Source organism: Campylobacter magnus (assembly GCF_028649595.1).
Taxonomy (GTDB): Bacteria; Campylobacterota; Campylobacteria; order Campylobacterales; family Campylobacteraceae; genus Campylobacter; species Campylobacter magnus.
Map to the genome: position 1 here is coordinate 461,373 of NZ_JAQSLK010000001.1, position 54,391 is coordinate 515,763.

General features: G+C 38.4%; 51 protein-coding genes and 1 pseudogene (1 of these 52 running past the window's edge). 14 read left to right on the forward strand and 38 right to left on the reverse strand.

Annotated features, from left to right (window positions below; translation table 11 throughout):
* The 5 genes from PTQ34_RS02155 to PTQ34_RS02175 form a co-directional block, all read right to left on the reverse strand.
* On the reverse strand, window positions 1-982 hold the 5' portion of the coding sequence (locus PTQ34_RS02155; protein ID WP_273931818.1) for a dynamin family protein. Its footprint begins 1,079 nt before the window's first position; 982 of the gene's 2,061 nt are visible here — the first part of the coding sequence; it begins with the start codon at window positions 980-982; its stop codon lies off the left edge, out of view.
* Window positions 961-1,563 (reverse strand): disulfide bond formation protein B, encoded by a 603-nt coding sequence (locus PTQ34_RS02160; protein WP_273931819.1) that lies wholly within the window; start codon window positions 1,561-1,563, stop codon window positions 961-963. The genes PTQ34_RS02155 and PTQ34_RS02160 overlap by 22 nt, the downstream gene beginning before the upstream one ends.
* A 231-nt stretch (window positions 1,564-1,794) precedes the next feature.
* A complete protein-coding gene (locus PTQ34_RS02165; protein WP_273931820.1) occupies window positions 1,795-2,421 on the reverse strand; it encodes a hypothetical protein in 627 nt (208 codons plus the stop codon).
* 238 nt (window positions 2,422-2,659) lie between these two features.
* On the reverse strand, window positions 2,660-3,148 hold the full coding sequence (locus tag PTQ34_RS02170) for a peptidylprolyl isomerase (protein ID WP_273931821.1): 489 nt from the start codon (window positions 3,146-3,148) through the stop codon (window positions 2,660-2,662).
* Window positions 3,149-3,431: 283 nt separating this feature from the next.
* The gene (locus PTQ34_RS02175; RefSeq protein ID WP_273931823.1) at window positions 3,432-4,139 is read right to left on the reverse strand and encodes a YebC/PmpR family DNA-binding transcriptional regulator; all 708 of its coding nucleotides are present in this window, start codon (window positions 4,137-4,139) and stop codon (window positions 3,432-3,434) included.
* A gap of 123 nt (window positions 4,140-4,262) precedes the next feature.
* Here PTQ34_RS02175 and PTQ34_RS02180 point away from each other — a divergent pair, with 123 nt between their 5' ends.
* On the forward strand, window positions 4,263-4,466 hold the full coding sequence (locus tag PTQ34_RS02180; RefSeq protein WP_273931824.1) for a heavy-metal-associated domain-containing protein: 204 nt from the start codon (window positions 4,263-4,265) through the stop codon (window positions 4,464-4,466).
* 139 nt (window positions 4,467-4,605) lie between these two features.
* Complete coding sequence (locus tag PTQ34_RS02185) at window positions 4,606-6,711, forward strand: heavy metal translocating P-type ATPase (RefSeq protein WP_273931825.1); 2,106 nt, start codon at window positions 4,606-4,608, stop codon at window positions 6,709-6,711.
* Between the two features lie 89 nt (window positions 6,712-6,800).
* Here the strand turns inward: PTQ34_RS02185 and PTQ34_RS02190 are convergent, their stop codons facing one another.
* From PTQ34_RS02190 to PTQ34_RS02200, 3 genes are all read right to left on the reverse strand, one after another.
* Window positions 6,801-7,121, reverse strand: coding sequence for a thioredoxin family protein (locus PTQ34_RS02190; protein ID WP_273931826.1), 321 nt, complete (start codon window positions 7,119-7,121; stop codon window positions 6,801-6,803).
* A 9-nt stretch (window positions 7,122-7,130) separates the two neighbouring features.
* Entirely contained in the window at window positions 7,131-8,000 is an 870-nt protein-coding gene (locus PTQ34_RS02195; RefSeq protein WP_273931827.1) for a permease, read from the reverse strand.
* Window positions 8,001-8,236: 236 nt separating this feature from the next.
* Window positions 8,237-8,512 carry an ArsR/SmtB family transcription factor gene (locus PTQ34_RS02200; protein ID WP_273931828.1) on the reverse strand — a complete coding sequence of 92 codons (276 nt, stop codon included), beginning with the start codon at window positions 8,510-8,512 and terminating at the stop codon, window positions 8,237-8,239.
* Between the two features lie 177 nt (window positions 8,513-8,689).
* On the opposite strand from PTQ34_RS02200, the gene PTQ34_RS02205 reads away from it, so the two are divergent.
* The 4 genes from PTQ34_RS02205 to PTQ34_RS02220 all read left to right on the forward strand — a co-directional run bounded on the left by PTQ34_RS02205 (window position 8,690) and on the right by PTQ34_RS02220 (window position 11,903).
* Complete coding sequence (locus PTQ34_RS02205) at window positions 8,690-10,081, forward strand: cation:dicarboxylate symporter family transporter (protein ID WP_273931829.1); 1,392 nt, start codon at window positions 8,690-8,692, stop codon at window positions 10,079-10,081.
* A 297-nt stretch (window positions 10,082-10,378) separates the two neighbouring features.
* The gene (locus tag PTQ34_RS02210) at window positions 10,379-11,104 is read left to right on the forward strand and encodes a carboxymuconolactone decarboxylase family protein (RefSeq protein ID WP_273931830.1); all 726 of its coding nucleotides are present in this window, start codon (window positions 10,379-10,381) and stop codon (window positions 11,102-11,104) included.
* Window positions 11,104-11,505 carry a MerR family transcriptional regulator gene (locus tag PTQ34_RS02215; protein ID WP_273931831.1) on the forward strand — a complete coding sequence of 134 codons (402 nt, stop codon included), beginning with the start codon at window positions 11,104-11,106 and terminating at the stop codon, window positions 11,503-11,505. Before PTQ34_RS02210 ends, PTQ34_RS02215 begins: the two co-directional genes overlap by 1 nt.
* On the forward strand, window positions 11,496-11,903 hold the full coding sequence (locus PTQ34_RS02220) for a cyclophilin-like fold protein (protein WP_273931832.1): 408 nt from the start codon (window positions 11,496-11,498) through the stop codon (window positions 11,901-11,903). Before PTQ34_RS02215 ends, PTQ34_RS02220 begins: the two co-directional genes overlap by 10 nt.
* A gap of 17 nt (window positions 11,904-11,920) precedes the next feature.
* Here PTQ34_RS02220 and PTQ34_RS02225 read toward each other — a convergent pair whose 3' ends face one another.
* The 3 genes from PTQ34_RS02225 to PTQ34_RS02235 all read right to left on the reverse strand — a co-directional run bounded on the left by PTQ34_RS02225 (window position 11,921) and on the right by PTQ34_RS02235 (window position 17,073).
* Window positions 11,921-12,595 carry an RloB family protein gene (locus PTQ34_RS02225; RefSeq protein WP_273931833.1) on the reverse strand — a complete coding sequence of 225 codons (675 nt, stop codon included), beginning with the start codon at window positions 12,593-12,595 and terminating at the stop codon, window positions 11,921-11,923.
* Window positions 12,596-12,633: 38 nt separating this feature from the next.
* On the reverse strand, window positions 12,634-13,797 hold the full coding sequence (locus tag PTQ34_RS02230) for an AAA family ATPase (RefSeq protein ID WP_273931834.1): 1,164 nt from the start codon (window positions 13,795-13,797) through the stop codon (window positions 12,634-12,636).
* A 198-nt stretch (window positions 13,798-13,995) separates the two neighbouring features.
* Window positions 13,996-17,073, reverse strand: a complete 3,078-nt coding sequence (locus PTQ34_RS02235; RefSeq protein WP_273931835.1) for an Eco57I restriction-modification methylase domain-containing protein — start codon at window positions 17,071-17,073, stop codon at window positions 13,996-13,998.
* A 122-nt stretch (window positions 17,074-17,195) separates the two neighbouring features.
* On the opposite strand from PTQ34_RS02235, the gene PTQ34_RS02240 reads away from it, so the two are divergent.
* Together PTQ34_RS02240 and PTQ34_RS02245 are read left to right on the forward strand one after the other, a co-directional pair.
* Window positions 17,196-18,338 carry an NAD(P)-dependent alcohol dehydrogenase gene (locus PTQ34_RS02240; RefSeq protein ID WP_273931836.1) on the forward strand — a complete coding sequence of 381 codons (1,143 nt, stop codon included), beginning with the start codon at window positions 17,196-17,198 and terminating at the stop codon, window positions 18,336-18,338.
* 51 nt (window positions 18,339-18,389) lie between these two features.
* Window positions 18,390-18,965 carry an NAD(P)H-dependent oxidoreductase gene (locus PTQ34_RS02245; RefSeq protein WP_273931837.1) on the forward strand — a complete coding sequence of 192 codons (576 nt, stop codon included), beginning with the start codon at window positions 18,390-18,392 and terminating at the stop codon, window positions 18,963-18,965.
* 50 nt (window positions 18,966-19,015) lie between these two features.
* Here the strand turns inward: PTQ34_RS02245 and PTQ34_RS02250 are convergent, their stop codons facing one another.
* Window positions 19,016-19,189, reverse strand: a complete 174-nt coding sequence (locus PTQ34_RS02250; protein ID WP_273931877.1) for a hypothetical protein — start codon at window positions 19,187-19,189, stop codon at window positions 19,016-19,018.
* Between PTQ34_RS02250 and dsbI the strand changes: the two are divergent.
* Together dsbI and PTQ34_RS02260 are read left to right on the forward strand one after the other, a co-directional pair.
* Window positions 19,158-19,732: pseudogene (dsbI, locus tag PTQ34_RS02255) on the forward strand (protein-disulfide oxidoreductase DsbI). The gene PTQ34_RS02250 and the pseudogene dsbI overlap by 32 nt on opposite strands.
* 110 nt (window positions 19,733-19,842) lie before the next feature.
* Window positions 19,843-20,430, forward strand: a complete 588-nt coding sequence (locus PTQ34_RS02260) for a hypothetical protein (protein WP_273931838.1) — start codon at window positions 19,843-19,845, stop codon at window positions 20,428-20,430.
* Window positions 20,431-20,787: 357 nt separating this feature from the next.
* Here the strand turns inward: PTQ34_RS02260 and PTQ34_RS02265 are convergent, their stop codons facing one another.
* From PTQ34_RS02265 to PTQ34_RS08850, 10 genes are all read right to left on the reverse strand, one after another.
* Window positions 20,788-21,984, reverse strand: coding sequence for an MFS transporter (locus PTQ34_RS02265; RefSeq protein ID WP_273931839.1), 1,197 nt, complete (start codon window positions 21,982-21,984; stop codon window positions 20,788-20,790).
* A gap of 137 nt (window positions 21,985-22,121) precedes the next feature.
* Window positions 22,122-23,399, reverse strand: coding sequence for a glycosyltransferase family 4 protein (locus tag PTQ34_RS02270; protein ID WP_273931840.1), 1,278 nt, complete (start codon window positions 23,397-23,399; stop codon window positions 22,122-22,124).
* 82 nt (window positions 23,400-23,481) lie between these two features.
* A complete protein-coding gene (locus PTQ34_RS02275; protein ID WP_273931841.1) occupies window positions 23,482-24,729 on the reverse strand; it encodes a glycosyltransferase family 4 protein in 1,248 nt (415 codons plus the stop codon).
* Between the two features lie 60 nt (window positions 24,730-24,789).
* A complete protein-coding gene (locus PTQ34_RS02280; RefSeq protein ID WP_273931842.1) occupies window positions 24,790-26,058 on the reverse strand; it encodes a glycosyltransferase family 4 protein in 1,269 nt (422 codons plus the stop codon).
* A 13-nt stretch (window positions 26,059-26,071) separates the two neighbouring features.
* Window positions 26,072-26,815 carry a tryptophan synthase subunit alpha gene (gene trpA / locus PTQ34_RS02285; RefSeq protein WP_273931843.1) on the reverse strand — a complete coding sequence of 248 codons (744 nt, stop codon included), beginning with the start codon at window positions 26,813-26,815 and terminating at the stop codon, window positions 26,072-26,074.
* Window positions 26,808-27,983, reverse strand: a complete 1,176-nt coding sequence (gene trpB, locus PTQ34_RS02290; RefSeq protein ID WP_404814887.1) for a tryptophan synthase subunit beta — start codon at window positions 27,981-27,983, stop codon at window positions 26,808-26,810. Before trpB ends, trpA begins: the two co-directional genes overlap by 8 nt.
* 90 nt (window positions 27,984-28,073) lie before the next feature.
* Window positions 28,074-28,820 carry a hypothetical protein gene (locus PTQ34_RS02295; RefSeq protein WP_273931845.1) on the reverse strand — a complete coding sequence of 249 codons (747 nt, stop codon included), beginning with the start codon at window positions 28,818-28,820 and terminating at the stop codon, window positions 28,074-28,076.
* Window positions 28,821-28,840: 20 nt separating this feature from the next.
* Window positions 28,841-29,440 carry a phosphoribosylanthranilate isomerase gene (locus tag PTQ34_RS02300; protein WP_273931846.1) on the reverse strand — a complete coding sequence of 200 codons (600 nt, stop codon included), beginning with the start codon at window positions 29,438-29,440 and terminating at the stop codon, window positions 28,841-28,843.
* A gap of 66 nt (window positions 29,441-29,506) precedes the next feature.
* Window positions 29,507-30,526, reverse strand: coding sequence for an anthranilate phosphoribosyltransferase (trpD, locus tag PTQ34_RS08845; RefSeq protein WP_404814888.1), 1,020 nt, complete (start codon window positions 30,524-30,526; stop codon window positions 29,507-29,509).
* A 120-nt stretch (window positions 30,527-30,646) separates the two neighbouring features.
* Window positions 30,647-31,228 (reverse strand): anthranilate synthase component II, encoded by a 582-nt coding sequence (locus PTQ34_RS08850; RefSeq protein ID WP_404814889.1) that lies wholly within the window; start codon window positions 31,226-31,228, stop codon window positions 30,647-30,649.
* A 61-nt stretch (window positions 31,229-31,289) separates the two neighbouring features.
* Here PTQ34_RS08850 and ribD point away from each other — a divergent pair, with 61 nt between their 5' ends.
* Both ribD and mnmA read left to right on the forward strand, forming a co-directional pair.
* Entirely contained in the window at window positions 31,290-32,303 is a 1,014-nt protein-coding gene (gene ribD, locus PTQ34_RS02310; protein ID WP_273931875.1) for a bifunctional diaminohydroxyphosphoribosylaminopyrimidine deaminase/5-amino-6-(5-phosphoribosylamino)uracil reductase RibD, read from the forward strand.
* Between the two features lie 360 nt (window positions 32,304-32,663).
* A complete protein-coding gene (mnmA, locus tag PTQ34_RS02315) occupies window positions 32,664-33,683 on the forward strand; it encodes a tRNA 2-thiouridine(34) synthase MnmA (RefSeq protein ID WP_273931847.1) in 1,020 nt (339 codons plus the stop codon).
* Here mnmA and PTQ34_RS02320 read toward each other — a convergent pair.
* The 8 genes from PTQ34_RS02320 to mqnE form a co-directional block, all read right to left on the reverse strand.
* Window positions 33,660-33,983 (reverse strand): hypothetical protein, encoded by a 324-nt coding sequence (locus tag PTQ34_RS02320; RefSeq protein WP_273931848.1) that lies wholly within the window; start codon window positions 33,981-33,983, stop codon window positions 33,660-33,662. The two genes, mnmA and PTQ34_RS02320, sit on opposite strands and share 24 nt — an antisense overlap.
* 219 nt (window positions 33,984-34,202) lie before the next feature.
* Entirely contained in the window at window positions 34,203-34,988 is a 786-nt protein-coding gene (locus tag PTQ34_RS02325) for a pilus assembly FimT family protein (protein ID WP_273931849.1), read from the reverse strand.
* Between the two features lie 24 nt (window positions 34,989-35,012).
* Window positions 35,013-36,329, reverse strand: a complete 1,317-nt coding sequence (locus PTQ34_RS02330; RefSeq protein ID WP_273931850.1) for a hypothetical protein — start codon at window positions 36,327-36,329, stop codon at window positions 35,013-35,015.
* Window positions 36,319-37,482 carry an MFS transporter gene (locus PTQ34_RS02335; protein ID WP_273931851.1) on the reverse strand — a complete coding sequence of 388 codons (1,164 nt, stop codon included), beginning with the start codon at window positions 37,480-37,482 and terminating at the stop codon, window positions 36,319-36,321. Before PTQ34_RS02335 ends, PTQ34_RS02330 begins: the two co-directional genes overlap by 11 nt.
* A 408-nt stretch (window positions 37,483-37,890) precedes the next feature.
* Window positions 37,891-38,790: a tetratricopeptide repeat protein gene (locus PTQ34_RS02340; protein ID WP_273931852.1), complete on the reverse strand. Its 900-nt coding sequence runs from the start codon at window positions 38,788-38,790 to the stop codon at window positions 37,891-37,893.
* Between the two features lie 196 nt (window positions 38,791-38,986).
* Entirely contained in the window at window positions 38,987-39,436 is a 450-nt protein-coding gene (locus PTQ34_RS02345) for a phosphoribosyltransferase (protein WP_273931853.1), read from the reverse strand.
* The gene (locus PTQ34_RS02350) at window positions 39,433-40,641 is read right to left on the reverse strand and encodes a potassium/proton antiporter (protein ID WP_273931854.1); all 1,209 of its coding nucleotides are present in this window, start codon (window positions 40,639-40,641) and stop codon (window positions 39,433-39,435) included. The genes PTQ34_RS02345 and PTQ34_RS02350 overlap by 4 nt, the downstream gene beginning before the upstream one ends.
* A gap of 395 nt (window positions 40,642-41,036) precedes the next feature.
* On the reverse strand, window positions 41,037-42,113 hold the full coding sequence (gene mqnE, locus PTQ34_RS02355) for an aminofutalosine synthase MqnE (RefSeq protein WP_273931855.1): 1,077 nt from the start codon (window positions 42,111-42,113) through the stop codon (window positions 41,037-41,039).
* Between the two features lie 89 nt (window positions 42,114-42,202).
* On the opposite strand from mqnE, the gene PTQ34_RS02360 reads away from it, so the two are divergent.
* The gene (locus PTQ34_RS02360; protein ID WP_273931856.1) at window positions 42,203-44,665 is read left to right on the forward strand and encodes a hypothetical protein; all 2,463 of its coding nucleotides are present in this window, start codon (window positions 42,203-42,205) and stop codon (window positions 44,663-44,665) included.
* Window positions 44,653-46,464, forward strand: coding sequence for a glutamine--fructose-6-phosphate transaminase (isomerizing) (gene glmS, locus PTQ34_RS02365; RefSeq protein ID WP_273931857.1), 1,812 nt, complete (start codon window positions 44,653-44,655; stop codon window positions 46,462-46,464). The genes PTQ34_RS02360 and glmS overlap by 13 nt, the downstream gene beginning before the upstream one ends.
* 158 nt (window positions 46,465-46,622) lie before the next feature.
* Here glmS and PTQ34_RS02370 read toward each other — a convergent pair whose 3' ends face one another.
* The 8 genes from PTQ34_RS02370 to PTQ34_RS02405 form a co-directional block, all read right to left on the reverse strand.
* Window positions 46,623-46,892, reverse strand: a complete 270-nt coding sequence (locus PTQ34_RS02370; RefSeq protein ID WP_273931858.1) for a hypothetical protein — start codon at window positions 46,890-46,892, stop codon at window positions 46,623-46,625.
* A gap of 286 nt (window positions 46,893-47,178) precedes the next feature.
* The gene (gene groL, locus PTQ34_RS02375) at window positions 47,179-48,810 is read right to left on the reverse strand and encodes a chaperonin GroEL (RefSeq protein WP_273931859.1); all 1,632 of its coding nucleotides are present in this window, start codon (window positions 48,808-48,810) and stop codon (window positions 47,179-47,181) included.
* A gap of 10 nt (window positions 48,811-48,820) precedes the next feature.
* Entirely contained in the window at window positions 48,821-49,090 is a 270-nt protein-coding gene (gene groES / locus PTQ34_RS02380) for a co-chaperone GroES (RefSeq protein ID WP_273931238.1), read from the reverse strand.
* Window positions 49,091-49,250: 160 nt separating this feature from the next.
* Entirely contained in the window at window positions 49,251-49,457 is a 207-nt protein-coding gene (locus tag PTQ34_RS02385) for a hypothetical protein (protein WP_273931860.1), read from the reverse strand.
* A complete protein-coding gene (locus PTQ34_RS02390; RefSeq protein ID WP_273931236.1) occupies window positions 49,457-50,884 on the reverse strand; it encodes an acetyl-CoA carboxylase subunit A in 1,428 nt (475 codons plus the stop codon). The genes PTQ34_RS02385 and PTQ34_RS02390 overlap by 1 nt, the downstream gene beginning before the upstream one ends.
* 189 nt (window positions 50,885-51,073) lie before the next feature.
* The gene (locus PTQ34_RS02395) at window positions 51,074-52,249 is read right to left on the reverse strand and encodes a pyridoxal phosphate-dependent aminotransferase (RefSeq protein WP_273931861.1); all 1,176 of its coding nucleotides are present in this window, start codon (window positions 52,247-52,249) and stop codon (window positions 51,074-51,076) included.
* Window positions 52,250-52,269: 20 nt separating this feature from the next.
* Entirely contained in the window at window positions 52,270-53,037 is a 768-nt protein-coding gene (locus PTQ34_RS02400; RefSeq protein WP_273931862.1) for a MetQ/NlpA family ABC transporter substrate-binding protein, read from the reverse strand.
* Window positions 53,038-53,045: 8 nt separating this feature from the next.
* Window positions 53,046-54,287: an ArsS family sensor histidine kinase gene (locus tag PTQ34_RS02405; RefSeq protein WP_318532611.1), complete on the reverse strand. Its 1,242-nt coding sequence runs from the start codon at window positions 54,285-54,287 to the stop codon at window positions 53,046-53,048.
* Window positions 54,288-54,391: the final 104 nt, after the last annotated feature.

Genomic DNA, 54,391 nt, shown 5'->3' on the forward strand with positions numbered 1-54,391 from the left:
TACTAGTTAAAACTATATCACGCAAAAACGCCATATCCTTAGCACTTGCAGCTTGGGCTGCGTTCATTAGATATAGTAGGCTATCACAGCTTTTTAGGTAGTTTGCGCTTAACTCTTCTCTTGCTTTTATCGCATCGTCTATGCCTGGAGTGTCTATTATATCGATGCCTGAGAGTATCTCAGCATTTATGCCAAGAGTGCAGAGCTTTACATACTGGGCTAGTTCGCTACTAGCAGCTGTGTATTTAGGCAGCGCGTCAAGGCTTATGTTTATATCTTTTAGCTCTTTTTTTGGCAACTGCCCTTGCTCATCAGTGCTAAAAAACTCAATCTTAGCATAAGGCTCATCGCTGTATTTTAAAGCGCAAATCGCTGCTGTTTGGGGGATGTTTGAGACGCCTAGTAAATTTTGAGCGATAAGAGCATTTAAAAGACTTGATTTGCCAGCATTTACCACCCCGCTCAAGGCTAGGCTAAAGTTTGCGTTATTTGCCGAGTTTATAGCTTTTTGTAGCCTTGAGCCCATGCTTTTATCACAAAGCAAACTTAACTCTTTTGCTATTTCATTTAGCTCATCCATACTGCGCTTAAAGCTCGTATTTGACGCACTTGGAGAGCTTAGCTCATCGTAGTTAAGCCCTAGCATAAAGCTTTTTAAAACTTCAAGGTATTTTAAATCTAAAATTCCCACCTCATTTAGCCTAGAAAGAGCCAAAATAAGCTCATTTCGTGGCATTTTTAGATTTTCTAAAGCATTTAAAATTCCAGCTTGAGCACTTTGGATATTATACTTATCCTTACCGCCAGCTACGCTTTTTAGCACAGATGTAAAAGACCCTAGGCACTCCAAGCGAGCGATATTGTTCTCATTAGCACAGAGCACTATAGCCCCGCTGTGCGCATCGCAAACTACCTGCTTGGCATAATCCACACGCAAAAGCTCCACGCCCCAAAGTGCACTTAAAACATCGTTTTTTTGCAAAATAAACCTCCAAAAAATCTAAAAACCAAAAGAGCCAAAATAAAAATAAAAAGCACAAGTGAAATCTCAGCAAGGCTTATAAACTCATACTTTGGCACTAGATACCAGCCTCTCTCATAAGCTTGTAAAAAATAAGCCCTAAGCCCATCAAAACTAAGTCCAGGTGGCGGCTGTGGCGCATCAAAGCCACAAAGTGCCTTTGGCAAAAACATATCGCTCCACCACTCATGCAGCCGCAATCCAAAATGAAAGCTAGGTTCTAGCTTGCAGCCGCTTACGCCAAAGGGGTTTGCGGCATTTAGGCTGGATTTTATATGCATTAGCGTGATAGACACACTAGCTCCATACCCTGCGCCGTAGATGATAAGAGCGTAGGAAATAAAGCGCAAAATACGAGGCAAAACAAGAGCCAAAACCGCACCCAAAAAGACCACACAAAAGGCGTAGCGGATATAAACGCAGTTTTCACAAGGCGGCATAAAAAGCCAAACTTGAAGAACAAAATGCGCCACAAGCACGCTAAATATGCTAAGCAAAGCGATAAAAAGCCAAAAATATCTGCCAAATAAAAACTTTTTCATAAGGATATTTTAGGCTGATTTTGTAAATATAGCGTATTTTTTGGGGAGAATTTTGATTTTTGGTTCTTGAATTAACTTTTTTAATTCTTGAATTAGCTATTTTGTCTCTTGGGTGTGTAGCAAAATAAAAAACTCTTACAACTTGCTTAACTTGTATAAAAACGAGAAAAAATGGATAAAAATGTAGAAGTTTTTATCCATTTTCGTGCTTTAAGCTTTGGCGAAGAATTTTTATTTTTTGTTTTCTCGTGTAGTTTCTAGCATATCTTGGTGTAATCCAAGTGCCAAATCTCTTAGTTTGTCGCCACCATCTTTTTCCTTTCTTTTTTTCCGCTCAGCATCCTCTTTTAGCTCTGCGTCCATATATTTTATATATTCTGGGTCATCGCATAGCATTTTTTCGTAATTATAGCTAATTAGTTCATCGGCTTTGTATTCTAACACTTCATATCGATGACTCCAAATATCATCACCATCATTATCAGCTTCTACTTGCTTTGGTTCTATCCTTATTCTTTTACCATTTTTAGTAGCGATTACCTCGTTATTATCTATATATTCTTTATCACCAAAATATGTATCCACAAAAGCTGTTTCGTTATTTTTCATTACGACTATTAGTCTGTTTGCGTTATTTTCATCTTTGCCAAACTTAAATTTCAAGCCAAATTTTGCTAGTTCTTTAAGCCAAGAATCCTTTTTAATATTCACATTTACATCAATAAATTTATAGCATTGCTGAGTGTCTTCGTAATTAGGATTTTTGTAAAAATCGAGCGTATATAATTTTACTTTTTCTCCAAAAGCAACTGAAGCAATTAGTCCTGCGGCAACTACTGAACCAAGAATTTTTTTCATTTTTTCTCCTTTGAAAAATTAAGTTTAAAAATAGAATTTTATCCAAACCTCTATTTTTTAGTTAGAGAATTCTAGAATTCCTTAGAATTAGAGAATTTTAGAATTCCCTAGAATTCCACAGAATTCCTTAAACTAGAATTCCCCAAACTAAAATTCCCTAAGATAAAAAATACCCCCTAGCCCCCAAAAACGCAGATAAAAGTTAGGGAATTCTAAAATTCTAAATTGGCTAAAGCCTTTATAAGCTTTCTTTTATCTCTATTTTTACGATTTTATCATTTGGCTTTATGCTATCAAGCACTTTTAGGCTATCTTTGCCCTCTACGTCGCCAAAGATAGTATGAACGCCATCTAAATGTGGCTGCGGCGCAAAGCAGATAAAAAACTGCGAACCGCCGGTATCACGGCCTGCGTGAGCCATTGAGAGCGTGCCTTTTTTGTGTTTTTCTTTTTGCCCTACGCACTCGCATTTTATGCGCCAGCCAGGTCCACCTGTGCCAGTGCCGTATGGGCAGCCGCCTTGTGCGACAAAGCCAGGTATTACTCTATGAAAGCTAAGTCCGTCATAAAAGCCGCTTTTAGCAAGTTCGGCGAAGTTTGCCACGGTTTGCGGGGCGCTTTTTGGATATAATTTTATATTTATATCGCCACGCTCTGTGCTAAGCACGGCATAAGCGCACTTTGCTAGCTCAGCTTCATTTATTTCATAAGTTTTTAACTCTTCCATTTTTATCCTTTATTTTGATTTACGCTGTTTTTAGGCTATTTTTTGATTTTTTATCACTGCTTTTTACGACATATAGCATGCCAGCAGTAAAAAACGCAGCAATAGCTACTATAAACACAAATTCCATTTATTTCTCATTGACTAAATTTCGGCGATTCTAGTATCGTGCGCTTAATGTGACTAAACTAAGCGAGCACGAGCGAAGGCGCACTGAGCGAACGCCCAAGCGAAGTGCGAGTGAAGTTTAGTCGCTCTAAGCGTGCGAGACAAATCGCCACAGATTTTACTCTACATTAGTATAGACAGCTTGCACATCATCATCATCTTCAAGCTTATCAAGCAGCTTTTCAAGCTCGCTCATTTGCTCATCGTTTAGCGATATAGTAGAGTTTGGTAAGAATTCCAAAGCTCCTTTTTTTATCACAAGTGAGTTTTCTTCAAGTGCTGCGCTAAGCGTGCCAAAAGCCGTGTAATCGCCTATTATGCGAAGCTCGTCATCGCTGCTCTCCATCTCTTCAAGCCCAGCGTCTATTAGTGCAAGTTCTAGCTCGTCAGTATCGCCCCCATAAGGCTCACAGCTAAATACAGCCTTGCGAGAAAACATAAAATTTAGTGAGCCAGAAGGCAGCATTTCGCCGCCGTTTTTGTTAAAAATTGATTTTATATTTGCTACGGTGCGAGTTGGATTATCAGTTGCGGTCTCTACTATGATTTGAACGCCGTGTGCGCCTTTGCCATCGTAAAATATAGTTTTGATATCCGCGCTGTCCTTGCCATTTGCCCTTTTTATCGCAGCATCGATGTTGTCTTTTGGCATATTTTGTGCCTTAGCAGTTGCGATTGCGGTGCGAAGTTTTGGGTTCATATCAGGGTCAGTTCCGCCCTCTTTTGCAGCTATTGTAATTGCCTTGCCAAGCTTTGGAAATAGCTTGCTCATCTTATCCCAGCGTGCTTCTTTGCTTGCTCTGCGGTATTCAAATGCTCTTCCCATTGTCTTTGTCCTTGATAGAAAATTATAAAACGGCGATTATATCAAAAAATGCATATATTTTGCTAATATTTAAAAAAAAGGGGCTAAAATCGCTTTTTAAAAATTCACTAAAAGGACGCAAAAATGACTTTTGAAGCAAATAATATAAACTGCCAAAACTGCGCAAATACTATAATCTCAGAGCTTAAAGAGGATTTTGGCGAGATTAGCGTTGATCTTAGCGTAAGCCCACGCCGTGTAAGCGTGGAGCTTGATGAGAGCAAAGAACAAGGCTTTAAAGAGGCAATGAGCGAACTTGGCTTTGATGTGATAAAAAGAATTGATTAAAGCTTTCTAGGAATTCTAGAATTTAAGGAATTCTAGAATTTAAAGAATTCTCTTTGGGAATTCTAGTTTAAGGAATTCTCTTTGGGAATTCTAGAATTTCAGCATTTTGGAATTCCAAAATTTAATAAAACAAAAAATCATGAGCAAACTTCATCTAAACATCACCGGCATGACCTGCGTAAACTGCGCAAATGCTATCACAAGAGCAACAAAAAAAATAAAAGGCGTAAAAAGCGCAAATATTAGTCTAAGCGATAATAGTGGCATTTTTGAGCTAGAAAACAAAAGCGTAGAGCAAAAAATAATAGAAAAAATAAAAGCCCTTGGCTTTGGCGTAGCGCATGATTTTAACGAGCTTTTAATGGCTCAGGCAAAAGAGCAAAAAGTGCTAGCTATAAAGCTAACAATAAGCGCAGTTTGCTCAGGCTTAATCATGCTTTTTCACTTTGGCTTAATTTCTGCTAGCCACGATTTTATCGCACTTTCATCGCTTATTTTGTGCTTCCTTTGCCTGCTTTGCGGCACTAGCTTTTACACCCACGCCCTACGCAGCCTAAAAGAAAAAAACTTTGATATGAACACCCTTGTTAGCCTTGGAGTGTTCTCAGCCTTTTTCTACTCGCTGTTTGCGTATTTTGCTGGCTCTCACGAGCTGTATTTTGACAGCCCTGCGATGATTATTAGCTTCGTGCTGCTTGGCAAGTTTTTAGAGAGCAAAGCAAGGGCAAAAACCAGCCTGCGTCTAAAAAGCCTAATGGACTTAAAGCCAAAAATAGCGCATTTGCTCTTAGCTGATGGCACAGAAAAGCAGATAAAAGCAAGCGAGCTAAAAATAGGAGATATAATCAGCATAAAGCCAGGCGAACACGCCCCAAGTGACGCTATAATCACTTATGGCGGGGCTGAGTTTGATGAGAGTGCGATAAATGGTGAGAGCCTGCCACGATATAAAAGCGTGGGTGAAAATATCTTTGGTGGCAGCACAAATATAAATGGCACCATACTAGCAAAAATTGCTAAAAACCCAAAAGAAAGCCTGCTAGAAGGCATTATTTCAAGCTTACAGCAAAGTGCGAGCAAAAAGCTAAACATAGCTCGCCTAGCCGATAAAATCTCAAATATTTTTGTGCCTAGCGTGATCGGGGTTTCGCTACTAACGCTTATTATTTGGAGTTTTTTTGATGTTGATAAGGCTGTGATTTGCGCTATTAGCGTGCTTGTGATTTCTTGCCCTTGTGCCTTAGGGCTTGCTACGCCTATTGCCATAGTCTGCGCTCTTAGCAAAGGCTCAAAATCTGGAATTCTCATAAAAAATCCAGCCATAATAGAGCTTATTAAAGGCGCAAAAATCGTAGCCTTTGATAAAACCGGCACGCTTACAAAAGGCTCTTTAAGCGTGAGTGCTACGAGCTTAAATGATGATGATTTAAGGCTTGCTGGCTTTTTAAGTAAGGCAAGCTCGCACCCTATCTCAAAGGCAATCAGCAAATACGTGGGCACAAGCAAGGGCGCAAAGGGCATAAAAGAGCTAGCAGGACTTGGCATAGAGTATGAAGAAAACGGCGTTTTAATGCTCTTAGGCAGCATTAAACTACTCCAAAATCACGGCGTAGTTCTAAATGAAAGCCAAAAAGAGCAGATTTTAGCACAAAACGCAGCTTTAGCGCTACTAGCTGTGGGTGGCGAGTATAGGGGCTTTATCGCCCTAAGCGATGAGATCAAAGAAGGCGCAAAAGAGCTAATAAGCAAGCTAAAAGCAAAGGGGCTAAAATGCGTAATGTTAAGTGGAGATAATGAAAAAAATGCTGGGCAAATAAGTAGCAAACTTGGGCTTGATGAGTATTATGCTGGGCTTTTGCCAAACGAGAAAGTAGAGCTTTTAAGGGGCTTTGGGGGGAGTGCTGTTTTTGTAGGTGATGGTATAAATGACGCGCTTGCTATGAAAGAAGCGATGATAGGCGTAGCAATCAGCAATTCAAGCGATATTAGCAAAGATGCTAGCGATATAATCATCATAAAAGATGATATAAAGGCACTCTCAGAGCTTTTTAGCTTAGGGCAAAAAGCGCTAAAAATCATCAAGCAAAATCTCTTTTGGGCATTTTGTTATAACGCTCTTTGTATTCCGCTCGCAGCTGGTGTTTTTGGGGGTGCGGGGGTATTTTTAACCCCAGCTATCGCAGCATTTGCCATGAGTTCTAGCTCAGTAATAGTCGTGCTAAACTCTTTGCGCCTTTTAAGGTAATTTTGGAATTCCAAAGTGGAATTCCAAAATTACCTAGCAAATTAGAATTCCTATAAATTATACTTAGCAATTCTAGAATTCCCTAAAAACTACGCCTTGCTTAAAAGCTCTTTTATCTCGCTTTTGCTTAGAGCTCTGCCAGCACTTAGCACCACTTCATTTACCACTAGCGCAGGCACGCTTAGCACACCATAGCTAGCAATCACCGAAATATCCTTGATATACTCCACTTCAAGCCCCAAACCTAGCTCTTTTAGGGCTGATTTGCAATTTTCATTTAGCTCATTACAGCAGCCTGTGCCTAGCACCTTTATGCTTGTTATTTCACCGCTAAAACTCTTTGGCTCAAAGCTTGTCTCATTAGCATTGCAAGCACATTTTAGCTTTTTTTTCTTAAAAAACTTAAACATTTTCTCTCCTTAAATAAAAATATATGCAAAAGCATTAAAAATATAGCCTATGAGAATAATCCCCAAGCTAAGCGTAATCACAAAAGCTGCTAGCAAGCGTGGACTCATAACCTTTGAGAGCATCACAAGCGAAGGCAGACTAAGTGCTGTAACACTCATCAAAAAGCTAAGCACTGTGCCTAGTCCTGCACCTTTTTCTAAAAGCGCAAGAGCTACTGGAATAGCCGCAAAAGTATCAGCATACATAGGAATTCCAACCACGCAAGCAAGTAGCACGCTATACCACAAATCAGCCCCAAGCACGCTTTCTACTAGGTTTTGGGGCAAGAGATTATGGATAAAAGAACCTATTGCCACGCCTAGTAAAATATAGAGCCAAACTCGCTTTATAATGTCTTTTGCGCCGTTTTTGGCTTCTTTTATGCGCTCTTTTTGGCTTGGGGACGTGTAGTTTGCTGTGGCTTTGATGGCTGTGATTTTTACAAAGCCTAGTTTTTCTATGATATATCCGCTCAAAATCGCTATAACAAGCCCTGAGAGCAAATACGCAAGGGCGATTTTATACCCAAACTCGCTGATTAAAATAGCAAGCGAGGCAAGGTCAGCCATCGGCGACATAATAAGAAAGCTAAGCGTAACGCCTATGCTAAGCCCTGCGCTACAAAATCCTATAAAAAGCGGAATACTAGAACACGAGCAAAAGGGCGTCAAAATCCCCAGCAAAGCCCCAAAAATCCTGCCCCAAAAACCATTCATAGAACCTAAGATTTCTTTGGTTCTTTGCGGCGGAAAGTAGCTTTGGATATAGCTAATGCCAAAAACAAGCACAAAAAGCAAGAAAAAAATCTTAATGCTATCATAAAGAAAAAAATGTAGCACCGAAAAAATCTTTGAGCCAAGCTCTAAGCCAAGGGCTTCTAAAAGCCTGCTTAGCCCAGTATCTAAGTAAGAAAATGAGAAAATTTCTTTTAAAAATTCCCCAAAGCACCTAAAATATCTTTCATTTTTTATCCTTTTAATTGATGTTTGTCTATATATTTTTGCCTTTTTAGAGCGTGAGTTTAGAGTTTTAATTCTACTTTTACCTTTTTAATTACGCTCTTTATGCTCGCAGTTTAAGGCGGACAAGAAATCGCATTTATGCTTTCTTTAAACTCTTTAAAACGCTCGCAGTTTATGTCGTAGTGCTGCCATTTGCCCTCTTTAAAAGCAAAGACCAAGCCGCACTCACACAAAATCTTCATATGATGAGATAGAGTAGGCTGCGTTACTTCAAGCTTTTCTAAAAGCTCGCAAGCGCAAAGTCTGCCCTTTGTTAGCATTTTTATTATATTTAGTCTGTTTGTGTCGCTTAGGGCTTTTGCGATTTGGGCTAGTTCTTCTATACTCATTTTTTACCTTATATTGATATTTGTCTATGTATTGTAACAAATATATAGACACTTGTCAATATATTCTATAAGGAATTCTAGAATTCCTAAGCAAATATCTTGGAATTCCAACTGGAATTCTTAAAGAATTTAAGATTTATTTTGCTAGAATTTGTCAACTTCTTTTAAGGTATTAGAATGATTAAAGTATTAAAAAATCTCGCATTTTGGGTCGTTTTAGCAATAGCACTTGGTATTTTTGTAGGATATGCTTTTCCCCAAATTGGCACCCTTAGCAAGTTTGGGATTGATTATTTTATAATGATTTTAAAGTGGATGGTAGGACCAATTATCTTTCTTACTATTATCTCAGGCATTGTGTGTTTAGAAAGCCTAAGAGACCTTGGCAGCATAGGTTTAAAAGGCTTTATTTACTTTGAAGTAGTTAGCACGGCAGCTTTGGCTGTGGGTATCTTTGGCTCGCTGGCGCTTGCCCCTGGTGTGGGTATGCACTTAGATCCTAGTTCATTTGATGCTAGTAGCGTGGAGAAGTTCTCAGCTAACTCAAAAGATGTAGGCTCAGTCTGGGCGATACTAGCAGGCGCTGTGCCAAAAACTCCACTTTTGCCCTATGATGATTTAAGCACGCTTAGTGGCTTTGGCTTGGTGCTTGGGGTGATTAAAAACGCTCTTTTAGCCCTAAGTATCGTTATAACGCCATTTATTAAAGCAAATACGCTTCAAGTGCTTTTTATGGCGTTAATTTCAGCTATTGCGCTAAGTTTTGCGCCAAAGAAAATCAAAGATTTGTTCATAAAGCCGATTCAAAAGGCTCAGCACTGGGTGCTAAAAGCCCTTAGCATATTTATGTGGCTAAGTCCATTAGCGGCGTATTGTGCGATAGCGTATCTTATCGGCAAGTTTGGGATTGAGAGTCTCATAGGTATGCTAAGCCTGCTAGCAACTATGCTAATTTCGTCTTTGGTGTTTATTTTTGTGATACTTGGCGTGATTTGCTACTTAGCTAAGGTAAATATATTTAAGTTCATGCGCTTTATCGCAAAAGAAGTGTTGGTTGTGTTTGCTACAAGTTCTAGCGAAGTAGCCCTTGCGCCACTTATGAAAAAGTTAGAGAGCGCAGGAATTCACAAAGGCTGTGTCGGCGTAATAATACCTTTTGGCTACTCTTTTAACCTAGATTGTACAAATATTTATCTATCATCTTGCGTGATATTTTTGGCTCAAGCTTTTGACATTGAGCTTAGTTTTTCGCATTTGCTTAGCATTTTGCTGATTTTAATGGTTACTAGCAAAGGTGCTGTGGGCGTGACAGGCTCAGGCTTTGTGGTGCTAGCTGGAACGCTTGGTTCTATGCACGATGTCATACCTGTGGTAACTGTGGCAGTGCTGCTTGGGGTTGATAAGTTTATGAGTGAAATACGCGCGGTAGGAAACCTGTGCGGAAACGCAGTAGCCTGCCTAATCGTAGGAATCTGGGATAAAAAGATTGATAAAGATAAGTTTAACTACGCTATAAATCACCCTAGTGAGTTTGACTTTGAGAAACTTGAAGCAAAAGAAAAAGCGTAGTTTGCTAAGGGAATTCTAGAATTCCTAGGATAAAATCTAGAATTCCTAAAATAAAATCTAGAATTCCTAAAATAAAATCTAGAATTCTTTGACTAAATTCTAGAATTCCTTAGAAAAAATTACTAAAATTCCTTGACTTACACTTGGTGTAATGTTTTATAATTTTTGCTAAACTTTTAAAAAAGGAAGCAAAATGAAAAAAACTATTTTAACTCTTGGCATTACCGCAGCGGCTGCGGCTTTTTGGCTAGAAAAAGTAAGCAACGAAGAGTATGAAAATGCCTTAAAGGAACTTCAATGAAAAAGATTTTAGCTGTTTTTGCGGTGTTTGGGGGGGGTGTTTTGATGAGTGCAAATATAGAGGATAACACGCTTAAAGCGATATTTGAAAACTTTGAGAAAAGTAGCAAAAATGATAGCATAAAAGCTGGCCTAAGTCCTAGGCAGATTGAGCTTAGTAATCTAGCTATGATAATAGCATCGGGTTCGCTTAGGCTATGGCAAGAAAGGGTAGAAAAAAGCGAGTTAAAAGCTGATGAGATAATGGAGCTTTTACGCCAAAGCACGGCTTATCTTGGTATGGCTAGGATTAGGGAATTTATCTTTGTTACAAGTGAAATTTATAAGCGTAAAGGGGTTAAAATCACAGATTTTGCCCTAGATAGTGATGAAAATAGACTTAAAAATGGGCAAAATTTACAAATAGAGCTTTTTGGCAGTGCTACTACGCAGAGTATGAGTGGCGACTACGCACAAATCGGCAGGTATTTAAGCCAAAATTGCTTTGGGGATTATTACACTAGAACTGAGATTTTAAGCCTAGACGAGCGTGAGATTATCACATTTTTCTTTTTGGCTGCGCAGGGCGATACCTCAGCACAGATGAAAGCTCACGCAAAAGCTATTTTTCTTCAAGGCTTAAACAAAGAAAAATTAATCGCCCTAATCAACGCAAATATCGCTCTTATAGGCTATCCACGCTCACTAAATGCCACCGCTGCTGTAATAGAGGCTAGCAAATAATGGCATACACAATCATAGAAGTCTCACAAAAAACAGGCGTAAGCCCACGCACTTTGCGTTATTGGTGTGATAATGGGCTTTTTCCTTTGGTTGAGCATAGCCCCAGTGGCATTAGGTATTTTAGCAAAAGCGATATAGAGTGGGTAGAATGGGTTGTGCGTTTTCGTAAAATGGGTATGAGCGTTAAACGCCTTAGAGAGTATATAAATTTAGCTATCAAAGGCGATAGCACACTAGAAATTCGCCTAGTGATGATAAAAGAAGAAAAAAGTAGAATTTTAAATGAGCTTGATGAGATAAAAGGTGCGCTTGATTGTGTGGATAAAAAAATTGAGTTCTACGAAACTGCCATAAAAGCCAAAAGCGACCCACACGCCAAAGGTGGCAAACAATGCGAGTGATTTTATCGCTTTTTTGTCTTTTTAGCTTTGTTTTAGGAGAGAAAATGGAGATTTTTGTTATCATAAATGAGCAAAAGTTAAAGGCTGTTTTGGCTGAAAATAGCCGGGCTTTGGCTCTATATAAAGAGCTAGAAAAAGGTGATATCATCATAAATGCTAGTGATTATGGTGGCTTTGAAAAAAGCGGCAAACTTCCATCGCCATTGCCACGAAATGATGAGCAAATCACAATGCAGCCTTGCGATATAATTCTTTATAGCGGTCAAACTTTCGTATTAGCCTACGATACAAACTCATGGCTCTTAACTCGCCTTGGCAAATTAGATGGCATAGGCAAAGATGAGCTAAAAAAGCTGCTAGGCACAGGTGATGCAAAAATAAGGCTATCTGTAAGATAAAAGCCTTTTATAGTCTTTTAGCGAATTCTAGAATTCGTTAAAAGATTTTTAAATATTAGCTTTTTGCTTAATTCTTGCATTTTTTCCACTATTAAATTAACATTTGTAAATGTAAGATTTTGCTTACAAATTTTTCTTAAAAACTCTATTTCTGTATCGTATTCCAAAACATTTTTACAATACTCTTGAAGTTTTTTAGCATTACTGATTGCCAAGTTTATATTTTTATCATTTAAAAATTCCGTATAATCACCTGGTTCTTTATCATAATTATTTATACTAGGAATCTTTACTAGCCTATTTTTGATTTCATCAAACGAAGAAAAAATGTGAGTTGTGTATTCAAAATGTAGCAAATACCAAATCTCGAAGCACACACTTGATAAAATAGCATTAAAGCTCTTTGCTTTTATCATATCAAGCGCATTATCTATATCTTTGTGCTCATCTCTATCAAAAACACAATAAATAATAGAATTTTTCGCATCTAACTTATATTCTCTTTGCTTTTCCATAGCTACTCTTACCACACTACTTGGACTAGGTTTTGTATTTTTTGGGATTATAATATTTGATAAATGATATTTTTCCTTTAATTTATTAAAATAATTTGGCTCTGTCTTTTGACCTTCACAAATTATAAGAACTGTGGTTTTTTCTTCCAATTGCTTTGAGATTCTTTTTGTAGGCATGGCCCTTGTTCTTGCATTTCCTTCCATGATTCATAGCCTTAATATACAAAATTTGTTATATTTGGAATTCCACCATATCTGCCAAGCAAATAATTTAATTCCCAATTATCATTTGTTGTTTTAAAATCAAATAACGAATATAATTTTGTAGCCTTATTTTGTTTTTCACAAAAATATATTTGATCTTTTCTAAAAATATTTTTATTAAGAAGATTTGTATTATGCGTAGTGAAAATAAGCTGTGCGCAACTTTCATTTTTTACTTCTTGGCTATTAAACATATCTACTATAAATTGTGCTATCTTTGGGTGTAGATGTGCTTCAAGCTCATCAATTACTACTATATAATTATTTTCCATGGCATCTATAAATGGGCCGATAAGCTTTAAAAATTCTTGCGTTCCATCTGATTCACTTTCTAGCGGGAAAGATTTTATGGTTTTATTATCTTGCTTAAAGTGATTAGTTCTAGCAATTAACTCAATCAGGTTATTTTCTATTTCTGTATTATGCTCTTCGTCTTTGTATTTTTGAGTATTTATTCTTTTTTCCTTTATAGTCATGTCATATATATCTAAATCTGCCACTTGTAAAAACTTATTTATTTTATCTTTATATTCATCGTTTTTATATTTGGTTAAAGTAAATAATTCACCATCGCTATATTTAGATTTAGCGTTGGCAATTTTTAAATTATCTTTTATGTAGTTATAAATATCTAAAAATTTTTTACCGTTTAATAAGACAGAAACAGATAAGAATAAAGCATTGTTTCTCGTAAATTTTTTCTTATCTTCTATTTCTTCTAAGCACTCTTTATCTTCGCTACTCCATGCATAATCGCCTTTTCCCTTATTATATATTCTTTCAAACAAAATTTTATTTTTATTTCTTGTATTTTTTAAAAGCCATTCTTCAAAAATCATTTCTTTTGTAGTGCTAAAACCATACTGATACATAGTATTATCAATAGAAAAAGTTATCTCAAACCTACTTGGCTCATTATCATCATCACCAAGCAAAAAAGGAGTGATATATAAAACACCATCTCTTTGTATATCGGAAATGACGATCTTGTGCATAACAAACATTGCTTTTATTATATTAGACTTTCCAGCAGCATTAGCCCCATATATAGCCACGCTTTTTAATAATCTTGGCACCATTCTATTTGTTTTTACCGTATTGTCTATTTTTACCATACTACTGCTAGCTATACAGCTTAACACCTGCTCATCTTGAATAGATAGAAAGTTTTTTACTCTAAATTCAATCAGCATATTTCACTTCCAAAAAATTTTAAATTATACTCGCGGATTATAGCCACAAAAAATAAATTTTTTAATGTTTTAAACATTAAAAAATACCAAAAAGTAAAACAAAAGCAAATTTTAGAATTCCTAGCTGTTTTCTACTGCTTTTATTTCATCATCACTTAGGTTGTAGAGTTTATAGACAGCTGTGTTTATGCGCTCGTCTGTGGCTTTTAGCTGTGAGTTTAGCTCTGCACATTTTGCCTTAAAGCTCTCAAAAAACTCCAGCACTTCGCCCTGCTCGCTTAGGGGCACTTTTATTTTGCTGATTTTTAAGAATTCTTTAAAGTCTAGTTTGTAAAACTCGCTTAAAGCACTTGGGATTTTTTCTACATTGTAATTTGCCTTTAAAAGCGTCCAAAAATTATTTGTAAGCTTGGCAAACTGAGCGTTTAAATCAATCATAATATCTGCTAAGTCTGCTAATTCTTTTTGGAATTCCAAAGATATATTTGGAATTCCAAAATTTTCAAAATAAACTTTGCGGATTTCTCTACCATCTACACCAAGTTCTGGGCAATTTGATTTTATCCATAATTTAGCAAGTTTTGAGTTTAAAATAGCTACTAAAAACTTTAATGAAATATTTTCATCTTTTGCTGTTAGAATAAAACTTTTATCATTTGTGAAATATCCATTTTCATCATAAGAAAAAGGATAAAATGCTGTCATATTTGGATAAACAATTTTTGGTTTAGAGAATTCTTTTAAATAAACACAATTTCTTAAATTATAAGGTGTAATGCCTTTGTCGCCACGCTTTTCTAGTTTGTCGTAAAACTGCGATAAATGCTCTTTTATAGCTGGATAATCATCTATATTTATAGGTTCTAAATTTTCACTTTTTAAGCCATTGTGAGTGTTTATCATATAAAGCTCAAAACTAGAATTCCAAGCCTTTATATCGCGCCCTCGCAAAAGTGGCTTTATAAGCTCTGCGCTTTTGGCATCTTTTTTGATAAGCTCGTTTTTTGTATTTTCATCAATGTAAAAAGCATCGTTAAAACCCGTTAGAATTCCACGATAAATTTCAATAGGCAAAGATTTCAAAGGTGTAAAAGTATCAATTTTAGCTAGAATTCCAGCTGTTGCGTTGCTCTCAAAAGTCCAAGCAGAATTTGAGAATTCCTTAAAACTAGAATTCTGCTTTACATAATTTTCTAAATCACTTGTGATTTCTTTACAAGCGCAAATTTGAGTTTGCTTTTCGTAAGGTTCTTTGCGTAAAATTAGAATTTGCGGGTCTACTACAGCATCAGCAAAAACTTTAACCCCAGCAAAATCAATAAGCAAAAGCGGATTTGTATAAGAAATAAAAAATCGTCTTAAACCTTCACCATATTTGGCTTTTAGCCACTTATTTGAAGCGATAAAGCCTAAAAATCCGTGATTTTTCAGCAGTTTTGTGCCTTGCTCGTAAAATAAACAATACAAATCAGCTGATTTATTATAGCTAGCAAAGCCACATTTGCTATAAACTTCGCTCATTTGCCCCATACTTTGTAGCTGGACATACGGCGGATTGCCTACGATGATGTCAAAGCCACCATTTTCAAATACTTCTGGGAATTCCTTTTGCCAGTCAAATAGCTCGGTTATTAGTGAGTTGCCACATTTTATCTTGCCACTTAGGGTGCTTAGTTTGGTGCCTTTTTTCGCTGTGTTTAGCCAAAGTGAGAGCTTGGCGATTTCTACGCTCTCGCCGTTTATATCCACGCCGTAGATGTTGTTTTCTAGGATTTTGTCATCATAGTAGCTAAAATCAAGCTGTGAGCCATAAAGGGCGTTTTCTAGCTCATCTAGCAAGGCGTGCTGGGTTTTTAGATATTTTAGCGTGGCGTTTAGAAAGGCGCCTGACCCACAAGCTGGGTCGCAGATTTTAAGCCCTAGCAAATACTCTCTGTAAGCTTGTAGGGTTTTGATTTTATCTTCTTTTTTGCTTTTGGTGCTTTTGGTGAAGTTTTCGTTTATGCCAAGTTCTGCTTTTTTGCTCTCGCAGAGTGTGCCAAGAGTGCTTTCTACTATGTATTTGGTGATGTAGGCTGGGGTGTAGAAAACTCCGTCTTTTTTGCGTTTGTTTTGTTCTTTTATGCCTGTTAGTTCGTTTTTTTTGCTCTCTATCTCGCTAATGCTGTGTTCGAAAATATGTCCCAAAATATCCACACTAACATCGCTATCAAAGTCGTAGTTTGCGATTTTTTGGCAATGGAATTCTAGAATTTCATCGCTGATTTTCAGGCGGTCTAGCAGCTCATCGCTTTTGAAAAGTCCGCCGTTATAAGCAAAAATATCCATACTCTCATCGCCACTATCAATCCAGCCAAAATACTGCTTTATAAGGTCATAAAGTGGGATTTGGATGTGAATTTCTTTTGCTTTTTTGAAACGCTCGATTATGCCTAGCATTGAGTTTGGTGGCAAAAGTCCTTTGTCTTCGCAAAAGAAAATAAACAAAAATCTATCAAGCAATTTTTGGCTTTTTGAGAATAATTCTAGCTCGTCAGTGTCTTTGTTTTGCTCGCAAAGGTTGGCAAAAAGAGCGTTTTTAAACTCTGTGTAGTCTTTGTAAAGGGCTTTTGTGATTTGTTCTTCACGGCTTAGGCTGAGTTCTTTGATTTTGGCTGGGATATCGGCTGTGATCTGCGCTAGGGCTAAAAGCGTGTAAAGCTCGCAAAAGCCCTTAAAATCAAGCGTAAAAAGGTGGAATTCCACAAAATCAGTCGCATCATCAATGTAAAAGCGTAGTTTTTCAAAGTTCGAGATAACTACATAGCGACAGCCTGCGTTGTGGGCTTTGTAGCCTAGGGCTTGGTTTTCTATTTTGGCAAGGTCGGTTGTGTCTGTACCTTTTAGTTCTATTACGCATTTTACTTTGCTATCAATGATGATTGCGCCATCTGCTTTGCGTGCGTCTTTTTTGTCTGCGCTTTCGTTGCGCTTTTCGGTTATTAGGTTGTAGTTTGGTTCTGGATTTATCGTATATCCTAGGATATTTACAAAAATATCACGCAAAAAGCCCTCTTGGTATTGTTCTTCTTTGCTAGCTTTGATTTGCTCGATTTTTTGTGGGTTTTGGTAGGTATTTTGGAATTCCTTGTATTTTTGCTCTAAAAGCTCTGCGTCAATGCTTTTAATGTATTTATCTAATACTGATTTTTGAAACATCTTTTGCCCTTACGATTTTTAGCTTGAATTCTAGCAAAAATTTAAAAAAATTTTTCAAAAACCCTTGACTTACACTTGGTGTAATGTTTTATAATTTTTCATATCTTTTTAAAGGAGCAAAAATGAATGAAATCAAAAATAAAGATCGTAGAGATTTTCTAACAAAAGCAGCCGTTGCTGGCGTAGCAATCGGTGCTGGCACAAATCTTTTTGGCGCAGCGAATAAGCCAAATATCGCTTGTAAAGGTTGGGCGGCTTTTGATGAGAGTGGTGAGTTGAGGCCGTGGAGATTTGAGCGTAGAGCTGTGGGCGATGATGATATCTTAATAGAAGTGATGGCTACTAGTATCTGCCATAGTGATATACACACAGAGCTAGGGCATTGGGGTAAGCAAATCTATCCACAAGTACCTGGCCATGAGATAGTAGGTCTCGTGCGTGAAGTGGGTAAAAATGTCAAAAACTTCAAAATCGGTGACCGGGCTGGTGTAGGCTGTATGGTGGATAACACAGATATCGCTACGGCTGGGAGCGAGGAGCAATACAGCAAAAATACGATTTTTACCTACGGGTATCCATATCCTAAAGAGCCTACTGGTATAAGTCAAGGCGGATATAGCGATTATTTTGTTGTAAATTCGCATTTTGCTATCCATATCCCAAATGAGCTTAGCTGGGATGAGGCTGCACCGCTAATGTGCGCTGGAATCACCACCTACTCACCTATAATGAAATATATGAAAAAAGGTGATAATGTAGCAATCATCGGTATTGGTGGCCTAGGGCACCTTGGGATTAAAATTGCTATTGCTAAGGGCGCGAAAGTAACGGCATTTACTACGACTGAGAGCAAAATCAAAGATATAGAGAGCTGGGGCGCAAAAGCCGTGCTAGTAAAAAGTAGCGATGATTTAGCGCCGTTTAGGGCTAAATTTGATTTTGCGCTTAGCACTATTCCTTATGAATTTGAGATGGAGCCATATATTGCGATGGTTAAGCCTTTTGGCAATTTCACTCTAGTTGGTATGCCTATAAATTTCAGCCAAAAAACCCAAACCTTAAATCTAGCTAGTACAAAAGTAAATTTAAATGCTAGTTTAATTGGCGGTATGAAAGAGACTGCGGAAATGGCTGAGTTCTGCGCTAAAGCTGGAGTTCGCCCAAATATAGTAAAAATCACTGGCGAACAGATAAATCAAGCTTGGCGTGATGTAGTAGCAAAAAGAGCTAGATATCGCTTCGTGATCGATCCAAAGAGCTTTTAGCTTTTTTTAAATTAGCGAAATTTTGCTAAAATTCCGCAAAAAGGAGTAAAAATGAAAGTATTAATTTTAGATGGCGGTAAAAATTTTGGTAGTAGCGGTGGCAAGCTAAGCACCTTGCTTTGTGATGTAGCAAGCGAAGAGCTACAAGCCAAAGGACACGAGGTGCTACGTACAAAAATAGACGATGGCTACGACATAGAAACTGAGGTAAAAAAGGTGCTGGACGCAGATGCTATAATCTGGCAATATCCTGGCTGGTGGATGAGTGAGCCTTGGATAGTAAAAAAATACCTTGATGAAGTTTTCATGGCAGCAGCAGCAAGCCTGCTAAAAAGCGATGGCAGGCACGCAAGCGACCCTGAGCACGGATATGGCACAGGCGGACTTGCTATAAATAAAAAATACATGATAAGCACTACCTGGAATGCACCAATTACGGCCTTTAATGATAAAAATGAGTTTTTTGAGGGGTGTGGGTGCGATGGTGTAACCTTCGCTATGCATAAGGCAATGGCATTTTGTGGTATGAAAGCACTGCCTAGTTTCATCTGTAATGATGTGGTAAAAAATCCAAAAGTAGATGAGTATGTAAATGCGTATAGAGCGCATATAAGAGCAAATTTTTAAGCTAAGAGAATTCTAGAATTCCCTAGGGAATTCTAGAATTCTAGAATTCCTTAAACGCTAGGGTCAGTCCCTATAAATACAGATAGTTTTTTATGCGAACTAAAATCATTTATATTTGGCAACTTCACATTAGGCAAAGACTTAATAAATAAAATCTCAAATTGGCAAGATACAAGGACGCCTTGGATTATAATGGTGATAATTAGCGCAGGGCTTGTCGTCACCTCGCATTCGTTTTTCCAAAACTACTTATATATGCACCCTTGCGAGTAGTGCGTTTATATACACTTTGCTTTTTTATGTATGACATTAGGAGGCACGTTAGCTGGCATTAGCCCTAAAAATATCATCTTAAAGCCAATTGCTTATGCTCTAAGCTTTCGGGGCGCGATTTTAGGTATTATGTATAGCTTAAAATTAGATAAAATCTATAAAGCTGCGCGTGGTGATGACCCTTTTGGCGTGCAAGGCTGCTTAATTCAGCCGCGCTATCCATTTAATCTACCACTTCATGAGTGTGCTTTGATTGGTTTTTGCCAACAGGGGATTGCGGATATGATAATCCTGTGGTGCCTGATGGCGCTGCGCTTGATGCCTTGCAACGCTATTTTATAGATATATATAGTGATGGCTGGTATTTAGTGCCTTCTATTAAGTTTATGAATATGCCGCAATGCACACTTTTAGGCTTTGGTGTTTGTTTTATAGTGCTTGTAGCTATGCTAGCATGCTATATTATCACCAAATTTAAACCTAAAAAAGCCTAAAATCTATTATGCTCATCTTAGAAACAATCTAAAAGATTGATTTAATAATTTTACAAAAATTTAATAAAAACAAGCTACTATTACAAACATTTAAATTAAAAGGAAAAACAATGAAAAACCATCTTTTACTTGCAAATAACGCCCTTGATGCTAATGCTACTGTCGCAAGCCCGCTAAATCAAAACGCGCAAGGTCTTTTTGGCTTTAATAAAATGGCTTTGTTTGATTACGACTTAGATGATATGATAGAGTATGCAGCTCTTAACTCGCTTTTTGCTAATGCTGGCGCTGCAAATGCAGGATTTGCTAATCCGCTTTTTGGCAATCAGCTTTTTGCTAATAACGGCGCAAATATTTTCTCTCAAATATCTGCTTTATATAATGCAGATTTTTCACAGCTACAAACTAATAGCGCTCAAAGTCCGTTAAATCAAAACGCGCAAGGTCTTTTTGGCTTTAATAAAATGGCTTTGTTTGATTACGACTTAGATGATATGATAGAAAATGCAGCTCTTAGCTCGCTTTTTGCTAATAATGCTAATACGCAGCTATTTTCTACAAATGCCCTAAATAACGCCTTTATGATGGAAGCTTATGAAGACTTTTATGATGATATGAAAGATTACTATAAAATAGGTCTTTTAAACAAGCAAGATGCGCAAGGCGGCATGCAAGGCTTATTTTTTATAGATGATTGATGCCTTTTTACTAGCGGATTTTTTGCTAGGATATACTTAGATGCGGCGCGGATTATTTACGCGCCCACACCTTACACTTATAAATATCTGGTTTTAGTTTGAATTTGCAAAGCGCCCTTTTTCTTGGAATTACTTTTTTTACCGCTGCCGCAAGCTTCATTGTACTAGCGCGAGCTGAATGCTTTGAATTTGCAAAAGGGGCTTTTCTTGGAATTAAAAAGGCAAAGTCTTTGCCTAATGTGAAGTTGCCAAATATAAATGATTTTAGTTCGCATAAAAAACTATCTGTATTTATAGGGACTGACCCTAGCGTTTAAGGAATTCTAAAATTCCCTAGGGAATTCTAGAATTTTAGAGTTAAAAATACCTGCGCCTTACCCATGCGTAGTAAAACGAGCCCAATATAAAAAGCACGCCGATAAAGCCGGTGATAACTGGCAGGCTAAACCCAAGCTCAAAAGCAAGCCCTACCCCAGATGCTACAAGCGAGGCTACGATAAAAAAGACCATATCGTTATAAGCTACGATGCGTCCGTAAAATGCGCTATCGCAGGTATTTTGAAGGCGAGTGAAGGTGTAGCTCCAAATGCTATTGCAAAAAAATGCTGCTAAGAAAATGCCTAGTAAGCTCGTGTAAAAATTACTCTCTAAACATGCCCAGAGCATTATACAAAGCCCTTGAAATGCTAAAAAATAAATCATATTTTTCTCACTTACAAAGCGTGAGAGTAGAACTGGCCCCACGCACAGCGCAAAGGCTCTGGCTGTGTTTAAAAAGCCAATAGCAAGAGCGACGCTCAAAATGCCCTTATATTTATAATCTACAAGCAAAGCCACGATAGTATCGTAAGCAAAAAGCCCAACTAATGCGTGTAAGAAAATAAGGTGTAAAATCACAGGCTTTGATTTTATGTAATAAAAAGTCTGCGTAAACATTTTTAGAGCGCCGGTGGCGGCGTTTTGTAAGGCAGGCTCTCTAAAACGGGTGCCAAAAAGTATAAAAATACCGACGCAATAAAGCGCAAAATCAAAAAGAAAACTAGCCTTAATGCCGTAAAAATGCACAAAAATCCCAGCAAGCCCCATGCCAGCTGTGTATGAAAAAGCAAAAATCATTGAGTGAATTTCGTTTGCGATGATAAGATGTGGTTTTGCTAGCAGGCTTGGCAGCAGGCTCATTTCGGTTTGAAAAAACAGCGTCCCCACACCCATACGAATAAAAATCAGCGCCATAAGTAACCACAAAAAATCCAAGCTATCAATTAACAAAAGTGCTAGCACGCTAAGGGCTTCTGTAAACATGAGAACTAGCATTAGCGTGCGTTTTGGAAGCTTGTCAATGATAATGCCGTTAAATGGCGCAAGCACAATACTAGGCAAAAACGCCATCATTGCAGCCAGCGAGAGTGCCCAGACTGGGGCTTTTAGCTCTATTAGCAAGGTAAAAATGCCAGTGTGAGAAAACCACGCGCCAAAATAGCAAATGAGCTGAACGGCACTAAGGCGCGCTAAGGCGTGATTATAGCGAAGTAAGGCAAGGTATTTTAGTAGCATTTTTTCTCTTTTTTATTATATGAATTCTAGAATTCCTAAGGTTTTTTAAACATTTTGCTAAGGAATTCTAGATTTTTTTTAGAAATTCTAGATTTTTTAAGGAATTCTAGATTTTTATTTAGGAATTCTAGAATTCCTTATAGCCCAGCCCTTCTTTTCATCTCAGTTATCATTATGTCAGCACATTTTTCCCAGCTAAATAATTTAGCTCGCTCTAAGCCTTTTTTTGAGTTTTCTTGTCTTAAATTTTCATTATAGTAGTAGCTTTCATAAGCTTTTATATGAGCTTCGTCATCGTCATAGTCTATCATTATGCCAGCTTGCCCTGCTACTTCTGGTAGGCTTGAGTTATTACTTGTTATTACAGGTGTACCACAGCTCATAGCTTCTAGTGGTGGTAAGCCAAAGCCTTCGTAAGCAGATGTATAGACAAAGAAAAGTGCGCCTGAGTATAGTGCTGCTTGATCACTATCATCTACATAGCCTATTTTAAGAATTTTAGATTTTATATTTTCATCTAAAGAACCTATTTCATTTTCTAGCTTTTCAATAAAAGCATCCCAGTGAGCTCCACCTAGAACAAATACTAAATCATCTATATTATTTTTGCTAATAAAATTAGCAAAACATTTTACTGCTCTAATTAGATTTTTTCTAGGCTCTAGTGTACAAAGTGAAAATATATATTTTTTATTTTCTGGGATATTATATTTTTTTCTAGCTCTCGCAATTTCATCAGCATTTGCTGGTTTAAATCTTTCATCACAAGCTAGTGGGGTTACTATTATGTTTTCAGGTTTTAAGTGTGGGAGGTGCTTTAAAAAATCAGTCTTGGTGTAAGCGGAGTTGGCAAAGCAGATATCATCCGTTCCTAAACTCTTGCAAAGTTCAAAAAACCAAGCATTATCTGGGGAATTTTTATACTCAGTAAAAATGAGTGGAATAGTGTCGTGTATAAAAATACAATTATTTATATTCCTATATTTATGAGGAACGGCAAAAATCGGAGAGAAGAAAAACTCGTCATTGCTTATTTTTTTAATATTTTTTTCTGCACACATTGAGTTTAAATTTTTATCCTTAGGAATAAATTTTTTAATTAAAATAGTCAAACGATGGGCAAAACTTTGCGGAAGTAAGCTAAGAAATTTTTTAGCTAAGCGTTTATAAAATGGTGCTGGTAGCACAATATCACTTTCAAACTCGCAAGGCAGATTGTGAGCATTAGCATAAGTTTTAAGATTTTTCAAAACCAAATCTCGATCATTTTCACGGCAAAACAGTTTGAGTTCTATTTCCTCTTTTTGCATAAATTCTATAAGCAAAGCTCTAGCCACACTGAAAATACCAGATTTTATATTATTTCGTACATTTGCTATAATGGTAACATCAAAAATTACTTTTATTTTACTCATTTTTCACCTTTTGCTTATAAAAATATATCTAGAATTCCTTAGAGTCTATTTTAGAATTCCCTAGAGTTTGCTCTAGAATTCCTTATAGCCCAGCTCTTCTTTTCATCTCAGTTATCATTATATCAGCACATTTTTCCCAGCTAAATAATTTAGCTCGCTCTAAGCCTTTTTTTGAGTTTTCTTGTCTTAAGTTTTCATTATAGTAGTAGCTTTCATAAGCTTTTATATGAGCTGCGTCATTATCGTAGTCTATCATTATACCAGCACTGCCTACTACTTCTGGTAGGCTTGAGTTATTACTTGTTATTACAGGTGTACCACAGCTCATAGCTTCTAGTGGTGGTAATCCAAAGCCTTCGTATTGAGAGGTATATACAAAAAATAAAGCTCCACTATACAATGCTGCTTGATCGCTATCATCTACATAGCCTATTTTAAGAATTTTAGATTTTATATTTTCATCCAAAGAACCTATTTCATTTTCTAGCTTTTCAATAAAAGCATCCCAGTGAGCTCCACCTAGAACAAATACTAAATCATCTATATTATTTTTGCTAATAAAATTAGCAAAGCATTTTACTGCTCTAATTAGATTTTTTCTAGGCTCTAGGGTACAAAGTGAGAATATATATTTTTTATTTTCTGGGATATTATATTTTTTTCTAGCTCTCGCAATTTCATCAGCATTTGCTGGTTTAAATCTCTCATCACAAGCTAGTGGGGTTACTATTATGTTTTCAGGTTTTAAGTGTGGGAGATGCTTTAAAAAATCAGTCTTGGTGTAAGCGGAGTTGGCAAAATAATTATCAAACATCTTAAAAGATTCTAACCAACCTTCTTGGGAATTTGGATAATACTGCGGAAAAACAAGTGGCATAACATCATGGGCAATAGAAAATTTGCATATATTTGCATCTTTCATAAAATCATTACGAAACTCATACGCTGGAGCTAAATAAAACGTCTTTTCCGTGCTAGATACCACAGAAATATTTTTACTAGCCTTGATTCTTCTTGCCAAAAATTTCTTTAATAAAGAAGTACATTTTTGCCCAATTATTTTTTTTATTACTGTTTTTATAATAGCTTTTTGACTAAGAGCTTCTTTTTTTACAATACACTTTGGTAAAAACTCGCACCAATATTTAAGATTTTTAATAGCTAATTTATTATTATCTGTCTCATAGTAAAGAACTAATTCTATATCATCTCGCCTAGCAAACTCTTTTAGCAAGCAAGCAGCCGCAAAAAACACACCACTTCTAGCCCAATGAGCGTCTTTTATATTTGCTATTAGATTTACATTATAAATTACTTTTATTTTATCCACTTTTTCACCTTTGCTTATAAAAATATATCTAGAATTCCCTAGAGTTTGTTCTAGAATTCTTTATAGCCCAGCCCTTCTTTTCATCTCAGTTATCATTATATCAGCACATTTTTCCCAGCTAAATAATTTAGCTCTCTCTAAGCCTTTTTTTGAGTTTTCTTGTCTTAAGTTTTCATTATAGTAGTAGCTTTCATAAGCTTTTATATGAGCTGCGTCATCATCATAGTCTATCATTATACCAGCACTGCCTACTACTTCTGGTAAAGAGCTATTATTACTTGTTATTACAGGGGTTCCACAGCTCATAGCTTCTAGTGGTGGTAAGCCAAAGCCTTCGTAAGCAGATGTATAGACAAAGAAAAGTGCGCCTGAGTATAGTGCTGCTTGATCACTATCATCTACATAGCCGATTTTAAGAATTTTAGATTTTATATTTTCATCCAAAGAACCTATTTCATTTTCTAGCTTTTCAATAAAAGCATCCCAGTGAGCTCCACCTAGAACAAATACTAAATCATCTATATTATTTTTGCTAATAAAGTTTGCAAAGCATTTTACTGCCCTAATTAGATTTTTTCTAGGTTCAAGTGTACAAAGTGAAAATATATATTTTTTATTTTCTGGGATATTATATTTTTTTCTAGCTCTCCCAATTTCATCAGCATTTGCTGGTTTAAATCTTTCATCACAGGCTAGTGGGGTTACTATTATGTTTTCAGGCTTTAAGTGTGGGAGGTATTTTAAAAAATCAGTCTTGGTGTAAGATGAGATAGCAAAGCAAGTATAGCTCTCATCAAGCTTTCTAGCAAGTTCTAAAAACCAATAATTTCCAGGATTATTTCTATACTCATCAAAAATTAGAGGAATAGCATCATAAATCACTAAAAATTTAGCTAAATGCAAATACTCTTTTGGTGGGGCGAAAAAAGGCGAGAAAAACACACAATTTTCAGTTTTTTCTAAACTTTCTTTTTTACTGGGTACAACAGCCTTTTGCTTTAAAGCCAAAATCTTTTGCGCACTAGAATACAAAAAAGTAGTCAAAAACTTAGGCAACACACGCAAAACTGCCTTTACAAAAAGCCTAAACTGCACACCGAAAAAATGTCTTTTTACAAAAATTATTTCGCAGTTTTTTTTGCTCAAATACGGCGCAAGATTTATTCTAGCTTGTTTTTCATCACCACTACGGCAGTAAATTTTAAGGCTTATATCATCACGCCTTAAAAACTCTTTAAGCAGTGCATCAGCTACAAAAAAAGTCCCCGTGCGCTTACCACCACGCACATTTGCTATCAGCGTCGCATCGTAGATTAAAGACAAACCCATAAAACTAGAATTCCTACGCAAACAGCTTGCTTATTAGCGCATTTAATTTGCTTACGCTTTTATTTTTAGAGGCCTCAACAAGCACCGTGCCCATTATCACACCATCACAAAAAGAGCGCAGTCTTTTTACATCTTCATTGCTTCGCACGCCAAAGCCCACCGCCACAGGCAAAGAGCTTATTTTTTTGATATTTTTTGCCAGCTCTTTTAGGCGGTCCTCTGGGCTTTGTTTGCTACCAGTTACGCCAAGGCTTGCTATCATATACACAAAGCCACTTGCGTGTTTTAGTATCTTCTTAGCTCTATGACCGGTAGTTACGCTAATTAGCGGCACAAGGGCGATGCCAAGTTTGGCGCATTTTTTAGCCAAAGAACAATTTTCTTCAAAAGGCAAATCTGGGATAATAAGCCCACTAATGCCCACCTTCGCACAATCAGCGATAAACTCATCCTCGCCATAGCTAAAAATCGTATTATAATAAACTAAAAAAACAAGGCATTTTGTAGTTTTTACTGAGCCAAGCATATGAAAAACAGCCCTAGCATTTACGCCACTATTTACCGCCTCAAAGCTCGCATCACGGATCACAGGGCCATCAGCGATAGGATCACTATATGGAATTCCTATCTCAAGCAAATCCAAAGCCGAGTTATCAAGGGCGTTTAAAAACTCTTTTGTATATTCTAAGCTAGGATATCCAGCTACCAAGTAGCCGATATTTGCCCCATTTTTAAAGGCTTTTTTAAACTTATCCATAGATTGTTCCTTTTTTGTAGTTCATTACTGTATCCATGTCTTTATCGCCTCTGCCTGAGACATTTACTACGATATTTGAGCGTTTTTTTAGACCTTTGCATAGCCTTGGCAGCAGCCCTAGCGCGTGAGAGCTCTCGATTGCTGGGATGATGCCCTCTAACCTACTTAAAAGTTTAAGCGCTTCTATACACTCATCGTCTGTTACAGCCTCGTATTTAGCACGCCCAATATCCTTTAAATGCGAGTGCTGCGGCCCCACACCTGGATAATCAAGCCCAGCTGAAATACTATGAACCGGACTTATACAGCCATTTTCATCTTGTAGCACTAGGGTTTTCATGCCGTGAATTATGCCATCGCGGCCTTTGCTCATCGTACCTGCGTGATACGGCGTCTCTAGTCCAAGCCCAGCAGCCTCAACGCCTATTAGCTCCACGCTTTTATCATCTAAAAAGCCTGAGAATATACCTATTGCGTTACTTCCGCCGCCCACGCAGGCTACTACGATATCAGGCTTTACGCTAAGTTTTTTTAGCTGTGCTTTTGCCTCTTTGCCGATTACGCTTTGAAAATCACGCACGATTTTTGGATAAGGATGTGGGCCAACAGCCGAGCCTATCACATAAAAGCGACTTTCTATCTCATTTACCCAGGCTTGAATTGCCGCAGTAGTTGCTTCTTTTAGCGTTTTTAGTCCGTCTTCTATTCGCACAACTCTTGCGCCTAGAAGCTCGATTTTATGGACATTTAGAGCTTGCCTTGCTGCATCCACAGCGCCCATATACACATCGCACTCTAAGCCCAAAAGCGCAGCGGCTGTCGCAGTAGCTAGTCCGTGCTGACCAGCGCCTGTTTCAGCTAGCACCTTAGTCTTGCCCATGTATTTTGCTAGTAGAGCTTGGGCGATAGAGTTATTGATTTTATGCGCTCCGGTGTGGTTTAGATCCTCACGCTTTAAATAAATATTATGCCCAAAATGCTCACTTAATCTTTTTGCGTGATACATAGGGCTAGGACGCCCTACATAAGTGCTAAGCAGCTCCTTTAACTCACGCTGAAACTTCTTTGTAGGCACGATTTTTTTATACGCTTTTTCAAGCTCGATTAGCGCACTCATCACAGTCTCAGGCACAAACTGACCGCCATATTTACCAAAATAACTATTCATTTTCAAGCCTTGTTTTATTAAAAAATTTTGCGATTATAGCATAATTTCAAAGAAATTTTAGTAATTCCACTTTTGGAATTCCAAAATTTATCACCTTTTTTCTAGCTTTTTAAAGCCCCACCACGCTACAAATAGTAGCATCCAAGCAATGATAAAGCCAGCAAATCCTACAAAAATACCAAATACACTAAGACACAAAATCACGCTTACAACATTTATCCAAAACGCCCATAAAAACAGCGAACTCCCACTTAGCCTAGAAAGTTCGGCGTGTATTTTATAGCCATAAATCGCCACGATTAGAGCGATTACACCGCCAAGCAAAAGCACAGCTATCATGCTTGCGCCTATGCCTACATCCTCGCTATTAGCTAGCACACCCATGCTCACGCCAAAAATGAGTGCTAGCATAAAAACGAGAAAAACACCCAAAAAGCTAATAATTACAGCGATAATGTAATTTTTAAATAAGCTTTTGCTCGCTGCTGCCTTGCTAACTGAGTAAATCGCCATTGAATATAGCACAAAGCCCACAATAGCAATGATTTGCCCGATATATGGAATAAAGTTAAAAAATTGAAGTCCAAGCCCCCAAAGCGCCTTTAGCCTAGCAGAGCTAATGCTATCAGCTGATAAAATGCTACTTACATTTACATTTTCATTGATTATATAAATAGACTTTGCCACTCTCTCATCAAAGCTTACAAAATCCACCTGCGAACCAGTTAGCATAGCTAGGTCTTTATCACCTAGATTTACAACATCGTTTTTATCATATTCATAGCGTTTGCCATCATCGCCGCTTATAAGCTGGGGGCTTAGAATTTTACCTTGCATTTTTTATCCTTTTTGTAATTTTAGCTATAAATTTGCTCTAAAACTTTTATTATTTTTTCGCTTTCTTTAAAGCCCTGTTCGTTTTCTAGCTTTGAGTTAAAATCAAGCAGGGCACAGCCAAGCCCACTAGCCTTTTTAGCGTTTTTCTCACTTAGCCCACCTGCTATTGCGTAAGGAATTCTAGAATTCCTAAGTGGTTCTAGAATTCCCCACTCAAAGCTAAGACCATTTCCACCAAGTTCTTTGCCCTTATAATCAAAAAGTGCTAAATCAAAATCGCCTTCAAGCTCAGGCAAAGCATCATTTACGCTAAAAACCTGCCACACTTCACAGGGGCTAAACTCCGTTTTGTTTTCTACTTTTTCATAGACTTGAACGGCGTCTAAAAAGCCCATTTTTGCCACGCTTTTTGCCTGCGCCAAGTCCTTAAAAACACCCACTGCTTTTATACCATAGCTTTTAGCAAGGGTGGCGATTTGCTCTGCTGTTTTAGTGCTAACCTGCCTTTTGCTAGGTGCAAAGATTAAGCCTATAAAATCAACTCTTTTGCCCCTAAACTCGCACTCACAAACTGCCTTTGCCTCAGCTAGTGTTTTTATCCCACAGATTTTTATTTTCATCTCTTGCCTAAATTATAATGAAATTCTAGAATTCCAAACTAAAAAAACTTAGGAATTCTAGAATTCCTATCCCAAATTCCGTCCCAAATAATCCTGCCAAAACGCCCAAGTCTTGCCACTATCAAGCGCATCTTCAACCACGCTTTTAGCATCTTTTGGATTTGCTACCATGTCAGCCGCGTACAGCGCAAACATAGCGTTAAATACGACTATATCACGCTTTGCGCCTTTTAGCTCGCCACGCAAAATAGCATTTAGGTCACTAGCATTTGCCACGCTGTCCCCACCAGCGATATCAAGGTGAAATGCCCGCTTAAAGCCAAACTCTTCTGGCGTAATTTTATAGCTTATCACAGAGCCATCTTTTAGCTCGTGTATGAGCGTCTCATCACACAGCGTGATCTCATCCATGCCATCCATGCCGTGCACCACAAGAGCGTGCTTTCGCCCTAGTTTGCCAAGAGTATGCGCAAGCAGCTCATTTACACTCTCTAAATAATTTCCCATGATTTGATTGCTTAGAGCTGTGTTTGGATTTAGTAGGGGTCCTAGCACATTAAAAACAGTGCCGATTTTAAGCCGTGAGCGCACAGGGGCGACCTTTGCTGTAGCTTTGTGAAAAAACGGTGCATGAAAAAAAGCTAGTTTTTTGCTATCCATAAGCTCCCTTAAAGCCCCTAGATCATCGCTTAGCTTTATGCCAAGAGCATCTAGTGTATCGCTTGATCCTGCTGCGCTTGAAATCGCCCTATTTCCATGCTTTGCTACCCTTACGCCTAGACTTGCTAAAATTATTGCGCAGGCTGTGGAGATATTTATAGTTTTTAGCGCATCCCCACCGGTGCCAACTATATCAAACATCGGCGCAGAATCGCTATAAGTTTGCGAGTATTTCATCACTTCACGCACAAGAGCTGCCAAGCTATCAGCATAAAGCGACTTTTCGCTAATAAGCACCAAAAGCCCAGCTAGCTGAACCTCATCAAACTCCCCTGCCATAACAGAGCTAAAAATCGCCTCAAAGTCGCTACTATCAAGCGGATAGCCCCTTTGAAGTTTTAGCATAAAAGGCGCAAAATTTGCCATTTTTTTATCCTTGTTTTTATAAATCAATATAAGAATTTAAGTATTTTATAGCTTCTTTAAAGCTCTTAAAAGTGTAAAATCGCCATTTTTTATGTCTTATCCATTATTTGCAAGGACTTTTTAGCCCTTTAAATGCACAAAATTTTCTATTATCCCACGGCCATAGGTGGTAAAGTAGCTCTCAGGGTGAAACTGAATTCCATATATCGGCAAAGTAGCGTGAGAAAGTGCCATGATGATATTATCATCCTTTGAGCGAGCGGTACAAATTAGCTCACTAGGCAGATTATCAGCGTAGAGTGAGTGGTAGCGCATTACCTCAAACTCGCTTGGCAAGCCTTTAAACACAGGGCTAGGCGCGGTGATTTCTACCATGCTAGTTTTGCCGTGCTTTGGATTTTCAAGGCGTTTAATATCCGCACCAAAGCTAAGCGCGATTGCTTGATGACCTAAGCAAACACCCAAAATCGGCGCTGTTATCTTGCCAGCTTTGGCAAATTCTAGAATTTCAAGGCACACGCCACTATCTTTTGGATGCTTTGGGCCTGGGCTTAAAATTATCTTACTTGGCGAAAGGCTTACTACTTCATCAGCTGTTATTTCATCATTTCGCAGGCATTTTATCTCTTCATCAGTGGCAACTAGGGCGTATTGATAGATGTTAAAAACAAAGCTATCAAAGTTATCAATCATTAAAATCATCTTTGCTCTTTTTTTTATAAATTTGCGCAAAATTATATCTAATTTGGCTATAATTTTGCTTATGAGTGATGAATTTTTTATGAAACTTGCGCTTGATGAGGCGTGGAAATATCAGCTTTTAACCTACCCAAATCCAGCTGTGGGCTGCGCTATCGTGGATAAAAACGGCAAGCTTCTTGCCCTGGGTGCCCACAAATGCGCTGGCCTCGCTCACGCAGAGCTTGGGGCTGTAACTTTGGCGCTATGCAAGCTAAAACCTGAGCTAAAAAGCGAGCTTTTGCGCCTTGAAAATAACCCAAATGAGCTATACGATTTTATTTTAAAAAATCATAAAGGCGCATTAAATGGTGCTTGTGCTTTTGTTAGCTTAGAGCCCTGCACGCATTTTGGCAAAACTCCGCCTTGTGCTTTGCTGCTGCGTGATTTGGGCTTTTGCCGTGTGGTTTTTGGCTCGGCTGATTTAGGCGGGCAAGCAAAGGGCGGCGCAAAACTACTAGCAAACGCTGGTGTGAGCGTAGAGCAAAGCACTTTAAAATCAAAATGCGATGAGCTTTTAGAGCCTTTTTTAGCGTGGCAAAGTGGGCATTTTGCTTTTTTTAAGCTGGCTTTAAGTCTAAATGGCGTTTATACTGGCAAAATAAGCAGCCAAATAGCACAAAAGCATTGCCATGATCTACGCTCAAAGCTTGATCTGCTAGTAATCGGTGGCAATACAGTTCGCAGCGACCGCCCTATTTTGGATGCTAGATTTTCTACTACCAAACATGCGCCTGATGTGCTAATTTACAGCCGCGAAAGCGAGTTTGATGGGCAAATTCCACTTTTTAGCGTTTTAAATCGCAAGGTAGATATTAAAAGCGATTTAGAGCTTTTAAAAAAGGCAAAATTTGCTATGATTGAGGGGGCTGGCAGGCTTTTTAAAGCCCTTGAAAACGAGTTTAGCTGGGTGTTAATCTATCAAAGCAAAAGCTTTAAAAAAGGGAGTTTTTTGGATATAAGCAAAAGCCTTGAAATTATGCATAGCACGCCACTTGGGGCTGATACTGCGCTGTGGTGTAAAGTACTAGAAAATTAAGGAATTCTAGAATCCCCTGTCATCCCCCAGCCCTTTTGAGGGATCTCTATATGGAATTTTAGTTTAAGGAATTCTAAGGAATTCTAAATTCTAGGGAATTCTAGATTATATGGAATTCTAAATTCTAAGGAATTCTAGAGTTATTTCACAACTTGAATTCCCTAGAATTCCCTAAAATACCTAAATCTTAGAGTACAAAGCAAAAATATATAAAATTGCTATATATTTAAAGAATTCTTATGAAAATTCCTTTAAATAAAGATTTTAAATACCTAGTTATTTGCTATTTATATAGATTTTACTAACTAAAAGTTTAATCTTTTTTAATAAAATCAAAACAAAAATATAAAAGGCTATATAATGAAAGTATTGCTAGCTATGAGTGGTGGTGTGGATAGCTCTATGTGCGTAAAGCTGCTAAAAGACGCAGGGCACGAGGTACAAGGCTGCTACATGCAGCTACACGACAAGCCAAATTATCACGAAAAAAACATAGAAAATGTTAAAATGATAGGCGAGTTTTTTGGTATAAAAACGCATATTTTAGACCTAAGAGAGCAGTTTAAAAAAGAAATTTATGATCTTTTTGTGGATAGCTACAAGGCTGGAATCACGCCAAATCCCTGCGCACACTGTAATAGGCTAATAAAATTTGGCGCACTTTGGGAGTTTGGGCAAAGCCTTGGCTACGAGCGTATCGCCACCGGTCACTACGCACGCATAGAAAATGGGCTATTAAAAAGCGCAAAAGATACTAGCAAAGATCAAAGCTACTTTCTTTCAAATATCGCTGCTGCAATGCTTCCCCATATAATTTTCCCTCTTGGAGAGTGGCTAAAAACTGATGTTAAAAAACTAGCTGCTAGCTACCCAGAAATCGCAAATCTAGCCACACAAAGCGAGAGCAGTGAAATTTGCTTTGTAGAAAATAGCTACATTGAGGTACTTGATAAGCACTTTAATACCCTTATGCCAGGCATCGTAAAAGACAGCAGCGGCAAGGCTATAGGCACGCACGAGGGCTATGCACGCTATACTATCGGTCAGCGCAAGGGCTTTCGTGTAAATGGAGCGCACGAACCACACTTTGTAAAGAGCATAGATAGCGCAAATAATGAAATAGTAGTCAGTAAGCGTGATGAGCTGGCTTGCTATTCTTTTAGCACGGCTAATTTTAACAATTTTACTGATAAAAACGAGTTTGATTGTTTTGTTAAAATTCGCTACCGCAGCACGCCGCTAGCGTGTAGCATCCGTCAAAATGAGCGTGGCGGCATAAATGTAGAGCTAAAAAGCCCAGCTTTTGGTGTAGCAAAGGGTCAGCTAGCTTGTTTTTATGATGAAAATGAGCGTGTGCTAGCTAGCGGATTTATTGTTTAAAAAGCTAAAAATCTGCTTTATAAAAGCAAAGGCGCAAAAAGCAAAGCCAAGTGCGCCAAGGCTAAAAGCATAGCGTAGGATATTTGCGATTTTTGGTGATAAAAAGCTCAGCTCACAGCTTGAAAAAAATAGCAAAATCACAGCGCAAAATGCCGAAATCACAGCGGCTTTAAAGGATTTTTTCTCGCTTTTAGAGTAGATAAAAAGAGCTTTTAGCGCCAAATAACTAAGCACAAAAACTACAAAAACAATGCTAAGCGTAAGCACAAGCTCGCCAAAACTAGCAAATGGTCGCATCATTTTTGCCCCTTTATTTAAAGCCTAGATTTTGCCAAAAAAAGCTAAAAGTAAAATCTGCGTTTGTGGTATTTAAGGAATTCTAGAATTCCTAAGCATATTTTCTATAAATTCTAGTTTAGAAATTCTAGAATTCCTAGGGGGTATTTTTTATCTTAGGAATTCTAGATTTAGCCTTAGGAATTCTAGTTTAAGAATTCTAGTTTAAGAATTCTAGAATTCCTAAGGGTTAGTAGCAGGTGCTTCGCAGCCTAGATCTACATTTTCTACACAAGCATAGCCAGTCTCGGCAAATACCAAGATCTTTGCTACGCTGCCGTCTTTTGCGCTTAGTGTTATGCGGCCATAACTGTTGTTGCCTAGCTCGTTGTTACCTAGTTTAAACTGCTTGCCATTATTGTACGCCTGGCTAAAATCACCACTAGGATAGGCTCTGCCAAGCTCGTCAAATATAATGCCCTGAATTCTACTATCTGTAGCAAACTCATCAAATTTCAAGCCATCTTCATTTTTATTATTTTCTTTTTTGCTTAAAATTCCATAAGTTTTTGTTAGATCCATACTACTTGTGGTGTTTTTATAAATGCCAGAAAAGCAGCCACTTAGAACTTTTCCAGGTTCGGCTGGGTTTTGAGCTACTTCTATTTCTCCATTTGGCTGTCCTCCGTCGCTAAGGTTACCGTCGATATTTTGATATACAGCATATCGCCAACCAGCATTATCACATTTTCCTTCAATTTTGTTTTGATTTGAAAATACTATTCTCCACATTCTCTTATACCAGTCTATTGCTATGTTTTTCTTTGTGCCGTCCGTGGCAATGTAGGTGTGCGTGGCAAATTTATCATCATTTAGTGCCAAATGCTGTGTGTAGCGGATGTGAGCTACTATCTGCCTAGCAGCTTCAAGAGCCTGTGTAGGCTGCTTTGTAGGCCATAGCGCAAAAGCTAAAATTCCTATCACAACCACCACAAAAATCAGCTCAACCAAAGTAAATGCTTTTTTCATCTTTAATCCTTTTTGATGCCTTGATTATAACATAGATTTGCAAATATAATAGCTTGCAATGCTTATATTTTGCTTTTTTATATCAATTTTGCTACCATTTTTACAAGGGCTTTTGCTTAGAGTATAATGGCTGTTTTTTGAGCCTATGCCATAAAATAAAAGTCGCTCTCTCATATCAGCAGGGCTTTTTATAGCTTTTATTCCACGGCTTTTTAGCTCAGCGGCAAGCTCTTTTGCCACAGCGTTTTTAAAAGCAAAATGCGCACTAGGTTTTTTTAAAAAAACATAAAGAAAATCGCTAAAAATAGAAGCCGTGCTATTTAGCGCAAGGCTAGATATAAGCAAAACGCCTAAAAGCTTGTATTTTAGCCTGTGCCGTGGCAGTCGCACGCTATATGCGCTAAAAAACAGCCGCACCATATGAGGCACAAAAATCACACAAAATGGCAAAAACAGCTCCAAAGGCGGCTTAGAACGCACAGAAAAAACAAGGCAAATACAAAAGGCGCCAGTGGATATAAACCACAAAAAATCCTTGCTTTCTTTAACCCAAATGCGATAAATGCTATATATAAAATATATAAAAACAAAAGGCGAAAAAACCGCCCCAAAAACCGCCATGGTATCTATCAAATAGCCTTTTGGCTTGCCTGAAAAATCAAAATCAAAAATAAAAAGCCAAGCAATAGCAAAAATACCTCCAAGCACGCTTATAGCGCGGTTTTTGCTATAAAGTCCGTAAAAAAACAGAGCAACATAAAGTGCTAAAAAAGCCTGAGATACAAAAATGCTAGCCACTAAAAGCACAAAAAGGCTTTTAAAATGTGAGTTTTGCACTAAAAATACAGCGATTAAAGCTACTAGCACGATAAAAACAGCCGAGTTTACGCTCACAGCACTTGCCATCACACCTGGCAAATACATAAAAACACAAGCGCAAATTAGCCGCAAAGAGCGAGTAGGCAAGATCTGCTTTGAGATTTTGTAGATGAAAAAGACATTTGCGCTGTGAGCTAGCAAAAAAGGTAGTCTCAAAGCAAGGTCGCTACCAAAAACACCGCTAAAAGCTATAAATGAGCCATTTATAAGCTCGTGTAAAAAGCCAAATTCTTTTAAAAAGCTACTTTGTCCGTAAAATATCCTAGCCTCGCCTGCGCTAATGCTAAGGGTAGAACACAAATATCCAAGCAAAATGATATTTATAGCCCAAGCGATAAAAAGCGTAAAATACTCGCTTTTTGCGCTGTTTTGCTCTAATGCTTTGTTAGGAATTCTAGAATTCCTAATCTCATTTTCGCTACTTTGTGAGAAAAAATTAACAAAGTCTTTGTTAATTTTCATTTCTTACCCCATAAACCCTAGTTTTTGCTAACATTATAGCAAAAGCAAGGCTAAGAGCGCAAACCACTCCCAAAGAGCATAAAAACGCTATCCAGCCAAGGTAATTGTAAATAAAGCCTGGCAAAAAGCTACCCAAAGCCCCGCCCATGTAATAAAAGCTCACATAAAGCCCATTTGCTATGCCTTTGTGTTCTTTTGCTTGGCGGTTTACAAAGCCTGCTGCATTGCTGTGAGCGATGAAGTTGCCGATACAAAGCACAACCATCGCCCCAAAAAGCCCCCAGAAGCTCTGCACTCCAAAGCATGCAATGCTAACTAGCGTTATGCCAACCCCAGCCACCACAGCTCGCCTAGCTCCTCCAAAAGACGCTCCTATGCGCCTAACATTAAAAGAAATTAGCACGCCAAGTGCGTAGCCAGCGTATAATGCGCCTGTTTTTGCCCCGCTATGAGCTCCTAAAATCTGCGCTAATTCAAAAGGCACATAGTTTAGCAAGGCTTGAAAGGTGAAAAATAAGCAAAAAATCATGCCGTAGGTGTAGAGATTTTTGCGTTCTTTTAAGGTGTCTTTTATGTCTTTTAGCCGTGGTTTTATGAGGCTTGCGCTTATGTTTGAGCATTTTAGCCGCACCAAAATGGCACAAAAGACGCATAGCACGCCCACTAAAATAATAAAAAATCTCCAGCCAAAAAAATCAGCCAAAATGCCGCTAGCTGCTCTGCCTACAAGTCCGCCGATGATGGTCACGCCGATATATGCGCCCATCGCTGCTGCTACATACTTGCTAGGTGTGCTAACTGAGATGTAGCTCATAATGCCTATCATCGCTACAGGCAGCACCAGCCCCTGCGCCGCACGCAAGGCTAGCATATACTCGTATTTGCTAGCTAGTCCAAAGCCCATCTGAGCTAGCCCAAGCAGCAAAAATCCGCCAAAAAGCATAGAGCGAATGCTAGCTCGCTCCAAAATATAGCCATAAAAAAATCCCGCTAGCCCAAGTGGGATCATAAGTGCAGCGATAAAAAGCCCTGCACTCTGCCTAGCGATGCCTAGTTCGCTCTCAAAAAGCACGGCAATAGGCTGCGGGGCGTATAACACGCTCATCGCCACAAGCGCACAAAAATACATCAAATACAAATCTAACTTTGCCATTTTTTTAACTTTTATTTTAGATTTTTGGAGCTTATTTTAAAAAACTTGTGCTTAAAATAGGCAAAAAGATCTAGGATTCTAGATTTTTTTACTTTTATTTTTTTGGGGGTTAGGGGGTATTTTTTTAAATATTTTTAAGGAATTCTAGATTATGTTTCTAGGAATTCTAGATTATGTTTCTAGGAATTCTAGAATTCCCTAGCTCCGTCATTGCGAGCAAAGCGAAGCAATCTCTTTAAGGAATTCTAGAATTCCCTAGTTTTTTACAGCTGCCGCAAGCCAAAAACACTGCGCGAGTTTAAGGAATTCTAGAATTCCCTAATTTGTATTAAGCGCAAAAAATAAAATATCAGCACACTCTTCAATATCATTATCGCAGACTTTATTTATATAAATCAGCTGTTTTATCTAGTCTTTTTCTACTCCATTGCCATTAGTATGCATAACGACTAGATTACGACAACCATCCAAGTCTCCGCCATCACAAGCTTTTTTGTATAACTCTGCTGCTTTTTGTTCGTTTTTTTCTACTCCATTGCCATTAGCATACATAATGCCTAGATTAAAACAACCAAGCACTTCTCCACCATCACAAGCTTTTTTGTATAGCTCTACTGCTTTTTGTTCGTTTTTTTCTACTCCAATGCCATCATCATACATAGTGCCTAAATTGCTACAACCACGCATATTTCCACCATCACAAGCTTTTTTAAATAGTTCTGCTGCTTTGCCAAAGTCTTTTTCTGTTCCACTTCCTTTAGCATACATAGTGCCTAGATTAAAACAACCAAGCATTTCTCCACCATCACAAGCTTTTTTGTATAGCTCTACTGCTTTTTGTTTGTTTTTTTCTACTCCATTGCCATTAGTATACATAAAACCTAAATTGCCACAACCATCCATTTCTCCACCATCACAAGCTTTTTTAAATAGTTCTGCTGCTTTGCCAAAGTCTTTTTCTACTCCATTGCCATTAGTATACATAACGCCTAAATTGTGACAACCAAACATTTCTCCACCATCACAAACTTTTTTGTATAGCTCTACTGCTTTTTGTTCGTTTTTTTCTACTCCATTGCCTTTTTCATACATAACGCCTAGATTGTGACAAGCACGCATATTTCCATCATCACAAGCTTTTTTGAATGACTCAAAGGCTTTATCATAGTCTTTATTATCATAAAAAGCTATTCCTTGCTCGTAATCCTTTTTAGGATCAAAGCTTGACTCAATGCCACTTTTATCAAGCACTGTATCACCCACAAGCAAGACCACAGCACACACCAAAAGTACTACAACTTTTTTCATCTAACTTCCTTTTTTTTAAATTAAAAAATAATTATATTATAAAAAAAGAAAAAAAGGCTTATAAAAGTAAGTTAATTATTAAAATTAAGTAAAATTTAAGTTTCTAGGAATTCTAGAATTCCTAAGCTAAATAATCTAAGAAATTCTAGAATTCCCTAGAAAAAATTCTAGAATTCCCTAGAAAAATTCCAGAATTCTAGAATTCCTCGCCTAGCGCGTCCACTTCCCATGGAAATACTATCCAGCCCAGAGCTTGCTTAGCGTAAAAATCAGGCTTAAAAATCGCTGTGCTTTTGTAGAACAAAGTAGCAGAGCCAAACTCTGAGCTAGAACTCTGCCTTAGCTCACTCATTAAAGCAGACAAGCACGCACCGCTATCGCAGATGTCATCGCAGACTAGCACCTTTTTTGCCTCAGTTATCTGGGGCAAAGAGCAGATATTCACGCTGCCTTGCTCGCTGCCTTTATACTGAGTGACGCTCACGCTACGAAGCTCTCTTATACCCAGCAAATACGCCAGCCTAGCAGCTAGAAAAAACCCACCCCTAGCTACACCGATAATAGCATCAAAGCCCTCATTTTTAAGGGACTTTGCTAGCGCCCTAGCATCACTCTCAAACTCATCATAAGTATAAAAAAGCTTCATTTTTCTGCCACACCAAGCCACTTTGCCACAAAAGGCAAACTCATACCCTGAAGTAGCACCGAGATAAGCACCATGAAAAACACTACATTAAATATAACATCAGCAATAGCGATTTGATAAATATACGGATAGGTAGCTAGTATGATAGGTACCGCCCCACGCAGTCCCACCCACGAGATGTAGAATTTCTCACGCAGATTAAAGCGGCTAAAAGCAAGGGTGATAAACACCGCCACAGGCCTAGCTATGAAAATAAGCACCAGCGAAACAGTGATAGCCGCCCACGCCCAAGCAGCCAGCTTTGATGGATATACAAGCAGTCCAAGAGTAAGAAAGACGATGATTTGCATCATCCACGCTATTGCGTTGTGAAAGGCGTGGATATTTTCTTTGTTATAAAAATTAGCGCGACTACTAATCACGCCTGCTATATAAATGCTAAGATAGCCATTGCCATAGCAAGCAGAACTCGCACCAAATATCACAAACATCCACGCCACGCTAATAAGCGGATATAGCCCTGATTGAGTGAGATTTAGGTGGTTACACAGCAGCGGAAATGTCAGCCCAAAAAGCACACCAAAAGCAATTCCTACACCAAACTGCGCCAAAAACTTAAAGGCAAAAATACTGCCATTAAAATCAGCATTTGCCCCAAGCGTGATAAGCTCAATCACCGCAATAGTAAGAAATATCGCCATAGGGTCGTTTGCGCCGCTTTCTAGCTCTAAAAGTGGCGAGAGATTGTTTTTTAGTCTAATTTGCTGACCCCTTAGTATCGCAAAGACAGCTGCTGCATCAGTAGAGCTTACAATAGAAGCAAGGAGCAAGCTATCTAAAAAGCTAGCATCCTTATAAATAATCCAAATAAAACCAGCCATAACAAAAGCTGTAATAACCACGCCCAAAGTAGCTAGCAGCACACCACTAAGCGCTACGCTCTTTACATCCTCCCACTTCGTCTCCAAAGCACCGCTATAAAGGATAAAAATAAGTGCGACCGTGCCCACAGCCTGCGCAATTACTGCGTTGCTAAACTTTATACCACCAAGCCCTTCTTCGCCCAAAATCATACCAATAGCAAGAAATATAAGCAGCAAAGGCACACCAAAACGCTCAGAAAGCTTACTAGCATAAGCGCTAAAAAACAGCACCACACCTACGATGATAAGATAATAATTTAGGTTTTCTAATATATCAAGCATTTTTTCCCTTGTTTTATTTAAGGAATTCTAAAATTCCTATAGTTTTTAATTCTAGAATTCCGTGAATTCCGTCATTGCGAGGCTTTGAAAAAAAGGGAGCAATCTCTAGGAATTCTAGATTTTATCTAAAATTCCCTAGGGAATTCTAGAATTCGCGGCAGCGGCAGTAAAAAATAGGCTCCAAGATTTTTTAGCTATTTTTTGCGCTCGCAGCGCAGCACTAGCCGTGGGGCGTCGTAGCGGAGCGTTCAAGCGAGTTTTGCGCTTATTTTTCAAGGCGACAGCCGCAGGAAATAGCGCAAAAGCTCGCTTGTAAGACGCTGGGCTGTGCAAGCTGTGAACACAAAAAAGAGCAAAAAAGCTGAGCCAGCCGATAAAAACTAACTAATCAAAAACTAATCAAGCTCATTATATAGGCTATCACGCCTAACCGCCCTTTTTCCACTAGTCTCTATTAACTCTATAAACTCACTTTGCGCCTTTCCTGCCTTGCTCTTTGCCCCAGCAGCACTTTGGATACGCTCATGCCCTATGGTGCCATCTATATCATCGCTGCCAAAGTCTTGAGCCACCATAGCAAGACCTAGCGTGCTTGTAGCCCAGTATGCTTTGATATGAGCGATATTATCAAGCACAAGACGCGCAATAGCAATGGTTTTAAGGTATTCTTCACTGCTAAGCGGAGTAATGCCCTCTAAATAATTATTTTGCGTTTGATACACAAGTGGGATAAAGGCGTTAAACTTTCCGCCGTTATTTCGTCCTAGGCTCTCATCTTGAAGCTCACGCAAGCGCAACATGTGATCAATGCGATTTGCCCTACTTTCAATATGCCCAAAAAGCATAGTAGCGTTACTCTGGCGGCCTTTTTGGTGCCAAAGGCTATGGATTTTTAGCCAGTTTTCGCTGCTTACTTTACCAGCGCAAAGCTGCTCTCTAACGCTCTCATCAAAAATCTCAGCCCCACCGCCAGGCATGCTATCTACACCAGACTCTATCATACGCTCTATTACTTGCTCATAGCTTAGATTAAACTTACGGCTCATAAAGTCAATCTCAGCTGCTGTCATCGCCTTTATATGAAGACTAGGGAATTTCTGCTTAATTGCTCTAAAAATACCAAAGGTCTCATCAGGCTTTATAAAAGGATTATGCGCGCTTACGATATGAACTTCATCTGCGCCGCCCTCTTGCGCATTTTGCGCAATTTGCATTATCTCATCGAAACTTAGAGTGTAGGAATTTTCATTTTTTCTATGTGCTGAAAAAGCACAAAACTTACAAGTATCAGCGCAAAGATTGCTAGGATTTATGTGGCGATTAAGATTATAAAAGACTTTATTGCCATGAAGTTCTACTCTGCGTTCATTTGCAAAAGATCCAAGTGTGTAAAGATCAAGCTCGTAAAGCCCTAAGCTCTCATCATAATTTAAACGCTTTTTATTTTTGATTTTTTCTACTAGATTTTTCATTTTTTAAATTCCTTTAAAAAGCCAAAATTATAGCCAAATACGCCTTAAAAAGCGCAAAATTTTTTAATATTTTTGCTATAATTCTAGCTATGCAAAAACAATCATTAGTTTTATCAGCGCCTAGTGATGCGCTAAAAAAGGCACTTTTGCGCTTAAATGGGCATAATTTTGGTGCTTACTTTTCTAAAGAGATTGATAGAGTGGTAAAAGACGCATTCAAAGCGTGCAAAAAAGACTTTTTTGACACTTATGAACCAAGCGATGATGAAGTACCACTATGTGCTTTGGCTCTCTCAAATTACGCTCTTAGCGAAATTGGCTTTGGGTGTAATATCTCGCTCGTGCTTTGCTACAAAGATATTCGTGGCTATAATGCAAGGGATTTTGCAATAGCACTTGAAGAAAGCCTTAGCACGATTAGTTCAAACTTTAAAGTTCATATTTTAGAAATTTCACGGCTATTTAATACTTTGCGCCACGATATAGAACTAAAAAGCAAATTTTGTACTATGCGCTACATTTGCGCCTCAAAGAGACTGTATAAAGAAGCCAAAGCTGAGCTGGCAAGGGTAAAAGAACAGGGCAAAGATGAGTTTATAAGATATCATCTAAACGAGCTAAAACCATATGATGATGTATTGCTACTTAGCCAAAAGCCGGATTTAAAAAGTGGTTATGGTGGGTTTTTTGACTATGAAAGGGCTTTAATGCTCTTAAACCTAGAAGGCTCAGCCAAGGAAAACGCCTTAAAATTTATAAGCGAGAAAGAATACAGCGAGTTTGTGCTAGCAAGCGAGTTTTTAAGCTCATGTATGTCAGCTCTTAGAATAAGCGGTGGCAATGACAGCATTGAGAGTGCTTTTTTAGAACCAGCATCTAAAATTTTGCGCATAAAAGAAAAGCGAGAGCTGGATGTGCGTGTGCTACTAGTTGCCAAGGCACTAACTTCTATGCAGCGAATAGCTGTGTACTCACGCTACTTGCTTAAGGCTAATTTTGCTTCTTTTTTTAAGAGTAAATTAAGCTTTGCTAAGCTTAGAGGCGCAAAGGCTAGTGGAGATTTTTATCTCATTGACAATACGATTTTTACCCCACTTCACGCTAAGCCAAAAACGTTAATATCTGTGCTAAAAAGTGTAAATGCGCTAAGTGATGAGCCTTTTAAGTTTCATATTGAAAGTATTTTATACTTTAAGCATATAAGCGTGGCAAAATATGATAGTAGCGAGCTTTTAGCCTTTAAAAAGATTTTTTATCGCAAGCATTCTTTTTGGATTTTAAAAGCTCTTTTAGATGGCGAACAGCTCTTTGGGCTTATTAAGCCTATGGAGCACACAAGGCATCTAGCGCAGTTTGATAACTACAAATTTAGCGTAGATGAGTATAGCTTAATGTGTATATATCATCTTGAAAACATACAAGATAGCAATGTAGGCAGGCTCTATGATGAGCTAAGTGCTGAAAATAAAGCCTTGCTAAAAATCGTGGCTTTAATGCATGAAGTAGCAAAATCTCAGGGCAAAGCGAGTGCCACGCATGGCCTGCAAGGGGCAAATATTTTTCGCTCTTATGCTAGCAAGCTAGAACTTAGCCAAACATCAACCGCACTTGGTGTTACGCTTATAAAAAACCACTCGCTGATGAATAAAGCTATAAAAGGCGAGATAAACGCACAAAACACGCTAAATCTTATCTCGCACATAGGCTCAGTAGAGGCTTTAAAAATGCTATATATTTTAACTTATAGTATTGTAAATGCTACAAATGATGGCTTTTATAGCTCTACTATGGCTAGTACATTGCGTGAGCTTTATGAGGGGGCTTTGGCTGGGTTTAAAAGCACTAGCGATGAGAGCCTAGGCGAGGGCAGAGCAAGAGCAAAAAAAGAAAATTTAATCAAGAAAAATAGCGCATTTTTAGAGCTCTCAGCCGAGCAAAAATCTAGAATTCTTAGTATTATCTCAAATCTGTTTTTTATAAAATACAAAGCAAGTGGGATAATAAATATAGCACTTTGGGCTATGGAGTGTGCTAATATCTCTGTTAAAATCTCTAGCGATGAGGGGCTAAGTGTGGAGATGATAGTGCGCCGTGGCTGGAATGTAAGCATGGTGCTTAGCAAGCTTAGCAAGCTTGATTTGGAGTATATGGAGATTTTTGAGCTGTTTGAAAATAAATTTTTTGTCAAGTTAAAATATGCTAAAAGTGTAGATAGTGCGAAGTTTGCTAGCTTAGAGTCTAGCATTATCACAGCACTTTGTGATAAAGGAGAAGCTAGCGTATCTCGCCCTGTGATTTTGCCAAATGAAGTATCTTGCGAACTAGGTGATGAATATGCTAAAATAAACATAAACGCAAAAGACAGCCGTGGATTTATGGCTTATATTTTGGCTTGTTTTGAGAGATTTTCTTTGCGACTTGCAAATGCTAGAATTCAAACTATCAAAAATCGCACGAGAAATTTATATTTGATAGAAAAAGACAGCAGTTTTGAGCGAAACTTCGCTTTGTTTAAAGAATACATCACAAAGGATGAAAAATGTGTGGAATAGTAGGCTATATCGGTAAAAACGAGAAAAAAGAAGTTATTTTAAATGGATTAAAAGAACTAGAATACAGAGGCTATGATAGTGCTGGTATGGCTGTATTTGATGGCGTAGAACTAAGGCACTTTAAGGCTGTAGGCAAGCTAGAAAATCTAAGTTCTAAAATGAGCGATTTTACAAGCACAGGCGCTGGTGTGGCGATAGGACACACACGCTGGGCAACGCACGGTAAGCCAACTGAGATAAACGCTCACCCGCACCTTGGCGAGTATAGTTTTGTCATACACAATGGAATAATTGAGAATTACAAAGAGCTAAAAACCGAGTTAGAAAAGGCAGGTGTAAGGTTTATTAGCCAGACAGATACTGAGGTTATCGTTCATCTTTTTGAGTTTTATAATAAAAGTGCTAGCTCGCCTTTTGAAGCTTATGAAAAGACTATTTCTAGATTGCAAGGGGCATATGCTACCTTGCTAATTACCAAAGCTGCACCAAATGTAGTGTTTTTTGCTAAAAATGCTGCGCCTATGATGATAGGACAAAGTGGAGATGAGTTTTACTTTGCTAGTAGCGATGCGCCACTAATCGGGCTTTGTGATAGTGCGATTTACCTTGATGATGGCTGCTATGGCTTTGCTGATACTAGCGGAGATTTTAAGATTTTTGATAGTGATAAAAAGCCTTTTAATAAAGCACCTACCGCACTTAGCAAGGATAAGGGCTACGCACAAAAAGGTGGATATAGATTTTTTATGGAAAAAGAAATCTACGAACAAAGTGCTGTGGCTAGCGAGTGCCTTATGGGCAGAATTAGCGGTGATGAAGTATGCTTAGATATTGATGAGAGCATTTTAAAAGACAGAGATGAGGTGGTGCTTTGTGCGTGTGGGACTAGCTACCACGCAGCCCTTAGTGCTAGCTACTTGCTAGAAAGATTAGCAAAAATACGCACAAAGGTAGAAATAGCAAGTGAGTTTCGCTACAAAAACCCGTTTTTAAACAAAAATGCGCTTTTTGTAGTAATTAGCCAAAGTGGCGAGACTGCTGATACGCTCGAAGCCCTAAAAATCGCTAAAAACGCAGGACTAAAAAGCCTAGCGATTTGTAATGTAGATAACTCTAGCATAGTTCGCTTAGCTGACGCAGTTCTTTTAACTCGTGCTGGCATAGAAAAAGGCGTAGCTAGCACGAAAGCCTTTGCTACTCAGGTTTTGGTGCTGTGGCTACTAGCACTAAGACTAGCTAAAATGCGAAATACTCTAAGTGCTAGCGAGTTTAGCAGCGAGACTGAGGCACTAAGGGGAATTCCAGCGGTGCTAAACTTCGCCCCAGCCTTACAAGAGCGTATTTACCGCATTTGTAAGCATTATTTACACGGACACGGCTTTTTCTTTATCGGGCGTGATATTTTTTATCCGCTAGCCTTAGAGGGTGCTTTGAAGCTTAAAGAGATTAGCTATCTTCACGCTGAGGGCTATCCAAGTGGCGAGATGAAGCATGGGCCTATTGCTTTGGCTGATAGCGGACTTTATACGATTGCCCTGCTGCCTAGCACTTGCCTTTATGACAAGGCGATTTCAAACGCACAAGAATTAGCCGCAAGAGATGCTTTTATCACAGCAATTAGCCCAGAGCCTTTTGAGCTAGCAGATGATTATATAGCCACTAGCAAGCACTCTCACATGATGAGCGAGTTTTTTGAGATGATGGTGGTTTTGCAACTTTTAGCGCTTGAAATTTCGGTTCGCCTAGGCAATGATGTAGATATGCCACGAAATCTAGCAAAAAGCGTAACTGTGGAGTAAAAACTTTCTAGGGAATTCTAGATTTTATTCTAGGAATTCTAGAATTTTAGCTTAGGAATTCTAGATTTTAGCTTAGGAATTCTAGAATTTAACCTTAGGAATTCTAGTTTTTAGCTCAAGAATTCTAGAATTCCCTAAAAGTTGGTGATTTTAGAAAATTACATATTAATGCTATTTGCCATATCCTGATTTTGATGAAGTACGCTAGCTTGTTTTTTGGCTTGGCTTAGTTTATAAACTACCCAAAGGATTTGAATAGGCAAGAAAATACCCCAAAAAATAGTAACAATAAGCCCGCCTAGTAACCTACCTATAAACCAACCCTCGCCATCTTTATGCCTTGTTAAGGCTTCATTAACACTATCAACTGGTCTAAAAATAGCGAATAAAACACGACCTATATTTGCAAGACACCAAACACCTATCATAGCAAAGAAATTAAGCGGTGCTTCATTTTTTGAACGCAGTCAAGCCCCACTCCACAATCAACGCAAGTCGCCACAGCACCTATATTTTCGTGATAAAAACAATTCATTGTTTTCTGCTTTTTAACTAAAAATTCGGTGCTATTTTAGAAAAAAGTCAAGAGTTTTTTAAAAAATATTTTGAATAATTAAATAAAAAAGCCTAGGAATTCTAGAATTCCTAGGCTAAAATGGCTAAAATCTAGAATTCCTAAGATAGAATTCTAAATTTTAGTAGCTCGCACAGGGCTTACATCATGCCCATGCCACCCATGCCGCCCATATCAGGCATTGCTGGCATAGCTGGTTTTTCTTCTTTTATTTCACTAACTGTTGCTTCTGTTGTGATTAGCAGACTTGCTACGCTCACAGCGTTTTGTAGTGCGATACGCTCTACTTTTACTGGATCAATTATGCCAGCTGAGAACATATCAACAAGTTTACCGTTTGCTGCATCAAAGCCCTCGTTTTCACTTGCTTTTTCTACCTCATTTGCCACTACGCCAGCATCAAAGCCTGCGTTTTCTGCGATTTGGCGAAGTGGAGCAAAAAGCGCGCGTCTTACAATATCAGCACCGATTGCTTCATCTCCACTTAGACCAAGATTTACTTTTTTGCTAGCTTTGATTATAGCTGCGCCACCGCCGATTACGATACCCTCTTCTACTGCTGCTTTTGTAGCATTTAGCGCATCATCTACTCTGTCTTTGCGCTCTTTCATCTCAGTTTCAGTTGCTGCGCCTACTTTTATCACAGCTACGCCGCCGCTTAGTTTTGCTAGGCGCTCTTGTAGTTTTTCTTTGTCATATTCGCTTGTTGTCTCTGCGATTTGCGCTTTGATTTGAGCGATGCGAGCATCAATTGCTTCTTTTGAGCCTGCGCCATTTACGATTGTAGTGTTGTCTTTGTCGATTATCACACGCTCAGCTTGTCCAAGGTCGGCTGCTGTGGCACTCTCTAATGTTCTGCCTAGCTCTTCGCTTACTACTGCGCCACCTGTTAAAATAGCGATATCTTCAAGCATAGCTTTGCGCCTATCGCCAAAGCCAGGTGCTTTTACAGCTGAGATATTTAGCACACCGCGAAGTTTATTTACAACTAGCGTTGCCAAAGCCTCGCCCTCGATGTCTTCTGCTATTATTAGAAGTGGTTTGCCTGATTTTTGAACTTGCTCCAAAATAGGTAGCAAATCTTTTAAATTTGCGATTTTTTTATCAAATAGCAAGATAAATGGAGATGATAGCTCAACGCTCATTTTCTCAGCATTTGTGATAAAATACGGGCTTAGATAACCACGGTCAAACTGCATACCCTCGACTACCACTAGCTCATCAGTTATGCTTTTTGCTTCTTCAACGGTTATTACGCCATCTTTGCCTACTTTTTCCATTGCTTCTGCGATTAGATCGCCGATTGCGCTCTCGCTATTTGCGCTGATTGTAGCAACTTGTGCGATTTCAGTTTTGCCTGAAACTGCTTTTGATGATTTTTTAAGCTCTTCAATTATAGCGGCTGAGTATTTATCCATTCCGCGTTTTACTTCAATAGGATTTGCGCCTGCTGTGATGTTACGAAGGCCTTCTTTAAAGATTGCGTGAGCTAGCACAGTAGCTGTTGTAGTGCCATCGCCTGCTTGGTCGTTTGTTTTGCTTGCCACTTCGCGAACAAGGCCTGCACCCATGTTTTCTAAGCTGTCTTTAAGCTCTATTTCTTTTGCTACGCTTACGCCGTCTTTTGTGATTGTTGGCGCTCCAAAGCTTTTTTGGATTAGCACATTGCGGCCGCGTGGTCCCATTGTTACTTTTACTGCGTCATTTAGTTTTTTAACACCTGCGTAAAGTTGATTTCTTGCATCATCTGAGAAAAATATTTCTTTTGCCATTTTTTGCTCCTTATTTTAGAATTCCTAGGATATCTTCTAGGTTTAGCACTAGATATTTTTTATCATCTACGGCTACTTCTGTGCCTGTATATTTGCCAAATACTACTTGGTCGCCTACTTCTATGCCTTTGTCTGCGATTTTTTCACTCACAGCTACTACTTTGCCTTGTTGTGGCTTTTCTTTGCTAGCATTGTCTGGGATGATGATACCAGTTGCTGTGGTTGTTGCTTCTTCTTGGCGTTCTACTAGAACGCGTTTGCCTAGTGGTTGAAACTGCATTTTGTTTCCTTTCTGTATTGATTGATTTTTGAATTTTTAGCACTCAGTAAGTTTGAGTGCTAAAAATATAGCACAAAATTTTTAAGATGTCAAGGAATTTTAGAGCTTTTAATCTAGAATTCCTACATATTCATCTAGGAATTCTAGATTCTAGGGAATTCTAGATTTTTTTGACTCCATTGTACTCGATAAAATCAGCAAATTCATCTTGTAGGCGAGTAAATTTTTCTTCTTTACTTTCATTTAAAAAATGCTCTTTTATCTCATCTTTGTTTGGGTTTATCTTTGGTTTTTCTGCGTCTTTTGGCGCAGAGTTTTTTACCATATCAGCTTTAATCGCAGCCAAATCACCTAGAAAATCACTCATTACTCACCTCTAAGCTTTGCTGCTGCGATTGCAGCTACTACTTCGCTTGCTTCATCAGCTGTATTTTCCAAGATATCTTCTAAGCGCTCTTCAAGATAGCTAGTATCAAAAAAGCCCTTGCGGAAGTGGCGGCGCTTTGAAATAGCGTGCAAAAACGGTAGTGTGGTAGTAACGCCTTCGATTTTAAACTCATCTAAAGCACGCTCTAGCTTACTAACAGCTAGATCGTAGCTGCTGCCTTTTACCATTAGCTTTGCTAGCATTGAGTCATAAAATGGCGGTATTTCATAGTCTTGGTAGATATGAGTATCTACTCTAACGCCTGGACCCAAAGCTGGGAAGTAGCCTGTAATAGTGCCTGGGCTTGGGGCGAAGTCTTTCCACGCGTTTTCTGCTGTGATTCTTGCTTCTATTGCTACGCCACGAGCCTTTACCTCGCTTTGTTCGATATCTAGAATTTCGCCAGAGGCTATGCGGATTTGGCGGCCGATGAGATCTACGCCGGTTACTTCTTCTGTGATGCCGTGCTCTACTTGGATACGAGTGTTCATCTCCATAAAATAGAAGTTATTATAATCATCTAGCAAAAACTCTATTGTGCCAGCATTTGTGTAGCCTACAGCTTTTGCGGCTGCTACTGCTGCTACGCCCATGCGTTTGCGCAAATCCTCGCTTATGGTAGGGCAAGGTGCGATTTCAATAACCTTTTGATGTCTGCGCTGGATAGAGCAATCACGCTCGCAAAGGTGGATGATATTTCCATAATTATCGCCTAAAATTTGAAACTCAATGTGGCGTGGCTTTTCAATAAGCTTTTCCATAAAAACTTCATCGTTATTAAAAAACGCCTTTGCCTCACGCTTGCAACTTTCAAAATTATCCTCTAGCTCATCTTCGCTCCACACCTCGCGAATTCCACGGCCACCGCCGCCGCCTGAGCTTTTTAGTATGACTGGATAGCCTATGCGGCGAGCTAGAGTTTTTATGGTATCCATACTTTCTTTATTTAGTGGTTCAGTGCCTGGAACAACCGGGATTCCGTTTTCTTTCATTAGCGAGCGAGCGATATTTTTGTTGCCCATTTTAAGGATTATATCGCTTTTTGGACCTATTAAAATTAATCCAGCATCCTCAACAGCCTTAGCAAAGTCGTAGTTTTCGCTTAAAAAGCCATAGCCTGGATGAATCGCATCTGCGCCGCATTGCTTAGCAGTTTCTATGATTTTAGCTGGATCTAGATAGCCTTTAAGTGGCTCATCGCCCACGCAATAAGCCTCATCAGCTACTTTTACATGCAGACACTCAGCATCAGGTTTTGTGTAGATTGCTACATTTGCGATATGCAAGTCTTTACACGCACGGACTATGCGAATAGCGATTTCGCCACGATTTGCGATTAGAATTTTGTGAATTGCTCCTTGTTGCATTTTTTTGACCTTTTTTGTAAAATTTTAACGCTGACAATAATAGCAAAAATTTAGAAATTTTTAGTAAGTTTTGGGTATTTTTTAGCCCTAGTGTTACGATAAGAAAAATCTAGAATTCCTAGAATAAAATTAAGGAATTCTAGAATTCCTAAAAAAATCTAGAATTCCTAAGAGATAAAAATGCTTTATTTAGTCTTTTTTATAGCTTTTTACAAACTGAGCTATACGCTCGCAGCCTTTTTTGATGCTTTCTAAATCACAAGCAAAACTAAATCTAAAATAGCCATCCATACCAAAGCCCACGCCTGGCACGCAAGCAACAAGCTTTTCATCCAAAAGTCTAGTACAAAAGCGCATCGAATCACTATCTACTTTTTTACAATTTATGAAAAGATAAAAAGCCCCAGCAGGACTTAGCACGCTAAGACCATCAATAGCATTTATCGCCTTTACAGCATAGTCACGGCGTTCTATGAAGTTTTTCTTCATCATCGCAATATACTCATCGCCCTGTCCTAAAAGTGCAGGAATTGCACCTGCTTGGACTATGCTAGCGATGTTTGCTGTGCTTTGGCTTTGTAGTTTTTTCACCGCTGCGTTTAGCTCAGAGATAGGACTTGCCATGTAGCCAAAACGCCAGCCTGGCATAGCAGCACATTTACTAAGTCCGTTTATAGTAACAGTGCGCTTAAACATATCCTCGCTCACACTAGCACAAGCAGTAGGCTCTGTATCATAGCTAAGCTTTTCATAAATCTCATCGCTAAGCACGATAATCTCAGTGCCTTCAAGCACTTTACCAATAGCTTCTAGCTCAGCTTTTAAGTAAATTCCACCGCAAGGATTGCCCACAGTATTTATCATCAAAACCTTTGTGCGTGGCGTGATAGCTACTTTTAGCTGCTCTGCTGTCATTTTAAAGCCAGTACTCTCATCTGTGTTTATAATCACGCTTTTTCCACCGCAGTATCCTACTATCTCAGGGTAGCTTACCCAGTATGGCGCAGGTATTATGACTTCATCACCCTCATCAACTAGGGCTTGAAGGCAGTTAAAAATAGACTGCTTTGCGCCTACATTTGTAACTACCTGCGCTGGAGTGTAGCTTAGATTATTATCTCTTTTTAGCTTGGTACAAATTGCTTCTAGCACTTCTTTTGTACCAGGAACTGGGGTATACTTGCCACAGCCTTTTTGCATAGCGGTAATTACAGCGTTTTTTACTACATCAGGCGTGTCAAAATCAGGCTCACCAGCACTGAAAATTAGCACATCTTTACCGCTAGCTTTTAGCTCTTTAGCACGAGTTGAAATTGCTATTGTAAGGCTTTCATTTAGTGTGCTCATACGCTTTGCTAATTTCATTTTTTATCCTTTAATCTTGATTAAAAAGACGGAATAACTGCGCCTTTGTATTTTTCATTGATAAATTTTTTCACTTCATCACTTAAAATTGCGTTTTTAAGAGCGTTTGCTTTTTTACCATAGACTTCATCAGCACGCACTACTACGATATTTGAGTAAGGGTTATTTATACCATCTTCGCTGATTATAGAATCACTTTTTGGATTTAAATTAGCATTTAAAGCAAAGTTTGAGTTGATAACAGCTAGGCTCACTTCATCCAAAGCGCGTGGCAGGGTCGCTCCCTCAAGCTCTACAAATTTTAGATTTTTTGGATTTTTAGTGATATCCATAGGCGTGCGGAGTTTAACCTTTGTATCAAGCTCGATTAGACCATTTTTTGCTAGCAAATCAAGCGCACGGCTTTCGTTTGTAGGGTCATTTGGAATAGCAATTTTATCACCATCTTTTAGTTCAGCAAGGCTTTTTATGCTCTTACTATACGCCCCCATTGGCTCTAAATGAACTCCAAAAACAGGCTCTAAGCGAGTGCCATTCATCGCATTAAACTCACGCAAATACGGCTCGTGTTGCATAAAGTTCGCATCCAAATCCTTATCTGCTAAGGCTTTATTTGGTAGGACATAGTCGTTAAAGACCTTGATTTCAAGCTCATATCCTTGCGCCTCTAATGAAGCTTTTGCCACCTCTAAAATCTCAGCATGTGGCACAGGTGTAGCACCGATAACGATTTTCTCGCCCATTAGCACGCTAGCTAAAACTAGACTTGAGAGTAGAATTTTTTTCATGTGTTCTCCTAAGGTTTGAATTTTACTTTGAAAATATTTTTGCCATTTTCATGCTCGTATTCTAGCATAAAATTATGAGCTTTTAGTATATTTTCTACAATATATAACCCAAGACCAAAGCTGTTTTTGGCATTTCCATCTTTTGTAAAAGGCTGAGTGTAGTAGCTAAGCTCGTTTTTAAGGGGCTCACCACTAGTTATAAAGCAAATATCATTGCTGTTAATCTCTACTAAAACCTTGTGGTCGCTAGCATATTTTATACCATTGTCAATGATGTTTTTAAAAGCCACGCTGATTAGTTTTTCATCAGCTTTGATGAATATATCATCATTTTCTTTGATTTCTACAGCCCCACTTTCTGCCATTGCGATATCTAGGGCTTTGGTGATTGTTGTTTTTAAAGGAATTCTAGATTTTTCTACATTTTGTAGTTTTGAACTAGCCCGCTCTATGAGCGCAAACTCGTTTATTAGGCTCTCTAAGCGCACAAAAACGCTAATTAAGCGTTCTTGGTATTTGTTTTGTGGCAGCATTTCAGCTGTGATACGACCTTTGGTAATTGGCGTTTTTAGCTCGTGCATTATATTTCGCAAAAACAGCGCACGATTGTGATTTAAAAGCTTGATTTGACGCACAGCATCATAAAAGGCATCTGCAACCTGAGAAATCTCATCAGTGCCAGTAGCGACATTATCAATCTCCAAATCACCACCAGCAAATTTTTTAATCTGCCTTTTTAGGCGGCGAAGTGGCTTTAGCTTGCGGATTATAAAAATATAAACAGCCAAAAGCACCAAGAAAACTAGCGAAAATATCAGTGTAATCACATCATAGCGGTATGCTTGAAACTTATCATCATAAAGCACGATTATATCATCATTATTAGAAATAAGTCGCAGATAATTATTGTTATTAAAGGTTAAAATTGCACTTTTGCCGATTTCTTGTTCTTGTTCTTCGATGATTTGAGCGTTATCTATGATCTTTTTTATTAGAGTATCATCAAGTATTTGAGGCATCTCAAAGCCCTTGATTTGAGCCTCGTATTCATTGTCGCTGATAATACCACTGTATTTTAGTAAGGTTAGACGAGATACGACTGAGTATTTGGTGTTTAACTCTCTGGTGTAGTTTTGTTTATCGTATTCTTTTAGCCACAAATAAGCCAAAAAAATCCCAGATGAGCCAAGCATAAAAATAAAAGTAATAGAATAAAATATAGATGAGAATTTCATAAATTTAGATATCAAAGAGTATTTTTAACAAAGCTCGCAGCGACCTACTTTTCCAGTCCCAGTAAGAGATAGTATCATCAGCCATGACGAGCTTAGCTTCTTGGTTCGAGATGGAGCAA

Bases quoted from the DNA above. Each gene is read 5' to 3' on its own strand.
- PTQ34_RS02160 (WP_273931819.1), bottom strand. From the start codon at position 1,563: ATGAAAAAGTTTTTATTTGGCAGATATTTTTGGCTTTTTATCGCTTTG.
- PTQ34_RS02165 (WP_273931820.1), bottom strand. From the start codon at position 2,421: ATGAAAAAAATTCTTGGTTCAGTAGTTGCCGCAGGACTAATTGCTTCA.
- PTQ34_RS02170 (WP_273931821.1), bottom strand. From the start codon at position 3,148: ATGGAAGAGTTAAAAACTTATGAAATAAATGAAGCTGAGCTAGCAAAG.
- PTQ34_RS02175 (WP_273931823.1), bottom strand. From the start codon at position 4,139: ATGGGAAGAGCATTTGAATACCGCAGAGCAAGCAAAGAAGCACGCTGG.
- PTQ34_RS02180 (WP_273931824.1), top strand. From the start codon at position 4,263: ATGACTTTTGAAGCAAATAATATAAACTGCCAAAACTGCGCAAATACT.
- PTQ34_RS02185 (WP_273931825.1), top strand. From the start codon at position 4,606: ATGAGCAAACTTCATCTAAACATCACCGGCATGACCTGCGTAAACTGC.
- PTQ34_RS02190 (WP_273931826.1), bottom strand. From the start codon at position 7,121: ATGTTTAAGTTTTTTAAGAAAAAAAAGCTAAAATGTGCTTGCAATGCT.
- PTQ34_RS02200 (WP_273931828.1), bottom strand. From the start codon at position 8,512: ATGAGTATAGAAGAACTAGCCCAAATCGCAAAAGCCCTAAGCGACACA.
- PTQ34_RS02205 (WP_273931829.1), top strand. From the start codon at position 8,690: ATGATTAAAGTATTAAAAAATCTCGCATTTTGGGTCGTTTTAGCAATA.
- PTQ34_RS02210 (WP_273931830.1), top strand. From the start codon at position 10,379: ATGAAAAAGATTTTAGCTGTTTTTGCGGTGTTTGGGGGGGGTGTTTTG.
- PTQ34_RS02215 (WP_273931831.1), top strand. From the start codon at position 11,104: ATGGCATACACAATCATAGAAGTCTCACAAAAAACAGGCGTAAGCCCA.
- PTQ34_RS02220 (WP_273931832.1), top strand. From the start codon at position 11,496: ATGCGAGTGATTTTATCGCTTTTTTGTCTTTTTAGCTTTGTTTTAGGA.
- PTQ34_RS02225 (WP_273931833.1), bottom strand. From the start codon at position 12,595: ATGCCTACAAAAAGAATCTCAAAGCAATTGGAAGAAAAAACCACAGTT.
- PTQ34_RS02230 (WP_273931834.1), bottom strand. From the start codon at position 13,797: ATGGTAAAAATAGACAATACGGTAAAAACAAATAGAATGGTGCCAAGA.
- PTQ34_RS02235 (WP_273931835.1), bottom strand. From the start codon at position 17,073: ATGTTTCAAAAATCAGTATTAGATAAATACATTAAAAGCATTGACGCA.
- PTQ34_RS02240 (WP_273931836.1), top strand. From the start codon at position 17,196: ATGAATGAAATCAAAAATAAAGATCGTAGAGATTTTCTAACAAAAGCA.
- PTQ34_RS02245 (WP_273931837.1), top strand. From the start codon at position 18,390: ATGAAAGTATTAATTTTAGATGGCGGTAAAAATTTTGGTAGTAGCGGT.
- PTQ34_RS02260 (WP_273931838.1), top strand. From the start codon at position 19,843: ATGAAAAACCATCTTTTACTTGCAAATAACGCCCTTGATGCTAATGCT.
- PTQ34_RS02265 (WP_273931839.1), bottom strand. From the start codon at position 21,984: ATGCTACTAAAATACCTTGCCTTACTTCGCTATAATCACGCCTTAGCG.
- PTQ34_RS02270 (WP_273931840.1), bottom strand. From the start codon at position 23,399: ATGAGTAAAATAAAAGTAATTTTTGATGTTACCATTATAGCAAATGTA.
- PTQ34_RS02280 (WP_273931842.1), bottom strand. From the start codon at position 26,058: ATGGGTTTGTCTTTAATCTACGATGCGACGCTGATAGCAAATGTGCGT.
- trpA (WP_273931843.1), bottom strand. From the start codon at position 26,815: ATGGATAAGTTTAAAAAAGCCTTTAAAAATGGGGCAAATATCGGCTAC.
- trpB (WP_404814887.1), bottom strand. From the start codon at position 27,983: ATGAATAGTTATTTTGGTAAATATGGCGGTCAGTTTGTGCCTGAGACT.
- PTQ34_RS02295 (WP_273931845.1), bottom strand. From the start codon at position 28,820: ATGCAAGGTAAAATTCTAAGCCCCCAGCTTATAAGCGGCGATGATGGC.
- PTQ34_RS02300 (WP_273931846.1), bottom strand. From the start codon at position 29,440: ATGAAAATAAAAATCTGTGGGATAAAAACACTAGCTGAGGCAAAGGCA.
- trpD (WP_404814888.1), bottom strand. From the start codon at position 30,526: ATGGCAAATTTTGCGCCTTTTATGCTAAAACTTCAAAGGGGCTATCCG.
- PTQ34_RS08850 (WP_404814889.1), bottom strand. From the start codon at position 31,228: ATGATTTTAATGATTGATAACTTTGATAGCTTTGTTTTTAACATCTAT.
- ribD (WP_273931875.1), top strand. From the start codon at position 31,290: ATGAGTGATGAATTTTTTATGAAACTTGCGCTTGATGAGGCGTGGAAA.
- mnmA (WP_273931847.1), top strand. From the start codon at position 32,664: ATGAAAGTATTGCTAGCTATGAGTGGTGGTGTGGATAGCTCTATGTGC.
- PTQ34_RS02320 (WP_273931848.1), bottom strand. From the start codon at position 33,983: ATGATGCGACCATTTGCTAGTTTTGGCGAGCTTGTGCTTACGCTTAGC.
- PTQ34_RS02325 (WP_273931849.1), bottom strand. From the start codon at position 34,988: ATGAAAAAAGCATTTACTTTGGTTGAGCTGATTTTTGTGGTGGTTGTG.
- PTQ34_RS02330 (WP_273931850.1), bottom strand. From the start codon at position 36,329: ATGAAAATTAACAAAGACTTTGTTAATTTTTTCTCACAAAGTAGCGAA.
- PTQ34_RS02335 (WP_273931851.1), bottom strand. From the start codon at position 37,482: ATGGCAAAGTTAGATTTGTATTTGATGTATTTTTGTGCGCTTGTGGCG.
- PTQ34_RS02340 (WP_273931852.1), bottom strand. From the start codon at position 38,790: ATGAAAAAAGTTGTAGTACTTTTGGTGTGTGCTGTGGTCTTGCTTGTG.
- PTQ34_RS02345 (WP_273931853.1), bottom strand. From the start codon at position 39,436: ATGAAGCTTTTTTATACTTATGATGAGTTTGAGAGTGATGCTAGGGCG.
- PTQ34_RS02350 (WP_273931854.1), bottom strand. From the start codon at position 40,641: ATGCTTGATATATTAGAAAACCTAAATTATTATCTTATCATCGTAGGT.
- mqnE (WP_273931855.1), bottom strand. From the start codon at position 42,113: ATGAAAAATCTAGTAGAAAAAATCAAAAATAAAAAGCGTTTAAATTAT.
- PTQ34_RS02360 (WP_273931856.1), top strand. From the start codon at position 42,203: ATGCAAAAACAATCATTAGTTTTATCAGCGCCTAGTGATGCGCTAAAA.
- glmS (WP_273931857.1), top strand. From the start codon at position 44,653: ATGTGTGGAATAGTAGGCTATATCGGTAAAAACGAGAAAAAAGAAGTT.
- PTQ34_RS02370 (WP_273931858.1), bottom strand. From the start codon at position 46,892: ATGATAGGTGTTTGGTGTCTTGCAAATATAGGTCGTGTTTTATTCGCT.
- groL (WP_273931859.1), bottom strand. From the start codon at position 48,810: ATGGCAAAAGAAATATTTTTCTCAGATGATGCAAGAAATCAACTTTAC.
- groES (WP_273931238.1), bottom strand. From the start codon at position 49,090: ATGCAGTTTCAACCACTAGGCAAACGCGTTCTAGTAGAACGCCAAGAA.
- PTQ34_RS02385 (WP_273931860.1), bottom strand. From the start codon at position 49,457: ATGAGTGATTTTCTAGGTGATTTGGCTGCGATTAAAGCTGATATGGTA.
- PTQ34_RS02390 (WP_273931236.1), bottom strand. From the start codon at position 50,884: ATGCAACAAGGAGCAATTCACAAAATTCTAATCGCAAATCGTGGCGAA.
- PTQ34_RS02395 (WP_273931861.1), bottom strand. From the start codon at position 52,249: ATGAAATTAGCAAAGCGTATGAGCACACTAAATGAAAGCCTTACAATA.
- PTQ34_RS02400 (WP_273931862.1), bottom strand. From the start codon at position 53,037: ATGAAAAAAATTCTACTCTCAAGTCTAGTTTTAGCTAGCGTGCTAATG.